Origin of the sequence: Microcella alkalica (genome assembly GCF_014137945.1) — a bacterium.
Lineage (GTDB): Bacteria > Actinomycetota > Actinomycetes > Actinomycetales > Microbacteriaceae > Microcella > Microcella alkalica.
In genome coordinates this window covers 279,729-335,656 of the sequence record NZ_JACGWX010000002.1, presented here as the reverse complement: position 1 = coordinate 335,656, position 55,928 = coordinate 279,729, and the positions used below count along the sequence as shown (strand labels likewise).

The 55,928-nt window shown below is 70.2% G+C and carries 58 protein-coding genes and 1 pseudogene (2 of these 59 cut by a window edge); 19 read left to right on the top strand and 40 right to left on the bottom strand.

Going from position 1 to position 55,928, the window contains the following annotated elements:
* Positions 1–283: the final stretch of a TIGR01777 family oxidoreductase gene (locus FHX53_RS06020; protein WP_343050864.1), read on the top strand. Its footprint begins 701 nt before the window's first position; the window shows 283 of its 984 coding nt (coding positions 702–984); its start codon lies off the left edge, out of view; its stop codon occupies positions 281–283.
* Between the two features lie 3 nt (positions 284–286).
* On the opposite strand, the gene FHX53_RS06015 is transcribed toward FHX53_RS06020, so the two are convergent.
* Together FHX53_RS06015 and dapB are read right to left on the bottom strand one after the other, a co-directional pair.
* The gene (locus tag FHX53_RS06015) at positions 287–742 is read right to left on the bottom strand and encodes a hypothetical protein (protein ID WP_343050863.1); all 456 of its coding nucleotides are present in this window, start codon (positions 740–742) and stop codon (positions 287–289) included.
* Positions 739–1,497: a 4-hydroxy-tetrahydrodipicolinate reductase gene (dapB, locus tag FHX53_RS06010; protein ID WP_182490433.1), complete on the bottom strand. Its 759-nt coding sequence runs from the start codon at positions 1,495–1,497 to the stop codon at positions 739–741. Before dapB ends, FHX53_RS06015 begins: the two co-directional genes overlap by 4 nt.
* Positions 1,498–1,558: 61 nt before the next feature.
* Between dapB and FHX53_RS06005 the strand changes: the two genes are divergently transcribed.
* On the top strand, positions 1,559–2,053 hold the full coding sequence (locus tag FHX53_RS06005) for a GNAT family N-acetyltransferase (RefSeq protein ID WP_182490432.1): 495 nt from the start codon (positions 1,559–1,561) through the stop codon (positions 2,051–2,053).
* Positions 2,054–2,068: 15 nt separating this feature from the next.
* On the opposite strand, the gene FHX53_RS06000 is transcribed toward FHX53_RS06005, so the two are convergent.
* From FHX53_RS06000 to FHX53_RS05990, 3 genes are read right to left on the bottom strand one after another with little or no spacing between them, the layout of a single operon-like run.
* The gene (locus FHX53_RS06000; protein ID WP_182490431.1) at positions 2,069–2,338 is read right to left on the bottom strand and encodes a metal-sensitive transcriptional regulator; all 270 of its coding nucleotides are present in this window, start codon (positions 2,336–2,338) and stop codon (positions 2,069–2,071) included.
* Positions 2,335–2,655, bottom strand: coding sequence for a rhodanese-like domain-containing protein (locus tag FHX53_RS05995; protein WP_182490430.1), 321 nt, complete (start codon positions 2,653–2,655; stop codon positions 2,335–2,337). The genes FHX53_RS06000 and FHX53_RS05995 overlap by 4 nt, the downstream gene beginning before the upstream one ends.
* Positions 2,648–4,312 carry an FAD-dependent oxidoreductase gene (locus tag FHX53_RS05990; protein ID WP_182490429.1) on the bottom strand — a complete coding sequence of 555 codons (1,665 nt, stop codon included), beginning with the start codon at positions 4,310–4,312 and terminating at the stop codon, positions 2,648–2,650. Before FHX53_RS05990 ends, FHX53_RS05995 begins: the two co-directional genes overlap by 8 nt.
* A gap of 122 nt (positions 4,313–4,434) precedes the next feature.
* Here FHX53_RS05990 and FHX53_RS05985 point away from each other — a divergent pair, with 122 nt between their 5' ends.
* Positions 4,435–5,334 (top strand): oxygenase MpaB family protein, encoded by a 900-nt coding sequence (locus tag FHX53_RS05985; RefSeq protein ID WP_182490428.1) that lies wholly within the window; start codon positions 4,435–4,437, stop codon positions 5,332–5,334.
* Positions 5,335–5,352: 18 nt separating this feature from the next.
* Here FHX53_RS05985 and FHX53_RS05980 read toward each other — a convergent pair whose 3' ends face one another.
* Complete coding sequence (locus FHX53_RS05980; protein ID WP_182490427.1) at positions 5,353–5,955, bottom strand: histidine phosphatase family protein; 603 nt, start codon at positions 5,953–5,955, stop codon at positions 5,353–5,355.
* A gap of 259 nt (positions 5,956–6,214) precedes the next feature.
* Between FHX53_RS05980 and FHX53_RS05975 the strand changes: the two genes are divergently transcribed.
* A complete protein-coding gene (locus FHX53_RS05975; RefSeq protein ID WP_182490426.1) occupies positions 6,215–6,808 on the top strand; it encodes a TetR family transcriptional regulator in 594 nt (197 codons plus the stop codon).
* Between the two features lie 45 nt (positions 6,809–6,853).
* On the opposite strand, the gene FHX53_RS05970 is transcribed toward FHX53_RS05975, so the two are convergent.
* Both FHX53_RS05970 and FHX53_RS05965 read right to left on the bottom strand, forming a co-directional pair.
* A complete protein-coding gene (locus FHX53_RS05970) occupies positions 6,854–7,840 on the bottom strand; it encodes an aldo/keto reductase (RefSeq protein WP_343050861.1) in 987 nt (328 codons plus the stop codon).
* A 200-nt stretch (positions 7,841–8,040) separates the two neighbouring features.
* Entirely contained in the window at positions 8,041–8,775 is a 735-nt protein-coding gene (locus FHX53_RS05965; RefSeq protein ID WP_220476217.1) for a bacteriorhodopsin, read from the bottom strand.
* Between the two features lie 254 nt (positions 8,776–9,029).
* Here FHX53_RS05965 and FHX53_RS05960 point away from each other — a divergent pair, with 254 nt between their 5' ends.
* Entirely contained in the window at positions 9,030–9,560 is a 531-nt protein-coding gene (locus FHX53_RS05960; protein ID WP_343050860.1) for a YbhB/YbcL family Raf kinase inhibitor-like protein, read from the top strand.
* Positions 9,561–9,640: 80 nt separating this feature from the next.
* On the opposite strand, the gene FHX53_RS05955 is transcribed toward FHX53_RS05960, so the two are convergent.
* The 10 genes from FHX53_RS05955 to FHX53_RS05910 form a co-directional block, all read right to left on the bottom strand.
* Positions 9,641–11,914 (bottom strand): polyribonucleotide nucleotidyltransferase, encoded by a 2,274-nt coding sequence (locus tag FHX53_RS05955; RefSeq protein WP_182490424.1) that lies wholly within the window; start codon positions 11,912–11,914, stop codon positions 9,641–9,643.
* A 293-nt stretch (positions 11,915–12,207) separates the two neighbouring features.
* Complete coding sequence (locus FHX53_RS05950; protein ID WP_182490423.1) at positions 12,208–13,179, bottom strand: NADP-dependent oxidoreductase; 972 nt, start codon at positions 13,177–13,179, stop codon at positions 12,208–12,210.
* Positions 13,180–13,188: 9 nt separating this feature from the next.
* Positions 13,189–13,677 (bottom strand): hypothetical protein, encoded by a 489-nt coding sequence (locus FHX53_RS05945; RefSeq protein WP_182490422.1) that lies wholly within the window; start codon positions 13,675–13,677, stop codon positions 13,189–13,191.
* 64 nt (positions 13,678–13,741) lie between these two features.
* A complete protein-coding gene (locus FHX53_RS05940; RefSeq protein WP_182490421.1) occupies positions 13,742–14,419 on the bottom strand; it encodes a hypothetical protein in 678 nt (225 codons plus the stop codon).
* Positions 14,416–15,144 carry a hypothetical protein gene (locus tag FHX53_RS05935; RefSeq protein ID WP_182490420.1) on the bottom strand — a complete coding sequence of 243 codons (729 nt, stop codon included), beginning with the start codon at positions 15,142–15,144 and terminating at the stop codon, positions 14,416–14,418. The genes FHX53_RS05940 and FHX53_RS05935 overlap by 4 nt, the downstream gene beginning before the upstream one ends.
* The gene (locus tag FHX53_RS05930; RefSeq protein WP_182490419.1) at positions 15,141–15,854 is read right to left on the bottom strand and encodes a hypothetical protein; all 714 of its coding nucleotides are present in this window, start codon (positions 15,852–15,854) and stop codon (positions 15,141–15,143) included. The genes FHX53_RS05935 and FHX53_RS05930 overlap by 4 nt, the downstream gene beginning before the upstream one ends.
* A gap of 74 nt (positions 15,855–15,928) precedes the next feature.
* On the bottom strand, positions 15,929–16,132 hold the full coding sequence (locus FHX53_RS05925) for a hypothetical protein (RefSeq protein WP_182490418.1): 204 nt from the start codon (positions 16,130–16,132) through the stop codon (positions 15,929–15,931).
* Complete coding sequence (locus FHX53_RS05920; RefSeq protein WP_182490417.1) at positions 16,129–16,719, bottom strand: TetR/AcrR family transcriptional regulator; 591 nt, start codon at positions 16,717–16,719, stop codon at positions 16,129–16,131. Before FHX53_RS05920 ends, FHX53_RS05925 begins: the two co-directional genes overlap by 4 nt.
* 164 nt (positions 16,720–16,883) lie before the next feature.
* Positions 16,884–17,153, bottom strand: a complete 270-nt coding sequence (gene rpsO / locus FHX53_RS05915) for a 30S ribosomal protein S15 (protein ID WP_055855728.1) — start codon at positions 17,151–17,153, stop codon at positions 16,884–16,886.
* 119 nt (positions 17,154–17,272) lie between these two features.
* A complete protein-coding gene (locus tag FHX53_RS05910) occupies positions 17,273–20,668 on the bottom strand; it encodes a DEAD/DEAH box helicase family protein (RefSeq protein ID WP_182490416.1) in 3,396 nt (1,131 codons plus the stop codon).
* A 209-nt stretch (positions 20,669–20,877) separates the two neighbouring features.
* On the opposite strand from FHX53_RS05910, the gene FHX53_RS05905 reads away from it, so the two are divergent.
* Positions 20,878–21,852: a DUF4190 domain-containing protein gene (locus FHX53_RS05905; protein WP_182490415.1), complete on the top strand. Its 975-nt coding sequence runs from the start codon at positions 20,878–20,880 to the stop codon at positions 21,850–21,852.
* Between the two features lie 196 nt (positions 21,853–22,048).
* Here the strand turns inward: FHX53_RS05905 and FHX53_RS05900 are convergent, their stop codons facing one another.
* The 6 genes and pseudogenes from FHX53_RS05900 to FHX53_RS05875 all read right to left on the bottom strand — a co-directional run bounded on the left by FHX53_RS05900 (position 22,049) and on the right by FHX53_RS05875 (position 27,450).
* A complete protein-coding gene (locus FHX53_RS05900; protein WP_182490414.1) occupies positions 22,049–22,726 on the bottom strand; it encodes a hypothetical protein in 678 nt (225 codons plus the stop codon).
* Positions 22,727–22,885: 159 nt separating this feature from the next.
* Complete coding sequence (locus FHX53_RS05895; protein WP_343050859.1) at positions 22,886–23,818, bottom strand: restriction endonuclease; 933 nt, start codon at positions 23,816–23,818, stop codon at positions 22,886–22,888.
* Positions 23,815–24,999 carry a restriction endonuclease subunit S gene (locus tag FHX53_RS05890; RefSeq protein ID WP_182490413.1) on the bottom strand — a complete coding sequence of 395 codons (1,185 nt, stop codon included), beginning with the start codon at positions 24,997–24,999 and terminating at the stop codon, positions 23,815–23,817. Before FHX53_RS05890 ends, FHX53_RS05895 begins: the two co-directional genes overlap by 4 nt.
* Positions 24,996–25,808, bottom strand: a pseudogene (locus tag FHX53_RS05885) (HsdM family class I SAM-dependent methyltransferase); the annotation flags it as partial. The pseudogene FHX53_RS05885 and the gene FHX53_RS05890, both read right to left, overlap by 4 nt.
* A gap of 25 nt (positions 25,809–25,833) precedes the next feature.
* A protein-coding gene (locus FHX53_RS05880) for an IS5 family transposase (protein ID WP_425488290.1) occupies positions 25,834–26,731 on the bottom strand; the annotation gives its coding sequence in 2 pieces (ribosomal slippage) (positions 25,834–26,395 and positions 26,394–26,731; 900 coding nt in all).
* Positions 26,728–27,450, bottom strand: coding sequence for a type I restriction-modification system subunit M (locus FHX53_RS05875; RefSeq protein ID WP_182490411.1), 723 nt, complete (start codon positions 27,448–27,450; stop codon positions 26,728–26,730). The genes FHX53_RS05880 and FHX53_RS05875 overlap by 4 nt, the downstream gene beginning before the upstream one ends.
* A gap of 146 nt (positions 27,451–27,596) precedes the next feature.
* Between FHX53_RS05875 and FHX53_RS05870 the strand changes: the two genes are divergently transcribed.
* From FHX53_RS05870 to FHX53_RS05855, 4 genes are all read left to right on the top strand, one after another.
* Positions 27,597–28,775 (top strand): MarP family serine protease, encoded by a 1,179-nt coding sequence (locus FHX53_RS05870; RefSeq protein ID WP_182490410.1) that lies wholly within the window; start codon positions 27,597–27,599, stop codon positions 28,773–28,775.
* Between the two features lie 97 nt (positions 28,776–28,872).
* A complete protein-coding gene (locus FHX53_RS05865; RefSeq protein ID WP_182490409.1) occupies positions 28,873–29,295 on the top strand; it encodes a pyridoxamine 5'-phosphate oxidase family protein in 423 nt (140 codons plus the stop codon).
* A gap of 44 nt (positions 29,296–29,339) precedes the next feature.
* Positions 29,340–29,879: a DUF308 domain-containing protein gene (locus FHX53_RS05860; RefSeq protein ID WP_182490408.1), complete on the top strand. Its 540-nt coding sequence runs from the start codon at positions 29,340–29,342 to the stop codon at positions 29,877–29,879.
* Between the two features lie 45 nt (positions 29,880–29,924).
* Positions 29,925–30,822 (top strand): IS5 family transposase gene (locus tag FHX53_RS05855; protein WP_425488290.1). Its coding sequence is split into 2 segments (ribosomal slippage): positions 29,925–30,262 and positions 30,261–30,822, totalling 900 coding nucleotides; the frame shifts between segments, so codons are not numbered across the junction.
* On the opposite strand, the gene FHX53_RS05850 is transcribed toward FHX53_RS05855, so the two are convergent.
* The 6 genes from FHX53_RS05850 to FHX53_RS05825 form a co-directional block, all read right to left on the bottom strand.
* Positions 30,819–31,691 carry an anti-sigma factor domain-containing protein gene (locus FHX53_RS05850; RefSeq protein ID WP_182490407.1) on the bottom strand — a complete coding sequence of 291 codons (873 nt, stop codon included), beginning with the start codon at positions 31,689–31,691 and terminating at the stop codon, positions 30,819–30,821. The genes FHX53_RS05855 and FHX53_RS05850 overlap by 4 nt on opposite strands.
* Positions 31,672–32,235 carry an RNA polymerase sigma factor gene (locus FHX53_RS05845; protein ID WP_343050858.1) on the bottom strand — a complete coding sequence of 188 codons (564 nt, stop codon included), beginning with the start codon at positions 32,233–32,235 and terminating at the stop codon, positions 31,672–31,674. The genes FHX53_RS05850 and FHX53_RS05845 overlap by 20 nt, the downstream gene beginning before the upstream one ends.
* Positions 32,236–32,311: 76 nt before the next feature.
* A complete protein-coding gene (locus tag FHX53_RS05840) occupies positions 32,312–32,959 on the bottom strand; it encodes a class F sortase (protein WP_182490405.1) in 648 nt (215 codons plus the stop codon).
* A gap of 29 nt (positions 32,960–32,988) precedes the next feature.
* A complete protein-coding gene (locus FHX53_RS05835; RefSeq protein ID WP_182490404.1) occupies positions 32,989–33,822 on the bottom strand; it encodes a DUF4397 domain-containing protein in 834 nt (277 codons plus the stop codon).
* 158 nt (positions 33,823–33,980) lie between these two features.
* Positions 33,981–34,790: a hypothetical protein gene (locus FHX53_RS05830; RefSeq protein WP_182490403.1), complete on the bottom strand. Its 810-nt coding sequence runs from the start codon at positions 34,788–34,790 to the stop codon at positions 33,981–33,983.
* Positions 34,791–35,422: 632 nt separating this feature from the next.
* Positions 35,423–36,685: a PrsW family intramembrane metalloprotease gene (locus tag FHX53_RS05825; protein WP_182490402.1), complete on the bottom strand. Its 1,263-nt coding sequence runs from the start codon at positions 36,683–36,685 to the stop codon at positions 35,423–35,425.
* A 107-nt stretch (positions 36,686–36,792) separates the two neighbouring features.
* On the opposite strand from FHX53_RS05825, the gene FHX53_RS05820 reads away from it, so the two are divergent.
* From FHX53_RS05820 to FHX53_RS05800, 5 genes are all read left to right on the top strand, one after another.
* Positions 36,793–38,346, top strand: a complete 1,554-nt coding sequence (locus FHX53_RS05820; protein WP_182490401.1) for an AlkA N-terminal domain-containing protein — start codon at positions 36,793–36,795, stop codon at positions 38,344–38,346.
* Positions 38,343–38,558, top strand: a complete 216-nt coding sequence (locus FHX53_RS05815) for a hypothetical protein (protein ID WP_182490400.1) — start codon at positions 38,343–38,345, stop codon at positions 38,556–38,558. The genes FHX53_RS05820 and FHX53_RS05815 overlap by 4 nt, the downstream gene beginning before the upstream one ends.
* Positions 38,559–38,633: 75 nt before the next feature.
* A complete protein-coding gene (locus tag FHX53_RS05810; RefSeq protein WP_182490399.1) occupies positions 38,634–38,948 on the top strand; it encodes a hypothetical protein in 315 nt (104 codons plus the stop codon).
* Positions 38,949–39,035: 87 nt separating this feature from the next.
* Positions 39,036–39,914, top strand: coding sequence for an SDR family oxidoreductase (locus FHX53_RS05805; protein ID WP_182490398.1), 879 nt, complete (start codon positions 39,036–39,038; stop codon positions 39,912–39,914).
* A complete protein-coding gene (locus FHX53_RS05800) occupies positions 39,914–40,198 on the top strand; it encodes a Rho termination factor N-terminal domain-containing protein (RefSeq protein ID WP_182490397.1) in 285 nt (94 codons plus the stop codon). The genes FHX53_RS05805 and FHX53_RS05800 overlap by 1 nt, the downstream gene beginning before the upstream one ends.
* Positions 40,199–40,231: 33 nt before the next feature.
* Here the strand turns inward: FHX53_RS05800 and FHX53_RS05795 are convergent, their stop codons facing one another.
* The 5 genes from FHX53_RS05795 to FHX53_RS05775 form a co-directional block, all read right to left on the bottom strand.
* Positions 40,232–41,662, bottom strand: a complete 1,431-nt coding sequence (locus tag FHX53_RS05795; protein WP_182490600.1) for an aspartate ammonia-lyase — start codon at positions 41,660–41,662, stop codon at positions 40,232–40,234.
* A gap of 171 nt (positions 41,663–41,833) precedes the next feature.
* The gene (gene cydC, locus FHX53_RS05790; protein WP_182490396.1) at positions 41,834–43,507 is read right to left on the bottom strand and encodes a thiol reductant ABC exporter subunit CydC; all 1,674 of its coding nucleotides are present in this window, start codon (positions 43,505–43,507) and stop codon (positions 41,834–41,836) included.
* Positions 43,504–45,171, bottom strand: coding sequence for a thiol reductant ABC exporter subunit CydD (gene cydD / locus FHX53_RS05785; protein WP_246335531.1), 1,668 nt, complete (start codon positions 45,169–45,171; stop codon positions 43,504–43,506). The genes cydC and cydD overlap by 4 nt, the downstream gene beginning before the upstream one ends.
* Before the next feature lie 20 nt (positions 45,172–45,191).
* Positions 45,192–46,211, bottom strand: coding sequence for a cytochrome d ubiquinol oxidase subunit II (gene cydB, locus FHX53_RS05780; RefSeq protein WP_182490395.1), 1,020 nt, complete (start codon positions 46,209–46,211; stop codon positions 45,192–45,194).
* A gap of 8 nt (positions 46,212–46,219) precedes the next feature.
* Positions 46,220–47,626 (bottom strand): cytochrome ubiquinol oxidase subunit I, encoded by a 1,407-nt coding sequence (locus FHX53_RS05775; protein ID WP_182490394.1) that lies wholly within the window; start codon positions 47,624–47,626, stop codon positions 46,220–46,222.
* 143 nt (positions 47,627–47,769) lie between these two features.
* On the opposite strand from FHX53_RS05775, the gene FHX53_RS05770 reads away from it, so the two are divergent.
* The gene (locus tag FHX53_RS05770; RefSeq protein ID WP_182490393.1) at positions 47,770–48,441 is read left to right on the top strand and encodes a VTT domain-containing protein; all 672 of its coding nucleotides are present in this window, start codon (positions 47,770–47,772) and stop codon (positions 48,439–48,441) included.
* A 60-nt stretch (positions 48,442–48,501) separates the two neighbouring features.
* On the opposite strand, the gene FHX53_RS05765 is transcribed toward FHX53_RS05770, so the two are convergent.
* The 5 genes from FHX53_RS05765 to FHX53_RS05745 form a co-directional block, all read right to left on the bottom strand.
* Positions 48,502–49,419 (bottom strand): ABC transporter substrate-binding protein, encoded by a 918-nt coding sequence (locus FHX53_RS05765; protein WP_182490392.1) that lies wholly within the window; start codon positions 49,417–49,419, stop codon positions 48,502–48,504.
* Between the two features lie 16 nt (positions 49,420–49,435).
* Entirely contained in the window at positions 49,436–50,173 is a 738-nt protein-coding gene (locus tag FHX53_RS05760) for an ABC transporter permease subunit (protein ID WP_182490391.1), read from the bottom strand.
* Positions 50,170–50,814 carry an ABC transporter permease subunit gene (locus FHX53_RS05755; protein WP_182490390.1) on the bottom strand — a complete coding sequence of 215 codons (645 nt, stop codon included), beginning with the start codon at positions 50,812–50,814 and terminating at the stop codon, positions 50,170–50,172. Before FHX53_RS05755 ends, FHX53_RS05760 begins: the two co-directional genes overlap by 4 nt.
* Complete coding sequence (locus FHX53_RS05750) at positions 50,811–51,635, bottom strand: ATP-binding cassette domain-containing protein (protein ID WP_182490389.1); 825 nt, start codon at positions 51,633–51,635, stop codon at positions 50,811–50,813. The genes FHX53_RS05755 and FHX53_RS05750 overlap by 4 nt, the downstream gene beginning before the upstream one ends.
* 207 nt (positions 51,636–51,842) lie before the next feature.
* Positions 51,843–52,484, bottom strand: a complete 642-nt coding sequence (locus FHX53_RS05745) for a TetR/AcrR family transcriptional regulator (RefSeq protein ID WP_182490388.1) — start codon at positions 52,482–52,484, stop codon at positions 51,843–51,845.
* Between the two features lie 165 nt (positions 52,485–52,649).
* On the opposite strand from FHX53_RS05745, the gene FHX53_RS05740 reads away from it, so the two are divergent.
* The 3 genes from FHX53_RS05740 to FHX53_RS05730 all read left to right on the top strand — a co-directional run.
* Entirely contained in the window at positions 52,650–53,723 is a 1,074-nt protein-coding gene (locus tag FHX53_RS05740) for an App1 family protein phosphatidate phosphatase (protein WP_182490387.1), read from the top strand.
* Between the two features lie 62 nt (positions 53,724–53,785).
* Positions 53,786–55,336, top strand: a complete 1,551-nt coding sequence (locus FHX53_RS05735) for a sensor histidine kinase (protein ID WP_182490386.1) — start codon at positions 53,786–53,788, stop codon at positions 55,334–55,336.
* Positions 55,333–55,928, top strand: the 5' portion of a protein-coding gene (locus FHX53_RS05730) for a response regulator transcription factor (protein ID WP_182490385.1). 70 nt of this gene lie beyond the right edge of the window; only the first 596 of its 666 coding nucleotides appear in the window; its start codon is at positions 55,333–55,335; its stop codon lies off the right edge, out of view. The genes FHX53_RS05735 and FHX53_RS05730 overlap by 4 nt, the downstream gene beginning before the upstream one ends.

Below are 55,928 nucleotides of genomic sequence, written 5' to 3'. Positions count from 1 at the left end.
GGTGAATCTGGCCGGCCCGACCCCGGCGACGAGCGCGCGCGTCACCCGCGCCCTCGCCACGGAGATGCGCAGGCCGCATGCGCTCGTGCTTCCGGAGGCCGCCGTCGCGATCGGCATGGGCGAGGCCGGGCGCGAGCTGCTGCTTCCGAGCCAGAAGGTCGTGCCGGCGAAGCTGCTCGCCGAGGGGTTCCGGTTCCGGCACGAGACGATCGAGCAGGCGATCGCCGACCTCGTGCACCCGGAGATCGCGGAGGTCGCCGACCCGGCAGCCGGCGCCGCCTAAGCCCTAGAGCACGCCGTCCGCGCGGGCGAGTCGGATCGCCTCGCGCATGGCCCAGCGGGCCCGACGGCGGTCGCGCGACGCGTCGTACGCGAGAGACAGCCGGAACCAGTGGGCCCACGACGTCGGGTTCGCCTCGGTCTCGGCCGCGTACCGCGCGAAGATCTCGTCGGCCGCCGCGCGCTCCACTCGCCCGCTCGACCGCGCGGGGAGGCGGTCGTCGGGGAGGCCTCCGTCGGCTTCGAGGCGCCTCGCCAGTCGCTCCGTGCGGAAGCCGAAGACGAACTCGGCCGCGGCGAACCACGCGCCGATCAGCGGCAGGATGATGAGAGCCCAGCCGATCGCGCGCGCGACCGGCTGCGGATCGGTGACGAGCTGGATGGCGTAGACGACCGTGAAGGCAAGGTAGAGCGCGAGCAGGGTGCCCATCGCGAGGGCTCCCCAGCGGGTGCGGTTCCTCACTCGGCGTCGTCCGCCGACGCGGGGGCGCCGAGCCCGATCAGACGATCGAGGCCGATGACGAGGCCGGCCAGCTGAGCAGCGGCGCGGATCGCGATCGCGATGCCCTGCTCGTAGGCCGCCGGGGAGAGCGTCTCGTGCGAGAGCGTCAGCACTTCACCCGTGCCGCCGAAGTGGACGTCCTGCTTCGCGACGACGCCCTGCAGCCGCAGCGAGTGGATGGGCACGCTCGCGACCTGCTGGCCGCGCGCGCGCTGATCGACGTGCGGTGCGACCACGGGGCCGAGCTCCGCGCGGGCGTGGCCGATGAGCTCGGCCGTCCGGACGGCGGTGCCGCTCGGCGAGTCGACCTTCGCGGCGTGGTGCGCCTCGACGATCTCGACCGACTCGTAGAACTGCGCGGCGATGGTCGCGAAGTGCGTCGCGAGCACCGATCCGATCGAGAAGTTCGGGATGATGACGACCGCGGCATTCTCGCGACCCGCGAGGAGGGTGCGCAGCGTGCGCACGCGATCCTCGCTCCAGCCGCTCGTGCCGACGACGACGGCGAGACCCGCGCGCACCGCGTGGTCGACGACCGTCGGCGAGACGCCGGGGTGCGTGACGTCGAGAACGACGTCGGCGCCGAGCATGTCGTCGAGAGAGCTGCGCGAGGTGAGTCGCGCGACGAGCTCGAGATCTGGCTGCTGCTCGATGACGCGGCACGCGACGGAACCCAGACGCCCGCTCGCGCCCACGACGGCGACCCGGATGACCATGCCCTCAGCCTACTGTCGGGATCCCGAGCGCTCGCCGCCCGTGCGCTCGTAGGCTGACGGGATGGTGACCTTCCGCGACGCGAAGCCGACCGACCCGATCGCCGCGGCGCTGCTCGACCAGTACTTCGCCGCCCGCGCCGAGAGCTTCCCCGATGGCCGCGAGTACCGACGACCGGACGTCGACGCCGCGCAGTTCGCGCCTCCGACCGGCGCGTTCCTCCTCCTGGAGGGCGAGAACCTCGCCGGAGAGCCCGCGGATGTGGGGTGCGGAGGGATCCGCGCGGTGCCGGATGGACCGCTCGGAGCGCGCCGCGAGGTCAAGCACGTGTGGGTGCAGCCCCACGCGCGGCGCATCGGGGCCGGACGCGCGCTCATGGTCGAGCTCGAGCGGCGCGCACGCGAGAGCGGAGCACGCGAGCTCGTCCTCGACACCCACGACGCGCAGACCGCCGCCGGGGCGCTCTACGCGCGCCTCGGCTTCGTCGACATCGAGCCCTTCAACCACAACCCGAACGCGACGCGCTGGCTCGGCAAGCCGCTGACCTCCGACGAGTGACGGAGCGGGCGCGGCTCAGGAGAGACTGAGGAAGAGCTTCTCGAGATCGGCGACCTCGACGTCGCTGTCGGAGCCCGTGTCGTCGCGCAGGCACTCCTTCATGGCCGAGGCGATGATCGCGAAGCCGGCTCGATCGATCGCGCTCGAGGCCGCGGAGAGCTGCGTGACGATGTCGCGGCAGTCCCGGCCCTCCTCGATCATCGAGAGCACGGCCGCCAGCTGACCCTGAGCGCGCCGCAGACGATTGGTGATCCGCTTGGCCTCGGTGGCGGGAATCGTCGTCACGGTCGCTCCCCCGTCTCGTAGTCGAGCCCGCGCTGCACCCACGCGGATGTCCCGCCCGCGACCGACACGGCGTCGAAGCCGCGCGCGAGCAGGTAGTCGGCCGCGCGCAGGCTGCGGGCGCCGGAGTGGCAGATCACGTAGATGCGCTCGTCGGGCGGGAGCGACTCGGTCGCGTCGGGGATCGTGCCGAGCGGGACGAGCCTGGCACCCGGCACGTGCGCTGCGGTGTACTCGTCCAGCTCGCGGACGTCGATGAGGGCGATCGGGCCCTGCGCGTGATGCTGCGCGAGCTCGTCGACGGTGATCTCGTCAGCCACGGGATGCTCCAGTCAGGATCGGGGCGGCGGTCGCCGCCGTTCCGGCGAGCCAGGTCGTGTAGCCGCCGTCGAGGTTCGCCGCGGTCACACCGTACTGCCGCAGGAGCGATGCCGCGGTGTGGCCGCGCTGACCGACCTTGCAGTGCACGATGACACGCTCGCCGCGCAGCGACTCGGCGTGATCGCGCAGATCGTCGAGAGGCATGAGCTCCGAGCCCGGAATGGCGCCTGCGGCGTTCTCGCCGTCGGTGCGCACGTCGATGAGACGCCAGCCCTCCTCCACACGGTCGGCGAGCTCGTGCCACTGCACGTTCTCCTCGCCGTCGATGAGGTTGTCGTCGACGTAGCCGAGCATGTTGACCGGATCCTTCGCCGACGCGAACTGGGGAGCGTAGGCGAGCTCCAGGTCGGCGAGCTGCCGACCGGTGAGGCCGCCCGCCATCGCGGTCGCGATGACGTCGATGCGCTTGTCCGCGCCGTTCTCGCCGATCACCTGAGCGCCGAGAATGCGGTCGGTGTCGGCATCGAGGACGAGCTTCAGCGAGAGGGTCGTCGCTCCCGGGTAGTAGCCGGCGTGGTCGCTCGGATGCGTGTGGATGACCCGGATCCGGCGGCCCTCCTCGCACAGCTCTCGCTCGGTGCGGCCGACGACAGCGGCGGTGAGGCCGAACACGCCGAGGACGGCCGTTCCGAACGCCGGGACGGCGTCGTGGGCTCGGCCGGCGATCGCGTCGGCGGCGAGGCGGCCATGGCGGTTGGCGAGGCCGGCGAGCCACACGGGCGCGGCGCCGCCCTCGGCGCGCTGCTTGAGAGCGGCATCCCCCACGGCCCAGATCGCGGGGTCGGAGGTGCGCTGCCGCGCGTCGACGACGAGGTAGCCGCGCTCGTCGAGCTCGAGCCCCGCCTCGCGGGCGAGAGCGGTGTCGGGGCGCACGCCGACCGAGAGGATGACGAGATCGGCCTCGAGGGTCGCGGCTCCGTCGTCGAGCACCACGTGGTCGGGCTCGATGGCGGAGAGGGCGGTTCCGAGACGGACGTCGACGCCGTGGGCGCGCATCCGCTCGGTAACGAGGTGGGCCATCTCGACGTCGAAGGGGCGCAGCAGCTGTGGAAGCATCTCGACGACCGTCACCTCGAGGCCGCGGTGGCGAAGGTTCTCGGCGAGCTCGAGGCCGATGAACCCGCCGCCCGCGACGACGACGCGCCTGGCGTCGCGGGCGCGCTCGATGATGGCGTCCATGTCGGCGAGGTCGCGCAGGGCGAGACCGCGCTCGACGCCGGGGATCGGGATGCGCACCGGGCTCGCGCCCGTGCTCAGGATGAGAGCGTCGTAGGGGATGCGCTCCTCTGTGCCGGTCTCGACCGAGCGGGCGGTGACCGTGCGGGCCGCGCGATCGATCGCGACGGCCTCGGTGCTCACGCGGACATCGAGCCCGAAGCGGGCGCCGAGGGCGGCCGGGGTCTGCAGGACGAGCGACAAGCGCTCCTCGATGACGCCGCCCACGTGGTACGGGAGGCCGCAGTTGGCGAAGCTCACATGCTCGCCCCGCTCGAGCACGATGATGCGGGCGCTCTCGTCCAGACGGCGGAGACGGGTCGCAGCGGACATGCCGCCCGCGACACCGCCGACGATGACGTAGGTTCGGGGATGAGTCATGCCTTCATGCTATACCCCCTGGGGTATTTTGCCAAACGGCCGGATGGTCATGGTCGGCCCACGCTCCGCGCTCCCAGGGGTCTCACGATCGCCCCCCAGAGGCGTGTGCGACAGTCGGGACCATGCTCAGGCCCGCGCTCGTCCGCCGTGCGCGCGCCCGCATCCTCACGATGTTCTCCGGCGACCCCGAGGGCGTCCCCGCGTGGGTGACCGTGCTCGAGACCGGCGACGACGAAGGGTTCTTCGGGCCGGGCTCGGCGGTCTGGGCGGTGCACAACGGCACGCCCACGATCGTCGCGGGCATCCGAGCCCTGCTCATGCAGACGCTCCACCCGGGAGCCATGGCCGGGGTCCACGATCACAGCCGCTACCAGCAGGATCCGCTCGGCCGCCTCGCGGGGACCGTTCGCTGGGTGCTCACGACCACCTTCGCCGATCGCGCCCAGGCGGAGGCCGGCTGCGCGTGGGTCTCGCGTCTTCACGAGCGCGTTCGCGGCGAGTACGCGGGCGCCGACGGCGCGCCGCGGGACTACCGGGCCGACGACGCCGATCTGATCGGCTGGGTGCACTGCGTCTTCGCCGATGCGTTCATCGGGTCGCACGAGACCTGGGGCGGCCCGGTTCCCGGCGGATCCGACCAGTATGTGCGCGAGTGGGCCATCGCCGGTGAGCTGATGGGCATGACCGACCCCCCTCGATCGCGCGCCGAGCTGGACGCCGCGATCGCCTCGTACATCCCCGTGCTGCGCCGCGACGAGCGGGTCGATGACGCCGTCCGCTGGCTGCGATCGCCGCAGCTCGGGCGCGCGGTCGGTCCCGCCTACCGCATCCTGTTCGCCGGCGCGGTCGCGTCGCTGCCCGACCGCTACCGACGGATGCTCGGCCTGCGCCGCCCGTGGTGGCCGGCGATCACGGCGACGCGCCTGATGCTCGCCGGGACGCGCGCGGTGCTCGGCACAGAGTCGTCGAGCATGCGGTTCACGCGACGACGCCTCGAGCGCCTCGCGGGCCAGAACGCGTGAGGGTCGGCTCGGATCCGGTCAGAAGGGCTGCTCGACGGGGAGCCCGGTTCGCAGTTCGACGGGCAGGTGCCCGAGATCGTTGTGCGCCACCAGGACGGGCGGCTTCGCCGAGCGCACCCGGATGATCGTGAGCGCGCAGTTGGCCTGGTTCACGCCCATCCAGCGCCACGCTGGGGCGCCGAAGACCTCGCGCACGAACCAGGCGATCACGAAGTTGTGGGTGATGAGGAGGTCGTGGCGATCCTCGCGCGACGGCGAGAGCCACTCGGCGGTCGCGTCGGCCATCTGCGCCTCCCCCGCGGCGATCTCGGCCTCCGTCACGCTTCCGAAGAACGACTCGAAGGCGTGCGGCATGTCGGGTGCGGGCCCGGATGGGATGCAGTCCATGAGCAGCGCGGTCGGCACGGGCTCGATCGACGGCATGCGCGCGGTCATCGTCCGAGCCGTCTCGACCGCCCGCTGGAGGGGCGAGGTGTGGACGCTCGCGAAGGGGACCCCGCTCAGCCGCTCGGCGATCGCCGTCGCCTGCCGCTGACCGCGGCCGCTCAGGGGGCCGTCGGGGAGGCCGTGCTCGGCGTCCTGCTGCTCGCCGTGGCGCACGAGGTACACGTACCGGGACACGATCGCACTCCTTCGTCGCCTCCGACCCTATGTCATGGGGCGTCGCCGGGGTCGCGCTATCCAGACCCCCTCGGACCGGGGAACGACGACCTTCTGAGTGAGGACAGACAGCCTGGTCTGTCCCCTGCTACAGTGATCCCATCGCCCAGGCGTTCTGGAGCGATCGGATGAGCCGCCCACTCTTCCGAAGCAGACGCAGCGCCCGTCGTCGCACCCTCCGATCGTCGACATCGACAGCGCCGCAGCGAGGAGACACACCGTGACGGTCAGCGCCCCCCTCGAGGCCGCACGGCGTGTCGCCCCTGCGAAGGCCCGGATCCTCGAGACCGCCATGCGGCGGTTCTACGACGACGGGATCCGGCAGGTCGGCGTCGACCTGCTGATCTCGGAGTCGAAGGTCACCAAGGCGACCTTCTACAAGCACTTCGGCTCGAAGGACCGCCTCGTGCTCGAGTACATCTCCACGAGGCGCGACGCCTCGCTCGAGTCGATCAGCGGCCTCGTCATCGCTCACGCCGACCCGCGCGTCGGGCTTCGTCTGGTGGCGGATGCCGTGGTCGCGCAGGTGAACGCGCCCGGCTATCGTGGCTGCCCGTTCCAGAAGGCCGCGGCGGAGTTCGCCGACCCGACCCACCCGGTGCGCGTCGTCGTGACGGAGTTCCACGAGTCGCTCCACGAGATCTTCGAGTCCACTCTCGTCCGCATGGAACACCCGCTGCCGGGAGAGGCCGCGGACGAGCTCATGCTCGCCTACGACGGCGCGATGGCCTGGAGTCACGTGGGCGACGTGATCGCCGCGAGCTCAGCGCTGCGGCGCATCTTCGATCGCATCATCGGTGAGAGCGCGCGCTGATCCTCGCGTGATCCGTCCGGCCGACGGGGATTCGCTGTCGCCCCGTCAGCGCTGCGCGCTCGCGCGATCGAGCTCGGTGAGGTGGTGACGCCCGAGCGCGAGCGAGGGTGCGGCCATCACCTCGTCGAGCTGGTGCGCCTCGCTCACCGACACGACCGGAGCGACGACGCGCGGACGGCTCAGCAGCCAGGCGAGGGAGACGGTCGCGACCGTCGCGTCGAGGTCGGCGGCGACGCGATCGAGGGCGTGCAGAATACGGATGCCGCGGCGCGTGAGGTGCTTCGCGGCCTCCAGCCCCCGCCCGTGCCGCTCCAGGTCGGCGCGCGAGCGATACTTCCCCGTGAGGAAGCCGCCCTCGAGGGCGAATCGCGGCATGACGCCGAGGTCGAGCTGCGCAGCCACGCGGGCCAGGCCGCTCTCGTACTCCGTGCGCTGGATGAGGTTGTAGTGGTTCTGAAGTGCGATCATCGGCGCGACGCTGAGCTGGCCTGCGGCGATCCTGGCCTCGAGCAGACGATCCGGAGTGTGATGGGAGCCGCCGAAAGCGCGAACGCGACCGTCGCGGATCAGTTCGTCCACCGCCGCGAGGGTCTCCTCCAACGGCACGGCGTCGTCGTCGATATGGAGGTAGAGGACGTCGATCATGGTCACGCCGAGCCGATCGAGCGACGCGGTCACCGCTGCCTCGACCGCGCGCGCGGAGAGGCCGGGGTTGTCGGGGCTCTTGCCGATCTTGGTCGCGATCGTGAGCCGGTCCCGCAGACCGCGGCGGCGCATCCAGTTCCCGATCATGATCTCGCTGCGCCCGCCGGCGTACGAGTCGGCCGTGTCGATGAAGGACCCGCCGAGCTCGATGAAACGGTCGAGGATCGCGGTCGTGGTGGACTCGTCGGCCGTCCAGCCGAACGTCGTGCCGCTGAGCGCGAGCGGGAAGACGCGGATCGGGCTCGGGCCGAGACTGCGCCAGGCGACGGGCGCGGCTGTCGCCGTCGGCGACGCCATGAGGTCGGCGCCGCCCCTCGAGTCGGTCACGGTGGGGCCTTTCGAGCTGCGGCGTGGTAGCCGCGCGTGCGGTTCGTGGCCAGACGGTAACGCTCGAGACGACGACTGCTCGACTCCGCCACGCGATCGTTATGCAACCGTGGCGAGCGACGGCCGGCGAAGACCCGGCCTGAGAGCCACGATGCGGCCGCGCCCCCACAGGCGCGACCGCATCGGGGTTCTCTGACGGGCTACGAGGCGGGGTGCACCTCGTCGATGCCCGACGACTTCTTCGCCGCGTTGACCGCGACGATGCCGAAGCCGACCTTGTTGAGCACGTCGGCGATCACGTAGATCACCGCGGCGATGCCGACGGCGAGTCCGATGTCGCTGCCGCTGAGCTCGAGGAACTCCTGGGTCGCGGTGGCCAGCGGGTAGATCGACCAGCCGATGATCACGAACAGTCGCATGATCCAGACCGCGCGACGAACATGCTCCGGAGCGCCCGACACCTTGACGGTGAAGACCGCGTAGACGATGTAGAGCCACGCGAGCACCGAGATCACGAAGAAGATCACGTTTCCGGCCGAGCCGGGCTCGCCCACCTCGCCGAGGTAGCCGGTGGCGATCATGATGATGTCGGCGATGACGAGCTTCGTGATGAGGCCCTTCTTCGCCGCGCCGGCGAGCGCGACGATGATGCCGAACTCGATGAGCAGCAGCGGCGTCGTGATGAGCCAGTCGATGTATCGGACGGGGGTGGTGGCCTCGACGGCCGCCGCGTCGATCGCGCCGCCGGGGAACGCGACCATGTCCTTCATGACGTAGTAGAGGATCGCCGCCACGAACGTGATGACGGCGGCGTACGTCGCGACCGACCTCAGCTCAGGCTTGAGATCGTTCCGCTCCATGATGAACCACAGCGTGCCCGCCGCCATGGCGACGAAGCCGAGCATGAAGAACGCCTGCACAATCTGGAAGTCCACAATTCTCCTTCGAATCGTGTGAAGCGCCGCTCGGGGGCGAGCGGCGGCGATGACTCCATCGGGTTGTGGGCCCCTCCGGGATGGGTGACGATCGCGAATCTATCGTCGAGCGTCGGAATCCACCCCCAGAGCGGCTTGAGCGCGCTGTGCGTCACCTGGGGAACAACTGCATGAATTCGCATAGAGTTGAGGCATCCTGCCGGGTGGCACGGCGGGAGTATCCGAGTTCTGGATCGAGCCTGCAGGAGGCCTCTGTGACCAACGACCCGTTCTGGCGACTGCCCGACGTTCCGACCTTCGAGCTCTCGAGCCCCGACCTCGTCGAGGGCGAGGACCTGCCCCAATGGGCCCGATCGGGAATCGCGGGGGCGGGCGGAGACGACCGCTCCCCCGCCCTGGAGTGGAGCGGCGCGCCCGAGGGGACCGAGAGCTACGTCGTCATGATGTACGACCCCGACGCGCCGACCGGCAGCGGCTGGTGGCACTGGGCCGTCTACAACGTGCCCGCTTCGTGCACCTCCCTCCCCGCGAACGCAGGTGATCCGGATGCGGGCCTCCTGCCGGAGGGCGCCGTGACGGTCTCGAACGAGCTGCGTCTCAAGCGCTTCCTCGGCGCGGCTCCGCCCGCGGGTCACGGCGATCACCGCTACTATTTCATCGTCAACGCGCTCGATGTGACCGCGATCGAGGTGCCGGAGGATGCGACGCCCGCGCTACTCGGCTTCATCCTCCGCGACCACCTCGTGGGGCGCGCCGTGCTGTCAGGGCTCTCGCGGACCGAGTAGCGCGCGTCGGGCCGCAGCGCCCGCCCCCGGACGACGGATACCCGGGGGCGGGCATCCGGTCGTTCAGCGGGAGGTGGGGACTATGCGTCCTCGCCCTCCTCGGGCGCCGCAGCGGCGTCGCCCTCGCCCTCGGCGAGAACCGGGGCCAGCGAGAGCTTCCCACGGTCGTCGGTCTTCGTGATCTCGACGAGGATCTTCTGACCCACGCTGAGGACGTCCTCGACGTTCTCGACGCGCTTGCCGCCGGCGAGCTTGCGGACCTCGCTGATGTGCAGCAGGCCGTCCTTGCCGGGCATGAGCGAGACGAACGCACCGAAGGCCGCGAGCTTCACGACGGTGCCGAGGTACTGCTCGCCCACCTCCGGGTTGATCGGGTTCGCGATCTGGTTGACGCGCGCACGGGCGGCCTCGGCCGAGGGTCCGTCGACGGCGCCGATGTACACCGTGCCGTCCTCCTCGATCGAGATCTGAGCGCCGGTCTCGTCCTGGATCGAGTTGATCGTCTTGCCCTTCGGGCCGATCAGCTCGCCGATCTTGTCTACGGGGATCTGCACGCTGATGACGCGAGGAGCCGTGGGTGCCATCTCGTCGGGGGCGTCGATCGCCTGGTTCATGACCGCGAGGATCGCCATGCGGGCGTCCTTCGCCTGGCCGAGCGCCTGCTGCAGCACCGACGACGGGATGCCGTCGAGCTTGGTGTCGAGCTGGATGGCCGTGACGAACTCACTCGTACCGGCGACCTTGAAGTCCATGTCGCCGAGGGCGTCCTCCGCGCCGAGGATGTCGGTGAGAGCGGCGTAGCGCGTCTCGCCGTCGACCTGGTCGCTGATGAGGCCCATCGCGATGCCCGCGACCGGCGCGCGCAGCGGCACACCGGCGTTGAGAAGCGACAGCGTCGACGCGCAGACGGAGCCCATCGAGGTCGAGCCGTTGGAGCTCATGGCCTCGCTGACCTGACGGATCGCGTAGGGGAACTCCTCGCGGCTCGGCAGAACCGGCACGAGGGCGCGCTCGGCGAGGAAGCCGTGCCCGATCTCGCGACGCTTGGGGCTCCCGACGCGGCCGGTCTCACCGGTCGAGTAGGGCGGGAAGTTGTAGTGGTGCAGGTAGCGCTTGCTCGTGACGGGGTTCAGCGAGTCGATCTGCTGCTCCATCTTGAGCATGTTCAAGGTCGTGACGCCGAGGATCTGCGTCTCGCCGCGCTGGAAGATCGCCGAGCCGTGGACGCGCGGGATGACCTGCACCTCGGCGTCGAGCGCGCGGATGTCGGCGAGGCCCCGGCCGTCGATGCGGACGCCCTCGGTGAGCACGCGCGTGCGCATGATCTTCTTCGACACCGACTTGTACGCGGCACCGAAGTCCTTCAGCGACTCCTCGGGCAGCTCGCCCGCGGCGATGCGGCCCTCGACGGCGACCTTGACGCGCGCCTTGAGGTCGTCGTCTGCCGCCTGGCGCTGGGCCTTGTCGGCGATCTGGTAGACGCCCGCGAGCTCGCCGTGAGCGATCTCGTCGACGGCGCTGTAGAGCTCGGCGCTGTAGGCGAGGAAGACCGGGTAGTCCTGGATCTCCTTCGCCGACTGCGCGGCGAGCTCCTGCTGGGCCTTCGCGAGCTGCATGATGAACGGCTTCGAGGCCTCGAGGCCCTGAGCCACGATCTCCTCGTTCGGCTTCACGGCACCGCCCTGGATGAGGTGCCAGGCGCCCTCGGTGGCCTCGGCCTCGACCATCGTGATGGCGACGTCCTCGCTGCCATCGGCGTTGGTGACGACGCGACCGGCGACGATGATGTCGAAGACGGCCTCGGCGAGCTGACTGTGCTTCGGGAACGCGACCCACTGGCCGCCGCCCGCGTTGTCGGGCATGAGCGCCAGACGGACGGACGCGATCGGGCCGCTGAAGGGCAGGCCCGAGATCTGGGTCGAGGCGCTCGCGGCGTTGATCGCGAGGGCGTCGTAGAACTCGTCGGGCGCGATGCTGAGCACCGTGATGACGATCTGCACCTCGTTGCGCAGGCCCTCGATGAAGGTCGGGCGCAGCGGGCGGTCGATGAGGCGGCACACGAGGATGGCCTCGGTCGAGGGGCGGCCCTCGCGACGGAAGAACGAGCCGGGGATCTTGCCCGCGGCGTACGCGCGCTCTTCCACGTCGACCGTCAGGGGGAAGAAGTCGAAGCCCTCGCGGGGGTGCTTGCCGGCGCTCGTCGCGCTCAGCAGCATGGTCTCCTCGTCGAGGTACGCGGCGACGGCGCCCTGCGCCTGCTGCGCGAGACGACCGGTCTCGAACCGGACGGTGCGGGTGCCGTACTTGCCGTTGTCGAGAACGGTCTCGGCGAACTTGATTTCAGGACCTTCCATTGAGGTCTGTCTCCTTACACGTCTGTGCGCCGGGCATCCCGTAGCGGATGCGCAGCGCGGCGCGCGGAGCAGGAGCGGGCAGGAAGGGACGTCGGCGTGATGCCGCCGGGTCTGCTCTGGCCAACAGTAGACATCCACCGTTCCGGCGCTGCGCGAGCGCTGCGAGACGGGAGATCACCACCGGTGACCAGCTTCGAGCCGGCCTGCTCCGTGCGGTATTCACTTGAGCGACGCGGAACCGCGCCTCGTCCAGGCTATCAGCCCGGCGTGTCGCGGCCTAGTGAGCGGCGCGCTCAGCGCGTCGGCGCGCCCGCCGCTGTCGTCGGCGCAGTGTCTTCGTCGGCGTCCGCCGTCACGACGACCTTGCCACGCAGATGCCCCGCCTCGAGGAACGCGAACGCCTCGCGCACCTCGCTGAGCGGGAACGAGGCGGCGATGGGCACGTCGAGCGCGCTCGCCGCGACGAGCGCGGCGAGGGCATCCAGCGTCGGCGGATGCACCGCGCCGCGCCCCACGCCCCGCACCCCGTAGGCGCTCGCATCGGTGGCGATCGTGTTGATGCGCTCGGGCGGCACGCCGAGCGCGAGCGCCGCCTCGATCGTCTCCGCGCCCGCCTGGTCGAAGACCGCCGTGATGCCGTCGGGCGCCGCCGTGGCGAGTCGCTCGCGAAGGCCGTCGCCGTAGAGCACCGGCTCCACGCCGCGCTCACGCAGCCAGTCGTGGTTGGCGGGACCGGCCGTGCCGATGACCCGGATGCCGCGCCCGACCGCGAGTTGACTCAGGATGCCGCCGACCCCGCCCGCCGCCGCGCTCACGACGATCGTGTCGCCCGAGGCGAGGCCCTGCGAGTCGAGAGCATCCCACGCCGTCTGCCCCGCGAGGGCGAGCCCCGCCGCCACCTCGAGCGGGACTGCCTCCGGCACGCGCGCGATGACGCTCGCAGGGGCGATCACCCAGTCGGCGAAGGCGCCCTGAGGGATGGACCCGAAGACCGCGTCGCCGATCGCGACGGAATCCACACCGGCGCCGACGGCCTCCACGACGCCCGAGAACTCGCGCCCGACGTCGACAGGGAGCGTCAGGACGATGCGCGAGCGCCCGGAGCGGATCTTCGCGTCGACCGGGTTGAGGCCGCCTGCGGCGAACCGCACCCGCACCTCGCCGGCGGCGGGCGGCGCGACCTCGACGGTCTCGAACAGCAGCACCTCCGGCCCGCCGCGCTCGTGGTACCGGACGACGCGGGAGGGGCGGGGCCGAGCGCTCATGGGCCCAGCCTAGGCACTGCGCCCGCTCGGGGGATCGCCGTCGATATCGAGCACGGGCACGCCGACCTGCAGCGCGAACGCCTCGACGCGCAACGGATCGAGCGCGTCGCCGATGGGGGTCGCGATGCGCCCGGACTCGATTACCCACAGCTCGGGTCGGCCGCGTCGGGAGTCGAGCCAGCGTCCGATTGCGAGCTCGTGGCCGTAGGAGTGCTCGGCGACAGCGAAGGGAGCTCGGACGACGAGCGACCAGCCGTCGGATCGCAGACTCGTGCGCCAGCGCGTCGTGATCTGGGCGGCGCTCGCGGCGAGGAGCAGGAAGCCGCCGATCGCGACCGCGATGAGGAGGCCCGTGAGGATGCCGGGGGGCGCGACCCCGAGGACGATCCCCGTCGCGGCGCCCGTCATCGCGATCGCGGCGAGCGCCAGCCGAACGCCCCACGCCCCCGCCCCCGCGCGCACGACGGCGACGGGGCGCAGGAGCTCGTCCGAGGGCATGGGGACATTGTGCGGCGCGTCGCTCGTGCGCGGCTGGGATGCGCGCGTGAACTCGGAGCGGCGATCAGCGGTCGATGACCGGCAGAGGCAGCTCATCGAGTGCGAGCGCGGGGTCGGGGCACGTCGCGCGCATCGCGGCGCGATCGAGAGCGGTCACGCCCGTCACGGCGACGATCGACCAGATGTCGCGCGGTCCGTCCGAGCTGAACGGCCGGTCGCGGATGGCGTCGATGATCGCGCGCGTGTCGGCGATGTCGAGCCGACCGCCGAAGGCGCGCACGCACGCGGGCAGCGCCGTGGTCAGCTGGGCGTCGAGCCATCGCGCCTCGATCGGCCCCTCGAGAGAGATCTCGCTTGTGAACGGGGGGAACTCGTGGCGGCAGAGCGCCTCGGCGCTCGCCGGCGCCCAGGGCTCCTCGCCTGCGATCGGGGCGCCCCCGATCTCCGCAGGCCGGCCCAGCCGGTCGGAGACGCACTCCAGCAGCCGTTCCCGGTAGTCGGACGGGTGGACCCACTCGGTGAACCCGAAGCTCAGCGGCGGCGATTCCGGCCAATGATCGCGCAGCTCGCGCTGGGTGGACTGCGTGCTGTCGAACCAGAGACCCACGAGCCGCTCCGCCCGCTCCGCGGCGACGAGCTCGAGGCTCACGCTCGCCGGCTCGACGGTCGCGCATCCGCCGCACGCGATCGCGAGAGCGCCGAGCAGGAGCGCTGGCGACGATCGGCGCGGCGCCCTGCTCACGGCACGATCTCCGGAGGCTCGAGACCGAGCAGCACCTGACCGGGGTCGGCGCACTGCGTGAGGACGCGCGCTCGGACGAGCGGGTCCCCGACGATCTCGACGTGCGGCCACACGCTCTGCATCGCGCTCACCGATCGGCCGACGCTCGTGGGGAAGATCGCGCCGTCGACCGCCGCGGCGATGTCCGGCACGACGAGCCGAGCGCCCACGCTGCTCGCGCACGCGGGAAGCTCGACGACCAGCTGCTCGCGCACCCACTGGCGCTCGACGGGGCCGCCGAAGGGGTAGAGGGAGCTCCACGGCTGCACCGACAGCCCGCAGCCGATGTCGGCGACGGTAGCCGTCCACGCGGGCTCGGAGATTGGCCCGGGGCCGACCTGCAGGAGCCCGCTCGCCTCGGTCACTGTGACCTCGCGACCGAGCGTTTCGCTCAGGCACGCGGCGCGTGCCTCATCGATGGCCTCGACCGGGACCCACCGGTCGAAGGCGACCTCGAGCTCCGCCTCGGGCCATCGCTCGCGCACGAACCGCGTCGAGTGGGCGACGGCCGCGCGCCACTGGGACGAGATGGTCGCCGATCGCTCGGCGGCGACATCCTCGATCGTGACCGTCGGCTGCGCGGGGAGGGCGGCGCACCCGGCGAAAGCGATCGCCGTGAGCCCGGCGATCGGCGCAGCCGCGCGGCGGCGGCGACCGCGACGGGGTCGATCCGGATCGGGGATCACGGCGAGGCTCCGTCGAGGAGGACCTCAGGAGGGGGGCAGCGGAGGCTCGCGGAGGCCCGCTCGAGCGGGTCGGACCCGACGAGGGCGTACGGGTCGTAGGACTCGTCGGTCCGCCACGCCGCGTCGAAGTCGGCGCTCGAGGGAGGGACGACGACGGCCCAGCCGTGCCGGGCGAGGCAGGCCGGGAGCTCGGAGGTCGCGTACGCGTAGGCCCAGGGCAGCTCAACGCTGCGGACGGATTCCGCGAACCACGAGCGGACGGGGTACCGGCCCTGACAGTCGAAGCTCGCGACATCGACGGCGAAGAGTTCGCGGGCGGAGTCGACGTTCACCCCGCTGTAGTCGATGCGCTGACCCTCGTCCGCCGCGCGCGCGCCGGGGAAACCGGCCGACGCGAGGCACTCGGCCATCACGCCGCCCCACTCCGCGGAGTCGACCCACCGATCGACCACGATGTCGGGCAGCGACACCGGGCCCCACTTGGCCCGCACGAACTCGGCCAGACGCTGCATCGACCGCTCGTGCGCCTGCTCGACGACGCGATCGCGCTTCGCCGCGACAGCCGAGAGACCGCCCGCCGTCTCGACCGCGACCGGGGCGCACGCGGCGAGGATGCCCGGCGCGAGCATCGCGGTGATCAGCCCCGCGACGGCCGACCCTCGCAGGCCGCGCGCACGACGGCGTCGCGTCGCGCGTCGCTGCTCGGGCATGACTCGAGAATCGCACGCGCAGCGGGGATTCGGCAGGGAATGGCGCGACCGGCGCCCCGGGCCGGCGCCTCTGGTCAGCGCCGCTGACGCGCGAGCAGATACTCGACGAGGTAGCTCACGAGGATCATGAGGGCGACGACGATGAGGAGGCCGCGCGCGACGCCGCGGAGAGGCCCCGCGGACGGTGACGCGGCGACGATGATGAGGCCCGTGAGCGCAGCGACGAGCGCGAGCCGCACGAGGCTCACTCGGCGCAGCGCGGGCGGCCTGCTCGTCACCGGGGGCGAAGCCCGTCGGCGACGCGGTCGAACGCCGCCTCGAGCACGGGGCCGGGAGCGCCCTCGCCGTGCCTGGCCCACCAGATGAAGGCCCGGTGCGCGACGAGCACGAGCGTGTCGCCGACGATCGCGGCATCGAGGCCGTCCGGGTCGAGCCCGTCGCGGACGATGAACGCCTGGCGGATGGCGTCGCCGACGTCGGCGAACCGCGCGACGCCGTCGGAGTAGAGGGTGTGGTTGTCGCCGATGAGGAGCAGCCGCTGCCTCGTCACCTCCCGCAGCTCGGGCGGCACCTGCGCCGCCGCGACGTACGCGGCGCGGACGGCGTCGATGGCGGGAAGGCTGGAGTCGGCGGCCGCGATCTCGGCCCGCAGCACCTCGGCGAAGCCTTCCGTTCCCGCCCACACCAGCGACGCCTTGGCCGGGAAGTGCCGGAAGATCGTTCGACGGCTGTGGCCGACGACGCGTGCGATGTCCTCCATCGTCACATCGTCGTAGCCGTGCTCCCGGAAGAGATCGAGCGCCACATGCGCGACGCGCTCGAGATCGAGCTCGACGGGGCGCCCGCGGCGCCGTGGTTCGTTCATCCGAGACACCCTAGCCCCGTCGCGGAGGCTGGGAGCGGAAGTGTCACGATTCCAATCGTTCCGTCCCGGGGAGACGACGAAGGCCGCCTCCGGATCTCTCGGGGGCGGCCTTCGCGCAAGAAGCTCGCGGTGTCTCTCGACGACTCGCCAGCACGCAGGGCGTGCTAGCGGCGCAGACCCAGTCGCTCGATCAGCGAGCGGTAGCGCTCGATGTCGATGTTCTGCAGGTAGCCCAGCAGACGGCGACGCTGGCCCACGAGGAGCAGCAGACCACGACGCGAGTGGTGGTCGTGCTTGTGCTCCTTGAGGTGCTCGGTCAGGTCCTTGATGCGCTTGGTGAGCATCGCGACCTGCACCTCGGGGGATCCGGTGTCACCGGGGTGCGTCGCGTACTCGTCGATGATCGCCTTCTTGACGTCTGCTTCCAGTGCCATAGGTGATCCCCTCTCTCCTCGTTGCGCGGCGCCCTGAGCGGGATGCTCGGGGCTCTCTTTCTCCGCGGCCGTTCGACGGCAACCTTCAGATACTAGCAGTCGGCCGGGGCGGTCGGCCGTCAGGCGGCAACCGCCGTCTGTCGAAGGTGCTTCAGCAGGACAACCAGGTCGGCGACCTGCGCTTCAGTGAAAAGCGACTGCGGGCCCGTCGGAGCGAGCGACGTGAACGGATCCTCGAAGAGCAACCCCGGATCTACCACACCGCGCATCGTCAACTGAGAGACCAGCAAGTCGATGAAGGCGAGCTGATTCGCGGTGAAGGTCTGACCGGCGATGAACTCCCCCACGGCTTCCTGCGCCGCGGCACGGTCGAGGCCCAGCAACGTCCTCACGAAGAGGCCCAGTCCGCCGCTCTCCTCGATCGCCAATGAGAGCTCTCCCGGAGTGAACTCGCCGCTCTCGCGCATGATCGACTCGAGCGATTCGAGGTCGAGAGCCGTGAGCTGCTTGCCGTGCCGCACCTTGAACAGCACGGCGTCCTCTTCGTGGGCCGCGAGGAACGACAGCGCCTTGGCCCGGAAACGTCCGCGGTCAATGCCGGGCGCCCCGGGCACGACGGCGGTGTCGGTGATGGGGCCGAGCGTGTCCTCGAAGTCGGTGTAGATCAGCGGCCGTTCGCGCGGATCGAGGAGCCGGACGAGGTCTCGCAGCCGCACTCGCATCTGCTCGAGCATCGCGACCGTCACGCCGTTCCACCAGTCAACCGAGGCGACATGATCGATGAATTCGAGTTGTGAGGCGATCACGGGAATCGTCGTCTGGTGTGCGAGCGCGTCCGCGATTCCGCGCACGGAGTTCCCTACCGCCGTCAGCGCGGTCGCGTCACTCTCCAGGACGGCAAGCTGCGCTCGGTACGCGAGAAGGTCGAATCTCTTCGCCGCCTCGTCGGTGTCATCGGCATCCGCCTTCGAGGGGAGCCCGCCGAGGGCGATGACGCGTTCGTAGTCGTCCTCCCCCAGAGAGAGCCAGGTTCGTCCATCGCGGAATCTCTCGACCTCGCGTCGATGAGGGCGGACCAGGACGTTGTCGAGAGTCATCCCGTCGACTCGGCTTTGCAGCCGGCCAACGAGGAGCTCTCGTAGTGCGGCGAGCTCCCGGTCGGGGTGCGCTCCGCCCTCCGAAGCGCGGTCGATCGTCCGCACCAGATGCGTGCGAGCTCGGACCAGTCGTTCGGTCAACGAGGCGGCCCGCGTCGAGCGATCGGGCGGCACCTCCTGGTTGAAGTACTCGATGTTCTGGCAGACGTCGAGGATCACGAAGTCCTTCTTGTCGTCGCCGGGGCCGTACAGCTCCGGCCGCAGGCGCGTGCCACGGCCCACCATCTGCCAGTACTTGGTCTTCGAGTGCACCTCCTTGAAGAACACGAGGTTGACCACGTCTGGCACGTCGATGCCGGTGTCGAGCATGTCGACCGACACAGCTACCTGCGGAAACGCCCTTGTGGTCGAGAAGTCGTCGATCAGGCTCTGGGCGTAGTTCACCTGGTGCGTGATGACGCGGGCGAAGTGACCCGCGTAGTGCGGGTAGTTGGCGTCGAACCGCTCGACGATGAACTGCGCGTGCCGCTGACTCTTAGCGAACACGATCGTCTTGCCGAGCTGGTCGCCGCCGTTCACACGACGCCCTTCGGTCATGAGCGCTTCCAGCACCTTGTCGACGGTGTCGGCATTGAACAGCCACTGGTTCACCGCGGAGGCATCCACCTCGTCCGGCACGTCGCCGTCGGCCCAGTCGAGCAGATCCCACTGCTCCTTCTCGTCCTCAGAGAGGTCGTCGTATCGGATGCCCTGCCGTACGAACGACGTCGCGACCGACTTGCCCACCGGTGCCACGAGGTATCCGTCGGCGATGGCGTCGGTGAGATCGTACGAGTCGGTCGGCACGCCGTCTTCGAGCCCGAACAGGCTGTAGGTGTTGTGGTCGACCTCGTCTTTCGGCGTCGCCGTGAGGCCCACGATGTGGGCGTCGAAGTACTGGAAGATCGCCCCATACTTCTGATACACCGACCGGTGGGCCTCGTCGATGACGATCAGATCGAAGTGATTGGGTCCGAAGCGGCGCAGGCCACCGTCCACTTCGTTGATCAGGCCCATCATCGTGGGGTAGGTCGAGACCATGACGCGGCCGTCGACGCCCTTCTCGGTGACGAGGTTGACGGGGCTCGACGCAGGAAGGTGCGTCTTGAAGGCCGCAGCCGCCTGGTTGACGAGGGCGACGCGGTCGGCGAGGAAGAGCACGCGCTTGACCCACCCGCCGCGCATCAGCAGGTCGGTCAGCGCGATGACCGTTCGGGTCTTCCCCGAGCCGGTCGCCATGACGAGCAGCGCACGGCGCTGCTGCTGTTCGAACACTTCGCCCACTCGCCGGATCGCGCGGTGCTGGTAGGGCCGCTCGACGATCGACTCATCGATCGGGATGCTCGCGAGCGCATGACGCGACGTACGCCGCTGCACGGCGAGCGCCAGCTCGTCGCGCGTGGCGAAGCCCTGCACGGCACGGGGCGGGTAGAGGGTGTCATCCCACAGCCAGTGCTCGTAGCCGTTCGTGTAGTAGATCAGCGGACGCTGGCCGAACCGGCGCTCGAGCGCGTCGGCGTAGAGCCTGGCCTGCTGTTGCCCGGCATGCGGGTTCTTGCGCGTGCGCTTGGCCTCGACCACGGCGAGCGGCAGACCGTCGGCGCCCCACAGCACGTAGTCGACGAAGCCGACGCCGCCCGCTGAGCTGTTGGGCATGCCCGCGACCTCGAACTCGCGATCGCGAGGCTCGTCGAGCGCCCAGCCCGCCTCCGCGAGCAGCAGGTCGATGAAGAGGTCGCGAGTGCTCTCTTCGTCGTAGTCGTGGGTGTCGACGAGAGCAGCTGCAGCCTGCTTGGCAGCGGCCACTTCGGCACGCACGGCTTCGAGCTCAGCGGCGAGAGCGGCGTTGTCGGCATGGGCGGCGGCGAGCTTGGCATCCTGCGCCGCCAGCTGCTCGGTGAGGGCCTTCAGCTCTGCGCGCGTCTTCGAGACCGCCCCCGGTTGCGGACGAGGGATGCGCGACACCTCGAAGACGCGACCGGCGGCGGGGCGGGCGTCGGTCGTCGGCGCGTACTGGGTGGCGAGCCAGAACAGCACGTGGAAGAGCTCGCGCACGACGGGCACGCTCTGCGTCTCGCCGAACGGACTGGCGCGGTGCACGGCCTCGTTGCCGCGGCGTCGGATGATGTGCATCTTGGCGACCACGACGGGCGGGACGAGCCGGGTGAAGCTGGGCTCGTGGAGGCGCGCGCTGAGGTCGCGCTGGTAGGGCTCGCGCAGAGTCGAGTCGTAGGCGTACATCCACTCGATGGCCAGTTCGAGAGCGCGACGGGCGTAGAACGACGACGTGCGCGGGTCGCCGAATGCGTACCCTTCGGCCCGACGCGCTTCGGGAATGATCGACGTGAATCGCTCGTGCAGGAAGTCGAAATTGGTCACCCGGCCGTGCCTTTCGTCGGTCTGGCAACTCTAGAGGCGATAGGTGACATCTGGTCGACTTCGGCCCCCGAACGGGGGTGGACACGTCACGAATGTCGGAGCTGTCCGCTGTCCTGGTCTACTGCCCGAATGTCGGGACGGTCGCGCGGTGTCATCGGCAGTGCGCGTGTCACCCTCCGGTGAACCGGAGCATCCCCGAGGAGTACCTCATGAGCAACACCCCCACCACCCCCGAGCGGCCGACGGAATCTCCCGCGGCGCAGCCCACCGCAGCGCCGGCCGCTACTCCGAAGCCGCGTTCGGCCCTCGCCCTCTGGGCGATGATCGCCGGCATCGTCGCGATGGTCAGCGCGATCATCCCGGGTCTGAGCTTCGTGGCCTGGATCCCCGCGGTCGCGGCGATCGCTCTCGGCCTCATCGCACTGATCAGGAAGACCCCGCGGCGCGGCCAGGCCCTGACCGGTGTCGTTCTCGGCCCGATCGCGTGGGTCACCGCAATCATCGTGAGCGTCGGGCTCATCGCAGGCATCAGCGGCGGCGCGGACGACGCTGTCGACGACGAGCCGGTAGCGGTCGAGGAGGCTCCCGCTCCGGTCGCGGAGGAGCCCGAACCCGTCGCGGAGCCGGAGCCTGAGCCGGAGGTCATCGAGCCGGCTGCCGACGTCGTCTACAGCGGCACGGGCGACACCATCCTGCAGATCGAGCTTCCCGCCGGGCCCGACTCGATCGGGATCGCGACGATGGCGCACAGCGGCAGCAGCAACTTCGCTGTCTGGTCGCTCGACGCCAACCTGAATCAGAGCGACCTGCTCGTCAACGAGATCGGCAGATATGCCGGCACGGTGCCGTTCAACCTGTCGACGGCGGAGCGGATCACAGCTCTTGAGATCACCGCGGACGGGGCGTGGACGGTCACGCTGCGCGACGTGCTCTCGGTGCGCGAGCTGCCGGAGAGCTCGACGACGACCGGTCAGGGCGATGACGTTCTGGTCTACCTGGGCGATGCCACGATCGCAGATCTCGCTCACACGGGCGACAGCAACTTCGCCGTGTGGTCGTACGGAAGCAGCAGCGACCTGGTCGTGAACGAGATCGGCGCGTACACGGGGCAGGTCCGCTGGCCGGCCGGCACGGCGCTGGTGCAGATCTCGGCGAACGGCGCCTGGACGATCGCGTTGCAGTAGACCTGCGGTGGTGCGGGCAGGTTTCGGCCCGCCCGCACCTTCTGTCGTTAGTTGCCGTCATCGAGGCATATCTGTTCGAGCCTGGCTCGGGCCAGGTCGGCGACGACCTCGGTGGTTGTCTGCCCCGGGAGCACCGCGACCGTGTTGACGAGCGTGACTGTTGGGCGATGTCTGATTCTCAGCTCGACCACTGCATCTACTCACTCTCTGATGACGTCCGGGGGGCGGTCATCGACGACGGAGGCATGTGCGGCCTGGCCGCCAGCACTGCCGGAAGGCGAGTGACCGAGGCGGCCCAGACGCGGACGTCTGGCTCGATCCAGTTGAGAACCCGGAATGCGGTGAGCATGTCTGCGTTCAGGTCTCGGCGGTAGATCGGTTCGTGGTGCGCGACTCGATTGCGCAACTGAGTCAGACCGTCGAGTGCCGCGAAAGCAATCTGTCGACTCTGGGGTTGGAGACTCGGAAACGCATGACGCAGGTGCGGCGTCCACAAGGTGGCCTCGTAGCGTCGAGCCAACAAGAATTTCCAGAAGCTGAAGTTCAACTCAGCGATGACTCTGCCCGGAGTCTCCGGCCTTCCGAGATCGCGCACTCTCTTCCTCGCCTTGGCGATGTCAGCGCTCGCCTGAGCAGAGAAAATGGACAACGGGTCGTCGCACCAGCTCCCCCCGAGTGAGCCGTGATGGGCCGTGAGCTGGGCGCTCAATGCGTTGCGCACGGTGACCTCAACGATGCCTAGAGACTCGAAAAACGCCCCCGACACCTGCACATTCCACTCGTAGAGCCGAATGGCTTGACTGGCATTGCGATTACAGGCATCCAGGTAGGGTCCCAGTCGCTCGGGCGAAAGGCTCGCCTGTACCTTGGCCATGTCAGCGCTTGTGGCGGGCATTCGAGTCCTCGTGCTACCGTCTTGTTCGAAGACCCCGGAAGGCCTCTGCGAAAGCACGTCTCCGGGGTTACTGCTTTCTGCAGAGTAGTTCTCCGGTCCAGATTCGACGACTCTTCCTCACAACGCTCGAACGTAGGGTCAGTCGAAGTAGTCCTCGTCGACCTCGACCACGTCGTAGGTCTTCTTCACCTGCACGCCCACGCGGTACTGGATCGTGAGCTCGGCGAGTCGTAGCCCGTCGATCAGGACTACGCGCTGAGGGATGCTGTCGGCGTAGTCGCGCGCCCCCTGGCTGAAGCGGCTCGTGGTGACGAAGACGCCCTGACTGGCACCGCGACCGGCGAGAGCGCCGATGAAGCCCTGCAACTCGGGGCGCTGCACGGCGTTGTCGGCTGCGTAGCGCTTGGCTTGCACGTAGATCTGACTGAGGCCCAGAGCATCCTGATCGATGACGCCGTCGACTCCCCCGTCGCCCGAGCGGCCAATGCGCTGGCCGCGCTGCTCGGCTCCGCCGTAGCCCATCGCGTTGAGCACATCGACGACCACCTGCTCGAAGAAGTCAGGATGCTGGTCTTGCAGCCGTCGAATCAGCTCGGCAGCCGCGTCGGCCTCGAAACTCTGGATACCCGCCTCGATGAGCTCGGTGGGGTCGTCGCTCTCGTCGAACTCGCGCGCGACGAGAGTCGCAGTGCGAGTGGACGGGCGGCGGGTCGGCTCATACTCACTCCACACCGGCAACGACTTCACGTCGGCGTCGGTGATGATTCCGGGATGCTGAGCCAAGAACTGACGTCCGAAATCGGTGATCACGTTCACTCCCCGCGCGGGCTTGTCGACCGCCTTCGCCCGGTAGAGCGCCGACAGCGCCCAGCCGACGCGGTTCACTGCCCGAGGGTCGCCGTTGAGGACCTTCTCTGCGCGCTGCTCCTCCGTGAGGCCGACGTGATCGCACACGGCCTCCTTGAGCGCGCGCGAGGGCCACTGCCGCCCGTCAGACATGACTTCGAGCACTGGCTTCAGGAAGGCATGCCACGTCGGGATGGTGCTCACGGCGGCGGCGTTCTCGTTCACAGCTCTCCCTTGAACGCTCGGGTCTGTAGCGCGCTGGCTAATTGCTCGCTCATGATCTTGCGTGCCATCACAGCGTCAGTCAGTTCGACGACTTGCTGAAGTGAACTGACGAGTTCTTCTTGAACACGCAGGGACGCAACGGGGACAGTGACTAGCGAGAGCCGTGCTTTCGAGATGTTGGACATTGATGCCGCGGAGCCTCCTGCGACCTTGCGAAGCTTCGCCCGCGTCCTCGGAGCAGACAACATCGCCTGCAGGTACGCAGGGATGACTCCAGCATCTGCATTCACAACCAGCCGGAAAATGAGGTCGGGCAAGAGCAACCGACTTCTGGTGTGGCGCACGTAGGCGCTCGCACCTACCAGTTCAGGCGTGTTCTTTCTGGAGAGAAGAACATCCCCGGCTTTGACTTCGAGGTGCGTCAAGGGAACCGTGTCCTCACGGAGCGCCTTCGTGTTGCCATCCGTTCGGTAGGTTCCGCTCGATATGGCCCCGAGCTTGAGAACGCCCCACTCACCTTCACGAGCCTCGCGGTCTTCACAGACTGGGCTCTTGCCACTGTCGATCCGATCGATGATCGAGGAAACTGTTCGATGAATGGAGTCCGATGAAGCTTCCGCACTTTCGATGAGAGCGTCGCGCAATTCGCTCAGGCTTTCGAGTTGCTTGTCGGCGAGCCGACCGACAGCCCGGGCTTCGTCGAGAATGGAGGCAATTCGGCGTTGCTCGGGGAGGGGCGGGAGCGGGATGACGACTCGCGAAACGATTGCCTTCGAAATTTCCTTGAAGGTCGCTCCGACGCCCAGCCGCTGCAGTGCAGCCTTGTTCGAAACGAGCCACCAATAGAGGTATTTCTCGTCTAAACGACTTCTATCTGGAATGAGGCTCTTGAAACCCTGATTGGTCGCCATGGGCACAGAGTTGATTGCGACATGCCCGATCGGTGCTCGCGAACTCAGGAGCACTGAATACGCTGGCAATACCTTGGCGGCGCAACTGCGAAGCCCCTCTTGTGTCAACATCCGCGGTGTTTCCGAGATGTACGCGCCCTTCAAGTTGGAGAGGTCTGCGGGGGTTGCCCACGGGATGTCGCCACTCCAGTACTCCGGTTCGCCAGTTTTCGGAGTTGCACCCCCGACGACTTCACAGACCTCCTGAAGTGCAACGCATTCCCAACTCAACGCGGACTCCGCAGGGTTTCGGCGAGGGTGACTGTGGCGGCCGCGATCTCGGCCTCGAGGGCCTGCAGCTCGGCGATGATCTCGAGCGGGTCGCGGTGCTCGACCTCGTCGTGCTCGACCTCTTTGTAGCGGTTGAGACTGAGGTCGTATCCGGCGTCGACGATCTCGTGGCGAGGCACTAGAAAGCTCTGAGCGGTGCGGGGGCGGTCCGCCTCGGGTGAGCCAGCATCCGTCAGCGTCTGCCAGCGGGCGAGCACGTCGGGCAGGTCGCTCGACGCGAGCGGAGTGCGCTTGTCGTCGAGGCTGAAGCCGTCGCTCTGCACGTCGTAGAACCACACGTGGTCAGTCCCGCCCGAGCTGGTCTTGGTGAAGAACAGGATGGCCGTTGATACTCCGGCGTAGGGCTTGAAGACGCCGCTCGGCAGCTTGACGACCGCGTCGAGCTTGTGGTCGTCGACGAGCATGCGGCGCAAAGCCTTATGCGCGGTCGACGAGCCGAAGAGCACGCCGTCGGGCACGATGACCGCCGCGCGGCCACCGTCCTTCATGATGCGCAGCATGAGCGCCAAGAACAGCAGCTCCGTCTTCTTCGTCTTCACCATGCGGGTGAGGTCGTTGGCGATCGACTCGGCGTCGACCGAGCCGGCGAACGGCGGGTTGGCGAGGACGAGCGAGAACTCACCGTCGTCGGCTCCGACACCTTCGGCGAGCGAGTCGCGGCGCTCGACCGTGGCGGCCTCCACACCGTGCAGCAGCAGGTTCATGCTGCCGATGCGGCTCATAGTGGCGTCAGAATCGAAGCCGCTGAAGGCGTGACGATTGAAGTGATCGCGGCTAGGGCGTGTCTCCTAAGCGTTTGAGCCAGAGTGTGATGGCTCGCAGGACCGCGCCGCCGCGGTAGGTGAGCGCGAGTTTGTCGTATCTGGTGGCGAGCCCACGCCATTGCTTGTCTTCGTTGAAGCCGCGTTCGACAACGTTGCGACCCTTGTAGTCCTCGACGTCGTAGCTGACTGGTCGCCCGCCACGGGAGCCGCGACGCTGCCGGTGTCCCTGCTGGTCGGAGGGCTCGGGGATCACGGCGACGATCCCGCGTTCGCGCAGGCGGGTGCGGATGGCACGCGAGGAATACGCCTTGTCGCCGCGGACGCGGTCCGGTCTCGAGCGGGGCCTGCCCGGGCCACGCCGGCCAACTTTGAGGTGGTCCATGAGCACGGGGAACATCGGGGCATCGCCGGCCTGCCCGGGGCCGACCAGCACGACCAGCGGTAGCCCGCGGCCGTCGACGAGGTGGTGGATCTTCGTGCTCAACCCTCCGCGTGACCTGCCAATCGCGTGGTCAGGCGGCTCCTCCCGCAAATTCTTGTAACTCGATAGAGCCCCCTGTGTCGCGCGGGAGGTTCGTTGCGTGCTGATGCGCACGGTTGATGGTGGAGTCCACGCTGACGGCCCATTCGATCTCGCCCGCTGCGTCCGCGTCAGCGAGGATCTCGGCGTAGATACGATCCCAAGTGCCGTCTCCGCTGAACCGGCGATGACGCTTCCACGCGGTCTGCCACGGCCCGAACTCGGCGGGCAGATCACGCCACGGCGAACCCGTCCGATACCGCCACACGATCCCCTCCAGCACCCGACGATGCTCCTGAAACGGTCGCCCGCCCTTGCGGGAAGCGATCGGCATCAAAGGCTCGATCCGAGCCCAAGCAGAATCCGACAAAGTACGAGTACGCGTCACGCTCCCAGCCTGCCGCAACATCCCGCAGAGGTTACGAGACACGCCCTAGCGGCATCCGCCCAGATCTCGGGGTGATGCTCACGCAGGTATTCGCTCGCGACCGTCAAGAAGCCAGCCGTGCCGGCAGCGGGGTCGACGATGCGGTCACCCGGCTTCGGCGCTGTCATGTCGACCATGAGGCGGATGATGTGGCGCGGGGTTCGGAACTGCCCGTTCGTGCCCGAGGTGGCGAGCTTGCTGAGCATGTACTCGTAGATGTCGCCCTTGGCATCGGTGTCATCCATCGGGATGGCCTCGAGCAGGTCGACGACCTTGGCCAGCAGCGCCGGAGTCGGAATCGTGAACCGCGCGTCTTTCATGTTGGCCGAGAAGCTCGAACCCTGCTCGCCCATGGAACGGAGCATCGGGAACACGTGCCCGTCGACAACCTCGAACATGGCGGTCGCGTCGAGGTTCTTGAAGCGCGACCAGCGCAGGTCGTTCAGCGGGCGCGGGGTGCGACCGGGCGGTGCGCTCATGCCTTCGCCGAAGACCACATGCACCAGCGGCTCACCGGTGACGCGGGCCCGGTTCTCAGCGAGCAGCTGCAACTCGTCGAGGCGGCGGATGAACAGCAGATAGGTGATCTGCTCGATCACCTCGATCGGGTTCGCTATACCGCCTGTCCAGAAGGCGTTCCAGACCGCGTCGACTTTCGACTTCAGGGCGCCGGTGACCATTCGGTGAAGACCTCTTCCGCAGTGCAACGAGCCGAGTTGACGGCTCCTCCGGAAGTCTGTCAGAGCCCACCGACGCGTACGGCCCGACACTGCCACGGACGGCGTGCAAGAATTCCGACAAGGTTGCGAGTCGAAAAGAGGGCCGGATGCTGCTGCCGCTGCTCCTCGACGTCCTCCTTCTGCTCCTCCTGGTCGGCGCGGTCGCCCGCGGTGCGGCCGCGGGCTTCCTCTTCACTCTCGGCTCCGTGATCGGCGCGGCGATCGGCGCGATCCTGGCCTTCCTGCTCATCCCGTTCATCACGACCTGGATCGCCGAGCCGACCTGGAGGGCGACGGCGGTCTTCCTCGCCATCGTCCTGTTCGTCGTGGGCGGCCTGAGCCTCGGCGAGCGCATCGGCCACGTCTGGCGTCGAGGCGTCGCCCGTCGCGCACGGCCCCTCGACCGCGTCGGCGGCGCGATCGCCGGCGGCGTCGTCTCGCTCCTCGTCATGAGCCTCGTGGGCTCGACCGTCACCGCACTGGGAATCCCCGTCGTGTCGACAACGACGGCGAGCTCGACCGTGCTGCGCACGATCGAGCGATTCACGCCTGACCCGGTGGCGAGCGCGCTCGGCCAGGTGCGCAGCCTCGTCGTGAGCGAGGGCATCCCTCGCATCGCCGACGCGCTCGGCGACGTCGTCCCCCCTCCCCCGCCCGTCATCGACGCGCAGAACCCCGAGCTGCGCCGTGCGGGGCAGTCGGTCGGCCGGATCAGCGGATCGGCATTCGCGTGCGGGCAGGTGCAGTCGGGAAGCGCGTTCGTGATCGCCGAGGACCGCCTGCTGACCAACGCGCATGTCGTGGCCGGGGTCGACGAGCCCACGATCGAGTTCCCCGGAGTCGGCGGACTCGCCGGTCGGGTCGTCTACTTCGACGGCCAGCAGGACATCGCGATCGTCGCGGTCGACGAGCTGCCCGTCGCGACGCTCGCTCTCGGCGACACGATCGCCGTGGGCGATGTCGGCGCCGTGCAGGGCTACCCGTGGGGCGGGCCGTTCGTCTCCGGTGGCGCGGAGGTGGTGCAGGTCGGCACCATCAGCTCGCCCGGGATCGACGGCGAGGGGGCGTTCCCGCGCGACACCTACACGCTCGCCGCCGAGGTGAACCCGGGGAACTCGGGGGGGCCGGTGCTCGCCCTCGACGGCACAGTGGTCGGCATGATCTTCGCCAAGGCCCAGAACCGCGACGGCATCGGATACGCGCACACGATGGCCGAGCTCGACCCCGTGATCGCCGCCGCGCCCGGCCTCAGCGCGAGCGTCAGCACCGGGTCCTGCAGCCGGTGACCGGCGTGCCGTCGCCTCAGCAGAGGACGCGGGACTTTCGGCCCTGACGCGCCGCACCCCGTCGGGAGTCTGATGAGGGCAGCGGAAAGGAGCGCCCATGACCATCGGACTCGGCCCCATCACGGAGCTCTCGGCGGACGAGTGCTGGGAGGCGCTCGGATCGCGCAGCCTCGGACGGCTCGCGGTCACCGCCGCCGGCACCGTCGACATCTTCCCCGTGAACTACGCGACGCGCGATCGGATGCTCTACTTCCGCACGGCGCCCGGCACGAAGCTCCTCGAGCTCTCGATCAACGATCGCGTCGCCTTCGAGATCGACGGCGCGACCGACGAGGAGGCCTGGAGCGTCGTCGTCAAGGGTCGGGCCGAGCGGCTCGAGCTGCAGAGCGAGATCGACGCGGCCGACACCCTTCCCCTCTCGCCGTGGCTGCCGACGCTCAAGTACCGATGGGTGCGCATCGTGCCGGAGGAGGTTAGCGGTCGGCGCTTCGAGCGGGCCCCGGAGCCCGAGCGGTACTGAGGCTCCTGAGATCTGACGCGGTGAGCCTCGGGCAGACTGTGGGCATGCCCTCGACCGCTCCGTCGCGCCCTCTGCCGCTCCTGCTCATCGTCGGCGCCGTGTCGGCTCTTCTCGGCGTCGTCGCGCTCACGTGGCCGTCGGCGACGCTCGTGACGATTGCCGTGCTGTTCGGGGCGCACCTCGTGACCGTCGGCGCGCTGCGCCTGCTCGTCGCGCTCCGAGGGCCGGCCCTCCCCCGAGCGCTGCGCTGGTTCGTGGCCGTGCTCGGCGCGATCGTGCTCGTCGCGGGGATCATCGCGATCGCGAGCCCGGCCGCGGGGCTCGCCCTGCTCGTCACCGTCGTGGGCCTCGGCTGGATCATCGACGGGGTCGCGGGGCTGTTCGGCGGACTGCCGGAGGCCGCGACCGCGCCGCGGGGCCTCGCGATCGCGACCTGCGCGCTCTCGATCGCCGCGGGCATCCTCGTGCTCGCCCTCCCGGCAGCCGCGCTCGCGACCGTGCTCGCCGTGGGGGCGACGTTCCTGATCGCGGTCGGTCTGCTGCTGGTCGTCGTCGGTCTGCTCGCGGCTCGCGCTCGCGACTAGGGCGTGTCTCGTAACCTCTGCGGGATGTTGCGGCAGGCTGGGAGCGTGACGCGTACTCGTACTTTGTCGGATTCTGCTTGGGCTCGGATCGAGCCTTTGATGCCGATCGCTTCCCGCAAGGGCGGGCGACCGTTTCAGGAGCATCGTCGGGTGCTGGAGGGGATCGTGTGGCGGTATCGGACGGGTTCGCCGTGGCGTGATCTGCCCGCCGAGTTCGGGCCGTGGCAGACCGCGTGGAAGCGTCATCGCCGGTTCAGCGGAGACGGCACTTGGGATCGTATCTACGCCGAGATCCTCGCTGACGCGGACGCAGCGGGCGAGATCGAATGGGCCGTCAGCGTGGACTCCACCATCAACCGTGCGCATCAGCACGCAACGAACCTCCCGCGCGACACAGGGGGCTCTATCGAGTTACAAGAATTTGCGGGAGGAGCCGCCTGACCACGCGATTGGCAGGTCACGCGGAGGGTTGAGCACGAAGATCCACCACCTCGTCGACGGCCGCGGGCTACCGCTGGTCGTGCTGGTCGGCCCCGGGCAGGCCGGCGATGCCCCGATGTTCCCCGTGCTCATGGACCACCTCAAAGTTGGCCGGCGTGGCCCGGGCAGGCCCCGCTCGAGACCGGACCGCGTCCGCGGCGACAAGGCGTATTCCTCGCGTGCCATCCGCACCCGCCTGCGCGAACGCGGGATCGTCGCCGTGATCCCCGAGCCCTCCGACCAGCAGGGACACCGGCAGCGTCGCGGCTCCCGTGGCGGGCGACCAGTCAGCTACGACGTCGAGGACTACAAGGGTCGCAACGTTGTCGAACGCGGCTTCAACGAAGACAAGCAATGGCGTGGGCTCGCCACCAGATACGACAAACTCGCGCTCACCTACCGCGGCGGCGCGGTCCTGCGAGCCATCACACTCTGGCTCAAACGCTTAGGAGACACGCCCTAGACGTCGAGCGCGCCGCGGACGATCGAGTCGCCCGAGTGGGAAGGGTCGCCGTCGATCGGCTCGAGGCTCACATCGACGATCGGGTACTCGGCGAGGTCGATTCCCGCCGGGATGACGAACGAGCCGGACTCGCCGTCGAGAAGGCCGAGGCTGATGAGCCCGTCGACCTCGGGAGTCAGGAGCCACACCTCGCGGACACCGTCGCCCTCCGCCGAAGCGGAGAGCTCGACGGAGACGAGACGCTCGCCGTCGGCGCTCTCGGTCACGACAGCGGAACCGGTGGAGCCCTCCCAGGCGGGAAGAGCGTCGAGGGAGGCGCTCGCGAGCAACGTCCGCTCGGGAGCCGGGCGAAGGGCATCCCACCACAGCGCCGCGGCGCCGATCCCGGCGGCCACCGCGGCGACGCCGATGAGGGGGGCGATGACGCGGCGCAGCCGGCCGTGCCGCTCTCTCCCATCGGCGAACCTCGATTCGGGCGCCGAGGTGGTGCGCGCGATCTCGTCAGCCGAGCGCGAAGCGTCTGCGGCGCGCGTTGCGTCCACGGCGCGCGGTGCGTCCACGGCGACCGGACCGAAGCCGGGCGGTCGGACGTCGGGGGCGAGCCCGAGCTCGCGATGGATCCCCGCCCACACCGACGCGGCCGGCGCGACGAAGGCGCCCTCGCCGAGAGTGGTGCGCGCGATCTGCGCCGCACCGTGGAGCTGGTCCAGCTCGGAGCGGCACGCCGGGCACACGGCCAGGTGCTGCGCCTCGCCGGGCGAGGACGGGGCCTCGCCGATCGCGATGAGCGCGATCGCCTCGGCGTCGAGGTGCACCAGGGCGCCGTCGCGCCTCTCGCGCGGTGCGCGGTCAGGACTGCTGTGCTCCATGGCTCACCTCCATGCGGTCTCGCAGCCTCGCGAGGCTTCGTCTGATATGGGACTTCACCGTGCCGACGGGCATGTCCATTCGGTCGGCGATCTGCGTATGGGTGAGGTCGTCGAAGAACGCGAGCTCGACGACCTGGCGCGGTATGGGGTCGAGCCGGGCCATCTCGTCGGCGACGACGAGGCGATCGGCCAGTTCGGCGTCGGGTGCCGCCGTCTCGCCGGTCGAGGTGATCGCGGTGAGCTGTTCGGTGATCGATCGCTCGCGCGAGCGGGCCTCGTGGGCGTCAGCGATGACGTTCCGGGTGATGCCGACGAGCCAGGCTGAGAGGCTGGCTCGACTCGCGTCGTACCGCTCGCGGCTCTGCCACGCCTTCACGAACACGCGCTGCGTGGCGTCCTCGGCATCCGAGATGTCCTTGAGCGAGCGCATCGCGAGCGAGTACACCAGCGAGCTCCAGCAACCGTAGATGTCTGCGAGCGCCCGCTCGTCGCCGGCGACGAGCCTCCGCGCCAGCTCGGTTCCGTCGTCGATCGCTGTCACCACGTGCTGGTCCGCTCCCGCTGCATCGAATGGCCGGGACGAGAAATGGCCGTGCGCGTCATGGTAGCGAACGGGGCTGTCATGACAACCGCTCAGCGGTGACGATGACGTTGTCCTGGTAACGGCCGACACCGCTGGCATAGTCGGCGTCGTAGTCGCCTCCGCAGGTGACCATCACCAGGCGAGGATCGCCCACGGTTGTGAAGATGCGGTCGAGCGGCACGTCATCCTTCGGGATCTGCTCGACCGTCGTGATGCGGTACTCGTGCTGCTCCCCCTCTGCGTCCACGATCGAGACGAGCTGACCCGGCTGCGCGTTGAGCAGTGTGAGGAACGGGCCCTCACCCTCCGCGACGGTGAAGACATGGGATGCCAGGACGGTAGTGCCCTGGCTGGCCCCGGGTCCGGCGCTGTACTGGTACCAGCCTGCGTCGAAGGCGCTCGCGGGGAGCGCCATCTGCCCGCGCTCATCGAGCGCCTGCGGCAGAACCGCCATCTCGATGCCGAGATCCGGCACGGAGAGCGCCACCGGTGCGGGGGCGACACGCGCCGCGAGAGCGTCGAGCACCTCTCGCGGACTCGTGACCGTCGCCGTCATGGTCGACGTCGGTGCAGGTGCAGAATCACGCTGCTCCGGAGCCCGCTGAGGCTCCGGAGCAGAGCACCCGCCGAGGAGCAGAAGGGCGGAGACGGTGAAACCGATCGCCCGCGCAGCCCTCCCGCTCATCGACGTGATCCTCAGACTCGACTCAGCGCTCAGCGCTCGGCGCCGACGGTCCGGCGACGGACGACCACCGCAGCGCCCGCGAGGGCGAGCACGAGCGCGGCGCCGAGGGCGATCAGACCGCCGTTCGACTGCCCGCCGAGGCCGGCCTCACCGGCGGGGACGCCGGCCGGAGCCGAGTGGAGGTCGTCGATCGTGAAGATCACGGCGCCGAAGGACTCGTCCTCGAGGGGGCCGAAGGCGTGCACGAAGATGTTCGTGCCGGCGGGGAGCACGACATCGCCGAGCTCTATCGCGCGCGTGTCGGTGCCGGTCGGCACGACGTTGATGTCGGCGTAGGTGTCAGCGGGGAGCTGGAGCACGTCGGCCTCGTCGGGGTTCGCGAGCGCCGTGATCAGGACCGCGTTGCCCGAGCGGACGTCGACGGCGCCGACCTGAGCGGTGTGACGGACCGTGATCCTGCCCTCACCGGCAGGGATCTCCGAGACGTCGTTCACGAACGCCGAGAGCACGGGAGTGCCGTCCTCGAGCGGGTGCGCCACGGCCGTGTAGCTCGTGTTGGCGGCGAGGGACGCGTTGAGCTGGATCGCGACCTCGGCCTCGACGGTCGGGTCGCCACCGGCGGCGACGACCGTGAAGTTGTAGTCACCGGCGGGCAGGTCGAGCGGGCCCGCGACATCCATCGGCTCGAAGTTCGCGAGCGCCGGCTCGTCGCCGTCGTTCACGTACACGTCGACCGTCAGGCCCGGGAAGGCGTGGACGACGTACAGGTCGGCCGAGGTGTCGCTGATGGCGTTCGCGGGGGCGGCGACGCCCACGGTGACGAGGGCGGCGACGCCCAGGCCCGCGAGAATTCGGTTGCGCATTGTTCCTCCAGTTGACGGCCCCGGGGGCGGGGCGGATGCCCCTTCCGGGGTCAAGGCGGAATTCGCCTTACATCCATCACTTCCCCGCGAGCGACCGATGCGGATGCGCTTCACCCTGAGAGAACGCCGACAGGAATCCGACCGGATGCCGAGCCGGGTCAGGCGAGGACGGTCGAGAGCCCCGAGATGGAGATGACGAGGCCCGCCACGAGCAGCACCAGGTTGACAGCGCCCGCGGCGAGCCCGGAGACGGCGAGCGGTCGACCGCGGGTTACCCCGTTGGCTGTCTCACGGATCCCGCGCACCCCGGTGATCGCGCAGACGGTCAGTAGAGCGGCGTTGGAGACGAAGACGAGCGAGAGCGCGACGAAGACGGGAGCCCACGCGCCGGAGGTCACACCGGAGGCAGTCGCCTCGATCGCCTCGGTGCCCAGATGCGTCGTGACGGTGTTGCCGAAGAGTGACACAAGGAGCGGGAGGAGCCCCGTGACGAGGGCCCAGGTGGCCGCGGTGCTCCGCACCGGCGGCGGCGAGTAGCGCCGCCCGGAGGACCGGCCGACGGACTGGCGATCGAGAGGAGGAAGGCTGGGCTCCGACGGAGCTGTCCGGCTCAGCGCCTCGGGCGAGGCGGCCGGGGCAGAGGTCGCGCTGTGCGAGACCGGCGCGGTGTGGGCGGGCGGCGCGCTGTGGGCGGGCGGCCCGGCGGGCGGGGACGTCGACGCAGGTGCCGCAGCCACTGCCGGCGGCGCCGTGATGTACGAGCTCGCCCGGCCGATGTGCGTGGGGTTCGCGCCCGGCCCCGGCGCCCGGCGCGCGCTGATGATCGGAACCCCGAGTGGGTGCACGGGCGCGGGCGGTGCCGCGGTGGGCTCATCGTCGGCGACCGACGTCGGAGACGGCATCCCGAGGAGGCCGAGGATGCTCGGGCGGGCGATCGGCTCGGGGGCGTGCGCTCCGAGAGCCGGCACGGGCTCGAACCCGGGCTCGATCGGGCTATCGACGAAGGGGTCGGGCGGAGTCGCAGGAGACGCGTGCAGAGCGGTGCCGCACTGCGTGCAGAAACGGAGCCCGTCGCGCAGTGGCGAAGCGCAGTTCGGGCAGGCCGCCACCCGCGTCACCGCCTTCTCTCGCGCTCCTCGGGTGAGCGGGGCCGAGCGCGATCGAGCCCCCGCTGGTCAGGGTAGCGATCGGAGCGCTCATCCTCCCGCCCCAGTCAGGGGGTCGAACGCTCGATCCTCCGCGTCTCTTGACCCAGCGCTCGACCCGATGCACGATAGGGGCAGACCAACTCGCCGCCCAGAAGTGCCGGAGGCCTTGCCCCGCCACTGGGCGGCGAGTCTGTTAACGCCTGCGGACGCGCGCCGCGCTTCCCGCGCCATCCCCCGAAGTGGGGGCTCCTCGATCGCCAATCCGGACGGGCGAGGGCGCCGAATGCCGTGTGTATCGGGAACGAGCCGAGGAACTCCGGGGGACCGCGTACCGGGGGGTGCGTCGCAGGGGGCTGCGATGGCAGGGAGGGAATCGGACGGGCCGGTCGGAGCGCGGGGGCGCACCGACCGGCCCCCATCTCGTTAAGGTTCCGGCGGACCGCCGAACGCGGTCACGGTGTCGCGCGCCCCCACATGAGCGCGTGTCGCGACGCGGCGACGCGCTGAAGGAGCTCCGCCTCGTCGACGTGGGCGCCGATCCCCTCGCGACCGCCGAGGATACGCTGCCTGGCATGCGCGAGACGCGTCGCGTCGCGGATGAACGCCCGCATGAGCTGCGGCACCCCGTGTCGGGCGGCCCACGCCTGCGCCGTGCGCCGCCCGGCGGGGGTGGCGAGCACGGCCACCTCCTGCGGGTGCAGCCAGCCGACGGCGGCGTACTCGCCGAGGCGCTCCGCCGTGAGCCGCTGCTCCTGCTTGCGCAGAGCGATGACGATCACGACGGCGACGAGGAACATCGGCACCTGCACGAGCACGTAGTACCCGTAGAAGTCGCCGACGAAGAACAGCGCGCCGTTCCAGAACGCGTGGAGCAGGATCGCGGGGACGGCGCCGACGAGGAGGAGTCCGAGACCGGCGAGCGCGCCCGCGCGGCGCGCGGCGAATCCGATCGCCGCGCCGATGAAGGCGGTGAACATGACGTGCGCGAAGGGCGACATGAGCCCCCGGACGAGGAAGATCTCGATCGTCCCGCCGCTCAGCAGGCCGTCCTCGGCGAGCTGCGTGCCGAAGTACAGGATGTTCTCGGTGAACGCGAACCCGCCGGCCACGGTCGCCGCGTAGACGATCCCGTCGACGGGGCCGTCGAAGTGCCGTCGGACCGCCCAGAACAGGATGAGCACGCCGAGCCCCTTGCCTAGCTCTTCGACGATCGGCGCCTGCACGGCGGCGCCGAAGAACTCGAACCCCTCGGGCGGGCCCCCCGCCATCGCGACGACGTTGCGGATCTCGGCGTCGACGAGGAGGGCGATCAGCACGCTCATGCCCGCACCCCACAGGAACGCGAAGACGAGCGCGCCCCGCGGCTCGGGCTCCCACCTGTCGATCCAGCGGATGCCCGCGAACACGATCGCGAGCGGCACGAGCGCCATGATCGCGCCGATCACGAGGCCCGCGAGGCCGAGACCGGCGAGCAGGTAGAGCGCGACGAGGAGGGCGACGACGCCGAGGACGACGAATCCGATGACGGCCAGGACGAGCATCCCCGCCGATCGCCGGCGCGGCGGCGTCGCGAGCCCGGGTTGCGCGGGGTGCGCGGCCTCCGCGCGCACCTCCGCAGGCGCGCTCGCGGGGGCGGCGGCCGATCCGGGCGCGAGCCCCGCGGTCGCTGTCCAGTCGGGCGTCGTCGACGGAGGCGGGTACGGGTGCTCGCTCATGGCCCCGAGCCTATCCAGCCGATCGGAGAAGTGATCGGAGCGGGGACCGCGGGCGGGATGTCCGAATCCCGCTGGTGCGGGCATCCGAGCGGTGGGAGGGTGGGGGCGTGCCTGCTCTCGACCACGCCGTCTGCTACCGGGCCCTCGCCGCGCGCGATGCGCGCTTCGACGGGCAGTTCATCGCCGGCGTCCGCACAACGGGCATCTACTGCCGCCCCTCGTGCCCGGCGACGACGCCGCGGCCGCACAACGTCGACTTCTTCCCCACTGCGGCCGCCGCCCATGAGGCCGGGCTGCGCGCGTGCAAGCGGTGCCAGCCCGACGCCGTGCCCGGGAACCCCGACTGGAACCGCCGCGACGACCTCGCGGCGCGCGCGATGCGGCTGATCCTGGACGGCGTCGTCGAGCGCGAGGGCGTGCCGGGGCTCGCGGCGAGGCTCGGCTACTCGAGCCGGCATCTCGCGCGCGTGCTCCAGAGCGAGCTCGGGGCGAGTCCTCTCGCCCTGGCCCGCGCGCACCGGGCCGAGTCGGCGCGCGCGCTGCTCGCGGGCACCGCTCTTCCCGTCGCCGATGTGGCGTTCGCCTCCGGGTTCGCGAGCCTGCGGCAGTTCAACGACACGATCCACGACATCTACGGGCTCACTCCGACCGCGCTCCGGGGCCTCGCCCGCTCGGGGAGGCACGGGCTGCGAGCGCCCTCCCCCGCGGCGGGAGGGAGCGGGGCGATCGCGGTGACGGTGCGGCTCGCCGCGCGTGATCCGTTCGACGGCCCGGGACTCGTGCGCTACGTCGCCGACCACGCCATCCCGGGGGTCGAGGAGGTCGACGCGGGCGGCGCCGTCCGCCGCCGGATCCCCCTCCCCCACGGCCACGCGCTCGTGACGGTGCGACTCGACTCCGACCGCGCCGGCGTGATCTGCACGGCCGAGCTCGCCGCGATCTCCGATCTCGCCCCGCTCGTGGCGCGAATCCGCCGCTGGTTCGATCTCGATGCCGACGCCGCCGCGATCGACGAGGCCCTCGGGCGGGATGCCCTGCTCGGGCCGCTCGTGGCGCAGCAGCCGGGCATCCGGATCCCGGGCGCGGTCGACGCGGCCGAGACGCTTCTGCGCACGATCGTCGGTCAGCAGATCTCCCTCCCCGCCGCCCGCACCGTGCTCGGCAGGCTCGCCGCTGATGTCGGCGCGATCACCGGTGGGGAGGAGTCCGCGGGCGGGCTCCGGGCGTTCCCGAGCACCGCCGCGATCGCCGAGCACGGGCCCGCGGTGCTGCGCGGCCCGGCCAGGCGCGTGGCGACGATCGTCGGCATCGCCGAGGAGCTCGCGAGCGGAGCGCTCGCGATCGATGTCGGGATGCCCGCCGCCGAGCTGCGTGCCCGCCTCGAGGCCCTGCCGGGGGTCGGACCGTGGACAGCGGGGTACGTGGCCATGCGCGTGCTCGGCGCTCCGGACATCCTTCTCGCGGACGACCTCGTGCTGCTGCGAGCGCTGCGCGCGTCCGGAGCGGCGGAGTCGGCTCGCGAGGCGCACGTGCTCGGCACGCGGTGGGCGCCGTGGCGCAGCTACGCGACGCTGCACCTGTGGAGAAGCGCGCCCCCCGCGACGCGCCGAGCACGGGAGGATGGAGCGCGCACCGCGCACCGACGGAGGGAACGAGCATGACCGCGAACGACAACAACCCCCGCAGCACCGACGACGAGTTCGCCGACCGCGAGCTGCTGGCCCGCGAGGTCGACCACGACGCCGAGCGCCCCGTCGACCTCGACGACGCTCTCGACGAGGCCCTCCCGCCGCCGACGATCGACCCCGACGAGCGCGTGGAGGTCGAGCCCGACCCCGACCTCGCCATCGACGACGAGCGCCCCGCGGGCTGACACGGAGCCCTGCCCCCGAGCGGGCAGGTGCGCAACCCCATCGCCTCAGCCGCCAGCCAGGCCTAGCGTGCGGGCATGGTCATGCACTATCGCGGCGCGCGCACCGAGGGCAGCTTCTGGCAACGCCACAGCCTCTCGATCGTCCTCGCGACGATCCTGGTCACCCAGACGGTGCTCGCCGTGCTCGCCGGCCGTCACATCTGGGTCGGCGAGCAGGAGCACATGGGCGCCCCGCTCGAGGCCGGCGAGTTCTGGATCTGGTTCTTCTGGGAGTACAACATCAGCCTCGTCGCCGACACGTTCGGCGTCATCCTGATCGTTCTGCTCTCCAAGCGGCTCGTCGAGAAGGGCAGCGCAGAGTCGAAGGAGAACGCCGAGTCGACGGAGTGACGCGGCTGTCAACCCCGTGACGAGCTCGGTCCCGCCGGTCGTACCGTGGCCCCCGCGGCCGCGCCGGCGTCCGCCGAAGGGAGCGACATGAGCAGCACGACCGACCCGACGACCCTCCACCGCAGCGAGGGCTTCCCCGAGCAGGAGCAGTCGCAGCCGGGCCTCACCGACGCGACGACGCCCGCCCCCGACCACGGCGAGGAAAGCTATCGAGGCTCCGATCGCCTCCGCGATCGCCGCGCGCTCATCACCGGCGGCGACAGCGGCATCGGCCGTGCCGTCGCGATCGCGTTCGCGCGCGAGGGCGCCGACGTCGCGATCTCCTACCTCCCCGAGGAGGACGAGGACGCCCGCGAGACGGCCCGCTGGGTGTCGGATGCGGGGCGCGAGTGCGCGCTCCTGCCCGGCGACGTGCGCGACGAGCAGCACGCCGCCGCCATCGTCGAGCGCACCGTCGAGTCGCTCGGTGGGCTCGATCTGCTCGTGCTCAATGCCGCATACCAGGAGAAGCGCGACGGCCTGGAGTCGCTGCCGATGGAGGACTTCGACCGCGTCATGCGCACCAACCTCTACGGGCTCGTCGCGACGGCGCGCGGGGCGATTCCCCACCTCCCGGCGGGAGCCTCGATCATCGTGACGTCATCGATCCAGGCCTTCCACCCCTCGCCGACGCTCATCGACTACGCCATGACGAAGGCGGCGCAGGTGGCGTTCGTGCGGGCGCTCGCGGCCGAGCTGGGCGAGCGGGGCATCCGCGTGAACGCCGTCGCCCCCGGCCCGATCTGGACGCCGCTGATCCCCGCGACGAGCTGGCCGGAGACCCTGCCGGAGTTCGGTCAGGACACCCCGCTGGGGCGCGCCGGCCAGCCCGCCGAGGTCGCTCCCGCGTACGTCTACCTCGCGAGCGACGACGCGAGCTACGTCTCGGGCGCGGTGCTTCCGGTGACCGGCGGCAAGAGCCTCTGATGGCGCCGACGGGGAGTGGCGGGGCAGAGAAGAGGCCGAGCCTCAAGGACCCGGAGCTCTACGACACGCTTACTGACGACGGCATGAGCCCGAGCAAGGCGGCGCGGATCAGCAACGCTGCCGCGCGCGACGGCCGATCGTCGATCGGCCGTCGCGGCGGGCACGCGGAGGACTACGACTCGCGCACGGTCGGGCAGCTGCGCGAGCGCGCGAAGGAGCTCGGCCTCACCGGCTACTCGCGGCTGCGCAAGAGCGAGCTCATCGAGCGCCTCCGCGAGCACTGAGCTCGCGACCCGTGCGGTCGCCCTGCTGCGGTGTCAGTCCTCGACCGGCACCATCGGCAGGGCGATCGCGCCCGTCATCGGCACCGCGCCGGAGAGCCGCTCGGGCGAGAGCACGCGCTCGACGTCCTCCGCCGACATGAGGCCGCGCTCGACGACGATCTGCCGGATCGACAGGGGAGAGTTGAGCGCCTCGTAGGCGAGCTTCGCCGACGCCTGGTAGCCGATGTACGGCGTGAGGGCCGTGACGACCCCGACGCTCAGATCGACCATCTCGCTGAGCCGCTCGACATTGGCGGTGATGCCATCGACGCAGTTCAGGCGCAGCGTGCGGCACGCGTTGGTCATCCACGCCAGCGACTGCATGATGCTCGTGGCGATCACCGGCTCGAAGGCGTTGAGCTGCAGCTGCCCCGCCTCAGCGGCGGCCGTGACGGTCGCATCCGCCCCAATGATCGAGAACGCGACCTGGTTGACCACCTCGGGGATCACAGGATTGACCTTGCCCGGCATGATCGACGACCCGGCCTGGCGTGGCGGAAGGTTGATCTCGCCGAAGCCCGCCTGGGGCCCGCTCGAGAGCAGGCGCAGGTCGTTGCAGATCTTCGACAGCTTCACCGCGGCGCGCTTGAGCGTGCCGGAGAGGGTCATGAAGATGCCCGCGTCGCTCGTCGCCTCGATGAGGTCGGGCGCGGTCTCCATCTCGTAGCCCGAGACCTCGGAGAGGTGGCGGCGCACGCTTTCGGCGTACCGCGGGTCGGCCGTGATCCCCGTGCCGATCGCGGTCGCGCCGAGGTTGATCTCGTTGAGCCACGGGATGACCTCGGAGAGCCGGTCGTGGTCCTCGCGCATCGTCGTCGCGAAGCCCCGGAACTCCTGCCCGAGAGTCATCGGCACGGCGTCCTGCAGCTGGGTGCGGCCGACCTTGAGGATGTGCGCGAACTCGCGACCCTTCCTCGCGAACGACTCGCTGAGCAGCTCGTGCTCCTCCAGGAGCGTGCGCAGGCTCAGGACCATGGCGAGCTTGATCGCCGTGGGGTAGACGTCGTTCGTCGACTGGCTGCGGTTGACGTCGTCGATCGGGTGCAGGTGCTCGTACTCGCCCTTGGCGTGGCCGAGCAGCTCGAGACCGCGGTTGGCGACGATCTCGTTGACCGACATGTTCGTGCTCGTCCCGGCGCCGCCCTGCAGCACGCCGAGCACGAACTGGTCGTGCAGGTGGCCCTCGATGATCTCCTGGCACGCGCGATCGATCACGCCCGCCTTCTCGGCGTTGAGGACCCCGATCTCGGCGTTCGCGCGCGCGGCCGCCTGCTTGACGAACGCGAGGGCGATGACGAGGTTGGGGTGGTTGGAGAGCGCGCGGCGCGTGATGGGGAAGTTCTCGAGCGCGCGGGCGGTGTGGATGCCCCAGTACGCGTCGGCGGGAATGGGCATCGAGCCCAGTGAGTCGTGCTCCATGCGCATCTCGCGCGGGGACTCGCCGGCCTCGCGTAGGCCGGGTCGGTAGATCGGGACTCCGTCGTCACTCGTGGTGAAACTCGGAGCAGGGCCAGTGGTGCGCACCATGAATGGATGCCTCTTCCTTATGGGTTCGACAGCAGTGGCGGTGGCGGCACGAGTCTACTGGTGCGGCGCTCAGCGAGCAGGCCGGATGCGCACTCGCCGCGTCACGAGCCGGTCGGGCACAGGAGCATGCGAGATGACGAGCACCGCGCGCTCGGGGCCGGCGGCCGCGCCGAGCAGCTCCTCCAGGAGCGCCTCCGATCGGTCGGCGTCGACATTGGCCGTCGGCTCGTCCAGCACGAGCACCGGCGCGTCGCACAGCAGAGCCCGCGCGAGCGCGATGCGCTGGGCCTGCCCGCCCGACACGAGCCTGCCCCGCTCGCCGACGGGAGCATCGAGCCCGCCGCGCTCGACCGCCCACTCGCCGAGCCCCACGCGCTCGAGCACCGCCAGCAGCTCGTCCTCGCTCGCCGTGTCCCGCGCGAAGATCAGGTTCTGGCGGATGCTCTCATCGAACAGGTGCGGGTGCTGCTCCAGCAGCACGACGCGGCGCCGCACCTCGTCGGGGTGCAGCTCGCGCACGTCCACGCCGCCGAGCTCGTACCTGCCCTCGTGCTCGAGGAAGCGCACGAGCACGTGCGCGAGTGTCGTCTTCCCGGCGCCGCTCGGCCCCTCGAGCACGACGCGGTCGCCTGGGTGCAGCTCGAGGTCGAGGGGAGCGAGCGCGGGCCGGGCATCCCCCGGCCAGTGCGCCGCGACGCCTGCGAGCCGCAGCGACGACGCTCCCGGCTGCCCGATCGGGGGGAGGGCCCGCGGATGCTCGGGCGCGAGCGGGATCTCGGCGGGCACGTGCTCGGGCACGACCGTCGCGATGCGCTCAGCGCTCGTGCGGACGCGCCACCACGCCCCCACCGCCGATGGGAGGGCGCCGACGACCTCGATCACGGCGAGGGGCAGGAGGACGAGCATCGCGAGCTCAGGCCCGGAGAGAGCGCCGCTCGCGAGCTCGGGCTGCACGGCGAGGAGCGTCGCGATGAGCATCGCGCCGCCGCCGAGGGTCACGAGCGCGGCGACGGCTCCCGCAGCCGCGGATTGGCGCGACTGCGCACGGCGGAGGCGCGCATCGAGCGCGAGCAGAGCCTCCCGCCGCTCGCCGTCGGCGCCGAACGCCCGGAGGGTCTCCCAGCGCGAGACGTACTCGAGCACCGCGTCGGCGAGGTCGGCTCGCAGGGGGGAGATCCGACGCTCGGCATCGCGGCTGAGCGCGGCGAGCACCGCCGTCGCGGCAGCCGCGGTCACCGCGAGCCCGATCGCGAGGACGAGCGCGGCCTGGGGCGACACCCAGGCCACACCGACGACCGCGAGGCCGGCCACGATCGCCGCGCTCACGAGGGGCTGGACCACTCGCAGCGGGAGATCCTGCAGCGCATCGACGTCCTGCACGACGGTCGTCAGCACATCCCCCGAGCGCGTGGCGCGCAGGCCGTCCGGAGCGACGGGCACGAGCCGTCGGAAGACGCTCACCCGCAGTCCGGCGAGCGCGCGCAGGGCCGCGTCGTGACCCGCCACGCGCTCGAGGTAGCGCAGCACGGCCCGCCCGATCGCGAAGGCGCGCACGCCGACGATCGCGAAGCCGAGGAAGAGGATTGGCGGCTGCTCGGCGGCGCGCGCGATGAGCCAGGCGGAGGTCGCGAGCAGCGCGACCGAGGATCCTGCGGCGAGAGCGCCGAGGGCGAGGGCGGGGGCGAGCGCGCCGAGCGGCGGCTGCGCGGCCCGCAGAACCGGGCGGATGTCGACGCGCGTCATCGCGCGACCACCTCAGGGCCTCGTGCCTCGAGGCGAGCGCGCGCGGACGCCGAACCGAGGTCGAGGACGACGTCGGCGGCCGCGACGAGCGCGGGCCGGTGAGTGACGACGACGACGAGCCGGCCCTCTCCCGCGAGCGTCCGGAGCCCGCGCACGACGCGCTCCTCCGCCTCGGCGTCGAGGGCGGAGGTCGGCTCGTCGAGCACGATCGTGCCGAGATCGCGCTCGAGCGCGCGGTAGACGGCGCGCGCGATGGCCACGCGCTGCGCCTGGCCACCCGAGAGCCCCTGCCCCGCCGGCCCGAGGACGGTCGTGAGGGGCACATCGAGGGTGCCTGCGAGCGCGAGCGCGCGAGCGACGAGCGCAGGATCGGGATGCTCAGAGCCGAGCGTCACGACCTCCTCGAGCGACCCGGACGTGAGCTCGGGGGTCTGCCCCGCCCAGGCGATGCGCGTCAGACGCTCGTCGGCCGGCACGGCGCGGCCCGCGAGGAGCACGCGCCCCCCCGCGGGGACGAAGCCGAGGATGGCGGCGACGAGCGTCGACTTGCCCGTGCCGCTCGGCCCGGTGATCGCGACGACTGAGCCGTGCCGCCAGGACGCGTCGAGACCGGAGACGACCGCGCGGCCGGCGCGCTCGACGGTCACGCCCCGGAGCGCGAGGGCGACATCGTACGCCTCGCCGTCGCGGGGCGTCTCGGGGGCGGGCGGGGCCGCCCGAGCGAGGCGGGCATCCGCACCGGTCGCGATGAGGTCGAGCACGTCGTCCGAGGCCGCGATGCCGTCCGCCGCCGCGTGATACCGAGCCCCGACGAGCCGCAGCGGAAGGTAGGCCTCGGGAGTGAGGATGAGCACGAAGAGCCCGAGCGCGAACGGGATGGCGCCGTCGATCAGGCGCACGCCGACCGACACCGCGACGACCGCGACCGAGAGGCTCGCGGCGAGCTCGAGCGCGAAGCTCGACAGGAACGACACCCGGAGGACCTTCATGGTGCGAGTGCGGTAGGCGTCGGTGACGGCCTCGATGCGGGTCGTCTGCCGGTGCTGGCGCCCGAAGATCGTGAGGGTCGACAGGCCTCGCACGACCTCGAGGAAGCCCTGCGAGAGCGACTGCAGCGCCTCCCACTGGGAGCGCTGCATAGCCTGCGTCGCCCACCCGATGAGCACCATGAACACGGGGATGAGCGGGAGGGTGACCATCACGGCGATGCCCGTCGCGGGGTCGGCGAGCAGCAGCACGCCCACGACGATCGGCGTCGCGACCGCCGTGAGGATCAGCTGAGGCAGGTACAGCCCGACGTATCCGTCCATCGCATCGAGGCCCGGGCCGATCACCGTCGCGAGCGACGCGCTCGAGCGGGAGCCGAGCGAGGCCGAACCGCCGCGGTCGATCGCCTCGATCGCGCGCCGACGCAGCTGGCTCTTCACCCGGGCGGCGCCGCGGGCGGCGAGTCCGTCGAGCGCGGCCTGCGTGAGCGCCCTGGCGACGACGGATGCGGCGGTCGCCGCCACGAGCATCCCGAGCGAATCGAGGGGCGCGCCCTCGATGACCGCCGCAATGCTGCTCGCGGCGAACCAGCAGAACGCGACGATGCTCGCCACGTGCGCGGCGCCGACGGCCGAACCGAGCGCGAGGAGCGTGAGGGCGGCCGAGGCGGTGCGCAGCAGGCGGGGGTCGAGGGGCTTCAGTGCGCCGCCCCCACCGGGATGGATGCGCGGGTGACGCGCTTGCGGAAGACCCAGTACGTCCAGCCCTGGTAGAGCAGCACGAGCGGGATCATGAACACCGCCACCCACGTCATGACCTGCAGCGTGTACTCGGTGCTCGATGCGTTCTCGATCGTGAGGCTGTACGCCGGGTCGATCGTCGAGGGCATGACGTTCGGGAACATCGCGGCGAGGATCGTCGATACCGCGAAGACGGTCGTGGCGGCCGAGAGGCCGAACGCCCAGCCCTCGCGGCCCGCGCGGTTCGCGACCGTCGCCCCGACGAGCGTCAGCGCGGCGGCCGCGGCGAGTGCGGCGATGAGCATGGCGTGGGGAGCGTCGAGATGGGCGAGCACCGTCCAGGCGAGGAACACCGCCGCGACGACGATCGTCGCGACGCCCGCACGGGAGGCGAGAGCGCGAGCGCGCTCGCGCAGCTCGCCGTCGGTCTTGAGGGCGACGAACTGGACGCCGTGCGTGAAGAACAGCAGAAGCGTGGTGAGGCCGCCGAGGAGTCCATAGGGGTTGAGGAGCGTGAACAGGGTGCCGGTGAAGTTGCCTGCCTCGTCGATCGGGGTGCCCTGAACGATGTTCGCGAAGGCGACGCCCCACAGCAGGGCGGGCACGGCGGAGCCGATCACGATCATCCGATCGAAGGCGGCCGACCACTCGGGGCTGCGGCCCTGGTGCCGGTACTCGAACGACACCCCGCGGAGGATGAGGGCCACGAGGATCAGCAGGAGGGCGAGGTAGAAGCCGCTGAACAGCGTGGCGTACCAGTACGGGAAGGCCGCGAAGAGCGCGGCGCCGGCGACGATGAGCCAGGTCTCGTTGAGATCCCACACCGGGCCGATCGTGTTGATGATCTGGCGCCGGTCGGTGTCGTCCTTGCCGAGGAAGGGCAGCGACATGCCGACGCCGAAGTCGAAGCCGTCGAGCACGAAGTACCCGATGAAGAAGAACCCGACGATGAGGAACCAGAGGGTGGCGAGATCCATGGGTGCTCCTAGTAGACCGTGGCGAGCTTGGCGTGGTCGATGTCGTCCGCGTCGGCGTGGTTCTCCCACTCCTTCGGCCCCTCGATCGCCGCCTTCACGATGAGCTTGAACTCGACGACGGCGAGCGCGCCGTAGAGGATCGTGAAGACCACGAGCGAGATGAGCACCTCGAGCCCAGTGACGTTCGGCGATACGCCGTCCTCCGTCTTCATGAGGCCGAACACGAGCCACGGCTGGCGACCCATCTCGGTGAAGATCCAGCCGACGAGGCTCGCGATCATCGGCAGAGGAGCGGCCCAGATGGCGACCTTCCACGCCCAGCCGGCGGGCGTGCGGCCGCCGCGGGTGAGCCAGAGGCCGACGGCCGAGATGAGGGCCGCGAGCGAGCCGAGCCCGATCATCCAGCGGAACGACCAGTAGGTGACCCAGATGATGGGCGTGTAGTCGCCGGGGCCGAACTGCTCGACGTACTGCGCCTGCAGGTCGTTGATGCCCTCGACCTCGCCCGTGAGCGTGTGCGTCGACAGCAGCGAGAGCAGGTACGGGACGCGGATGGAGAAGATCTCGCTCGAGCCGTCGGGGGTGCCGAGCGAGAAGATCGAGAAGCTCGCAGGACCCGCTGTCTCGTAGAGCGCCTCGGCCGCCGCCATCTTCATAGGCTGGGTCGCGACCATCACGAGGCTCAGCTGGTCGCCGCTGAACGCGACTCCGGCGAAGGCGACGAGGTTCGTGATGCCGCCGAACTTCAGGGCGGTGCGCATCGTCTCGTCGTACTGGCCCCTGGCGAGGTGATACGCGGCAACCGCCACGACGACGACGGCCGCGAACATGATCGAGGCGAAGATCGTGTGCGGGAACGACGCGACGACGACCGGGTTCGTCAGCACCGCGACGATGTCAGTGAGCTCGGCGCGGCCGCGCTCCTCGTTGATCGTGAAGCCGACGGGGTTCTGCATGAAGGCGTTCGCGGCGAGGATGAAGTACGCCGAAAGCATCGTCGAGATCGACACGATCCAGATCGACGCGAGGTGCAGCTTCGCCGGCAGCTTGTCCCAGCCGAAGATCCACAGCCCGATGAAGGTCGCCTCGAGGAAGAACGCGAGCAGGCCCTCCATCGCGAGCGGGGCGCCGAAGACGTCGCCGACGAAGCGCGAGTAGTCGCTCCAGTTCATGCCGAACTGGAACTCCTGCACGATCCCCGTCACGACGCCCATGGCGAAGTTGATGAGGAAGATGCGGCCGAAGAGCCGCGTCAGGTGCAGGTACTTCAGCTTCCCCGTGCGCACCCACGCGGTCTGCAGGATCGCCACGAGGAACGCCATGCCGATCGTGAGCGGGACGAACAGGAAGTGGTAAAGAGTCGTGAGACCGAACTGCCAGCGGGCGAGGGCGAGCGGATCGAGCCAGTCGAGCACGGGAGACGGACCGCCTTGCGTCGGGGTGGGGTGGGTTCCCTTCCACCCTAGGAATCGGCACTCGGGGTCGGCAGGGGCCGAAGGTCCCGAATCCCGAGGCGTTCCTCAGCGCCCACCGGGCTCGCGTCGGTAGGCTCGCGCACGTGAACGACATCCTCGACGGCCTGCTCGACACCGTCCAGGAGGTCGACCCGGTGGTGCGGACCCTCCTCGCCGGTCTGTTCATCATGCTCGAGACGAGCGTTCTCGTCGGTCTCGTCGTTCCGGGCGACACGGTCGTGCTCGTCGCGGCGACCGCCGTCGGCTCCCCCGCCGAGTACTTCGCTCTCGTCGTCACGTGCATCGTCGGAGCGCTCGGAGGGGGCTCGATCGGATTCTGGATCGGCCGCACGATCGGCCCGTGGCTCCGAGCCTCGCGGGTGGGTCGACTGATCGGCGAGAAGCACTGGGTGCGCGCCGAGAACTTCCTGGATCACCGCGGCGGCATCGCGGTCTTCACCTCGCGCTTCCTCCCCGTGCTGCACTCGCTCACACCGCTCACCGTGGGCATGAGCACGCTGCGCTACCGCACCTTCATCCTGTGGCTCGCGGCCGCGTCGACGATCTGGTCGTTCCTCTACGTCTCCGTGGGGTCTGCCGCTGCGGGCACGTACCGCGAGCTCGATGGCCAGGTCAGCTGGGCCGCCTACCTGTTCGTCGGCATCATCCTCGCCTTCCTCGCCGTCGTGTGGCTCGTGAAGAAGCTGCTCGACCGCTACTCGGCGCGATTCATGGCGCGCCCCGGCGACGGCGACGCCCGCACGCGCGAGGACTGAGCGCGACGACGGGGGCGGAGCGCGCGCTCCGCCCCCGTCGGGCGTGGGATGCCGTGGCGACTAGCCGAGGAAGCCGTTCTCCTCGAGCCAGCCCTCCGCGATCTCGGCGGCCGACAGCTGGTCGACCGTGCTCTGGACGTTGAGGCCGACGAGTCCTTCGGGGGTCAGCGCGGCGCTGACCTCGTTGATGACGTCGATCGCGTCCTGCGACAGATCGGCGCTCGCGACCGGCACGACGTTCGAGGCCAGGAACAGGCCCTCGGGGTCGGCGAGGGTCACGAGGTCGTTCTCGCCGATGCGCGGGTCGGCGCTGTAGACGTTGGCGATGTTCACGACGCCCTCGAGGAGCGACTCGACGGTCGTCTCGCCCGTGGCCTGGAACTCGACCGTCACGCCGTAGACCTCGTCGAGGCCCGCGGGGCCGTAGGGGCGCTCGGCGAGCTCGGGGTTGCCGCCGAGGATAAGGCCCTCGACGCCCGCGAGGTCGGCGATCGACTCGAGACCGTTGGCCTCGGCGAACTCGGCGGTGACGTTGTAGCTGTCCTGGTCCGTCGCGGACGACTGATCAAGCACCTGCAGGCCCTCGGGCAGTGCGCCCTGGAGCTCCTCGTAAACCTCGTCCTCGGCCGTGGCCGCGGTGTCGGGGACGTAGAACTGCAGGAGGTTGCCCGTGTACTCGGGGAACAGGTCGACCTCGCCCGCCTCGATCGCGGGGATGTACGCGTCGCGCTGGCCGATGTTGAAGTTGCGCTCGACCTCGAACCCGGCCTCCTCGAGGGCCTGGGCGTAGATCTCGGCGATGATCTCGTTGGAGTAGTAGGCCTGCGAGCCGATGACGATCGTCTCGCTCGAGCCCCCCGCATCCGGGTCGGTGCCGGGCTCCAGCGGATCACCCGACGCGCACCCTGCCAGGGCCAATGCCGCCCCGACCACGGTCGCGGTCATCGCGATCCGGCCCTTGTTCCTTGCTGTGAACATCACGATCTTCTTTCTCTCAGGTGGTGGCGGGGGTTCCCGCCGCCGCGCGTCGGCGCGGGGCCGTCGTGCGGAGCTCTGGGGCGCGGCGCGCGCGCACGCCGCGCGGCACCGCGTAGCGCTCGAGCACCGCGAACAGCGCGTCGAGCAGGAGGGCGAGGGCGATGATGAGGATCGCCGCGCCGAGCATGCGGTCGTAGTCGCGCAGCGCGATGCCCTCGACGATCGGCAGGCCGAGCCCGCCGAGGTTGACGAACGCCGCGAGCACGGCCGTCGCGACGACCTGCAGGGTGCCGCTGCGCAGCCCGCCCATGAGCAGCGGGAGCCCGAGCGGCACCTCGACGCGCCACAGGATCTGCCACTCGGTCATGCCCATCGCGCGCGCGGCGTCGATGACGCGGCGGTCGATGACCTCAAGGCCCGCGTAGGCGCCCGCGAGGATCGGCGGGATCGCGAGCAGGACGAGCACGAGCACGGCCGACGGCCCGCGCAGGAGCACGCCCGCGATCATGACGAAGAGGAAGAGCAGGCCGAACGACGGCAGGGCGCGCGCGGCGCCCGAGATGCCGACCGCGATCTCGCGGCCCTTCCCGGTGTGCCCGATGAGCCAGCCGAGCGGGATCGCGATGATCGACGCGGCGAGCACGGCGAGGACCGTGTAGAACAGGTGCTCGCCGATGCGGACGGGGATCGACCGCTGGCCCTGCCAGTTGGCGGGCTCGAGGATCCAGGCGATCGCCTCGAGGAAGAGGTTCACGATGCCCCCTTCACGCGCGTCCACGGCATGAGCCACGCGCCGATGAGGGCGAGGATGCGGTCGAACAGCAGCGCGATCACGACGGTCGCGACGACGCCCGCGAGCACCGATTCGATGATGCCCCGCTGCGAGCCGTTCGTGAACAGGTAGCCGAGGCTGTCGACGCCGACGACGACGCCGACCGTGAGGAGGCTCACCGTGCTCACGGCGACGACGCGGAGCCCCGCGAGGAGGACCGGCCCCGCGAGGGGGAAGTCGACGGCCCAGAACCGCCGCCAGGAGGAGTACCCCATGGCCGTGGCGGCCTGCTGGATGTCGCGATCGACGCTCGCGAGAGCATCCGCCGTCGATCGGGCCATGATCGCGACCGCGTAGATGGTCAGCGCGATGAGGACGTTCGCCTCGCTCAGGAAGGGCAGGCCGAGCAGGGGCGGGAGGATGACGAACAGCGCGAGCGAGGGGATCGTGTAGAGCAGACCGACGAGCGTCAGGATCAGACCGCGCGTGAGCTGGAAGCGGTGGGCGACCCAGCCGAGCGGGATGGCGATGACGAAGCCGAGCACGATCGGCAGGATGCTCAGCCGCACGTGCTCGAGCGACAGCGCGAGGATCTGCTCGATGTTGGCGATCGCCCAGGTCACGACGGGCCCGCCTCCACGAGTCGGCCCGCGACCGTGCCGTCGGCGTCGACGACGACGCGCGCCCCGTCGATCTCGCGGATGCTCAGCGCGCGCTTGCCGCGATCGGCGCCGATGAAGCTCGCCACGAAGTCGCTTGCGGGGTTCGCGAGGATCTCCGCGGGCGTGCCCTTCTGCGCGATGCGCGCGCCCTTCTCGAGGATGACGACCTGGTCGCCGAGCAGGAAGGCCTCATCGATGTCGTGCGTCACGAACACGACGGTCTTGCCGAGCTCGCGCTGCAGGCGCAGGAGCTCCTGCTGCAGCTCGGCGCGCACGATCGGGTCGACTGCGCCGAAGGGCTCGTCCATGAGCAGGATGTTCGGATCGACGGCGAGGCCGCGCGCGACGCCGACGCGCTGCTGCTGCCCGCCGGAGAGCTGGGAGGGGTAGCGATCGGCCATCAGGCGGTCGAGCCCGACGGTGTCCATGAGCTGCAGGGCGCGGGCGTGAGCAACCGTCCTCGCGACGCCATTGAGGCGCGGCACAGTGGCGATGTTGTCGATGACGGTGCGGTGCGGCAGGAGGCCCGAGTTCTGCATGACGTAGCCGATGCGGCGGCGCAGGCGAACGGGATCGATGCGGGCGACGTTCTCGCCGTCGATCTCGAGGTCGCCGCTCGAGGCGTCGACCATGCGGTTGATCATGCGCAGCAGGGTCGTCTTGCCGCAGCCGCTCGAGCCGACGAAGACCGTCGTCCTGTGCGAGGGGATGACAAGACTGAAATCGTCGACGGCGGTCGTGCCGCCGGGGAAGGTCTTGGAGATGGAGCGGAACTCGATCACAGAACGCGACTCCTCAATGTCGATCGCCGCTGATGGGCCACTCAGCGTGCTCCCAGTCAAACAGCCGCATCGTGCGGAACGTGCCCGATCGTGCTCTTTTCCCGGCACATATCCAGAAGATGCGGATGCTCGGCCCACGCCGCCCGGAGACGACGAGAGCCCCCGCCGGTGGGGCGGGGGCTCTCGATCGGTTGCGGGTGGCGCGGGCTACAGCACTCCGGCGACCGTCGCGCGGACGACGCGGCGGGCCTCGTCGAGGAGGATGGGGTCGCCGTCGCCGTGGCGCGCGAATGCGCGGGCGACGAGCGCGTCGATGATCTCGAGCGCCGTGGAGATCGCGAGCCGGTCGCTGTCGCCGAGCGACAGGGCGTAGCGGCGCGCGAGAGCGTCGGCGACGGCTCGGGCGACGACACCGTTGGCCGTCTCATCCGCGCTCGGCGGGAGCAGATCGAGCACGTCGCCGACGCGGAGCGAGCGGTAGCCCGGCTCCGAGCGGAAGAGGTCGACCGTGACGTCGAGGACCGCGAGGAGGGCATCCGTCGCCGTCGCGTGCCCGTCGGCGGCCAGTGCGTCGGCGAGGCGGGCGAGCAGTCGCTCGGAGTTGCGGGCCGAGAGCGACTGGAGGACGGCGATCCGGTCGGGGAAGTAGCGGTAGACGGTGCCGATGGAGGCGCCGGCGCGATCGGCGACCATCGCGGTCGTGAGGCGCTCGTAGCCGATCTCGTCGATGACGGCCGCGGCCGAATCGAGGAGGGCGGCGAGGCGCGCGGTGCTGCGCGCCTGCACGGGTTCATTGCGGATGGGAGCGGACGCGGTGAGGAGCGTCGTGCTCAGTTCGATGGCTGACATGGGCTGGGTACCTTTCGACGACCGGGCTGATGCGATGGTACCGCGCAAATTGAGACATCGACTGGTTTTCCTGTCAGGAATATTCCTCCGCGTCGCGACGCTGTTCGCGGCCGCGAACATCGGCGCGCTTCGCGAGCTCCCCGACCCCCGTGACAGACTGGAGCGATGCCGGCCGTCACTCCCGATCCCGAGCCAGAGCCGCGGTCGTCATGGGCCCGCAGGGCGGCCGCCTTCGAGGACTCGATCCATCGCACGCGCGAGCGCCGCGGCCGCAAGCGCGGTCTGGTGCCGATCGTTCTGCCGTACAGCGGCTACGGAGGGCCCGGCTTCGTGCGCGTCCTGTGCCGCGTTCTGCTGGTCAAGCCGGGATTCGACCTGCGCAAGCCCGCGAGGGCCATCCGCGGCTGGCGGAGCTTCACGAGCATCGCGATCGGCGGCGCCGAGGTCGTCGTCCGCGTCGACGGTCAGGAGTTCACCGTCTACGCCGATCGCGGCGGGGTCGTCGACGTCGATGTCGCCGTCGAGCTCGAACCGGGCCTGCGCACGATCGAGCTGCAGGTGGAGGACACCCCGGCCGTGAAGGCGCCGGTCTACGTCGTGCAGCCGGATGCCCGGGTCGGCCTCCTGAGCGACATCGACGACACCGTCATGGTCACCGCGCTCCCCCGGCCCTTCCTCGCCGCCTGGAACACGTTCGTCCTCAACGAGCACGCGCGCCAGGCGGTGCCGGGCATGGCCGTGCTCTACGAGCGCATCGTGCGCGAGAACCCGTCCTGCCCCGTCGTGTACCTCTCGACCGGGGCGTGGAACGTCGCGCCCACCCTCGACCGCTTCCTCTCGCGCCACCTCTACCCCGACGGCACCCTGCTCCTGACCGACTGGGGGCCCACGCACGATCGCCTCTTCCGCAGCGGGCGCGACCACAAGCGCGAGAGCCTCGAGCGCCTCGCGCGCGAGTTCCCGACCATCCGGTGGATCCTCGTCGGAGATGACGGGCAGCACGACGCGGATCTCTACCGCGACTTCTCCGCGGCCCACCCCGAGAACGTGCGGGCGGTCGCGATCCGTGAGCTGTCGCCCGGCGAGGCGGTGCTCGCGGGAGGCAGGCGGCAGGTCGACGACGCCGAGCGGTCGGTCACGACGGCCCCATGGGTCTCGGCACCGGACGGCGCGGGGCTCGCGCTCGAGCTCGGACTGGCGGGCGTCATCGCCCCGGAGGACACCCCGCGCCTCGACTGACGCGGAGTGAGAGTCCTCTCATCCGGGGGGTCTCCCTGAGCCTCGGTGCCGATAATGAGGGCATGGTGCGCGCGATCGCTGTCCCGACCTGGTCGGTTCGCGCGCGCATCCTCGCTGTCATCCTCATCATCACGACCGTCGGGATGTCGTTCGCCGGCATCAGCGCCTACTTCGTGCAGCGCGAACGGGTCATCGAGAGCATCGACCTGGAGCTGCTGGCCGCCGTCGAGTCGGCTCGGCAGGTCCTCGCCAATCCTCCCGCCGCGGCCGCGGTCGACGAGCCTGCAGTGGACGAGCCGGTCGAGGGGGAAGGCGGCGAGCTCGCGGCCTCGCCCACGTACGAGACGGTCGGCGAGGCCCTCGAGGCGATCCTGTCGTTCGTCGTACCGGGTCGGCATGAGAGCAGCATCGCGCTCCTGAACGGCGAACCCGCCTGGCAGCCGAGCGTCGAGGTCTCGTTCGAGCTCGCCGACGACCCAGCTCTGCTCGCAAGAGCGTGGGAGGAGTCGCAGGGCGGCACCGTCGTGCTCGGAACGGCCACCACCGATCTCCTCGAGGGGGTCCGAGCCGTCCGATACGTCGTCGCCCCCGTCGAGATCTCCGGGTCGACCGAGAGAGGGGCCTTCATCACCGCGATCGACGTGCAGCGCGAGGTCGACGAGGTCGGCGGCGCCTTCGTCGGCTACGCGTGGCTCAGCGCCCTGACGATCCTTCTCGTCGGCGCCGTCGGGTGGTTCGTCGCCGGGCGACTGCTCTCCCCGCTGCGCGAGCTCCGGCTCGCCGCCGAGCGGATCACCGCCAGGAACACAGCAGAGCGGATCCCCGTGAGCACACGCGACGACCTCGGCGCTCTCACGACCACGGTCAACGAGATGCTCGATCGCATCGACGGCGCGCTCACTGCCCAACGCCAGCTGCTCGACGACGTTCGCCATGAGCTCAAGACGCCCATCACGATCGTCCGCGGCCATCTGGAGCTGCTCGATCCGGGAAATCCGTCGGAGGTGCGGGCGGTCCGCGACATCGCGATCGATGAGCTCGACCGCATGTCGGAGCTTGTGAGCGACATCGATGACCTCGCGCGAACGGAGGGCGGTCAGCTCCCGACGGAGCCGACGGACGTCGCCGATCTCACGGCAGCCGTCTTCGGCAAGGCTCAGGCGATCGGTGGCCACACGTGGGTGCTCGCAAGCTCCCTGCCGATCGTCGCCGCGGTGTCGCAGAGCCGCATCACGCAGGCCTGGCTCCAGCTCGCCGACAATGCGGCGAAGCACTCCCCTGCCGGGTCGACCATCCGCATCGGCTCGAGCGCCTACCGGGGGGGCGTCGAGTTCTGGGTCGCTGATGAAGGACCCGGAATCCCCGAGGAGTCCCGCACACGCATCTTCGAGCGCTTCGGTCGTGCCGACGCAGGACGCGGCGTCGCCGGCTCCGGCCTCGGCCTGTCGATCGTCGCTGCGATCGCCCGCGCGCACGGCGGGCATGTCAACCTGGAGACCTCGCCGGCGGGCTCTCGCTTCGGAATCGTCGTGCCGGTCGACTCGGAGGCTCCCGCGTCCCCGGGGGCGTTCGATCTCGACTTTGCGGCCCCTGCTGAGGGAGAGGCCCGATGACCAGCATCCTCGTCGTCGAGGACGAGGCGCGCATCGCGAACTTCGTCGAGAAGGGGCTCACAGCCAGCGGCTACGCCCCTACGGTGGTCGGATCGGGGCGCGAGGCGCTCGACTATCTCGAAACCGGCTCGTTCGACCTCGTACTGCTCGACGTGGGCCTCCCGGGCGGGATGGACGGCTTCGACGTGCTCAGGCGTATGCGCGCGAGCGGTCTCGCAACCCCTGTCATCATGCTGACGGCGCGCGTCAGCCTCGACGACACCGTCCAGGGGCTCGACGCCGGGGCGAACGACTACGTGCCCAAACCGTTCAAGTTCGATGAGCTACTGGCGCGCATCCGTCTGCGGTTGCGGGAATCGGGGCGGAGCACCGCTGACGAAGCTGTTCTTCGGCATGGTGACCTCGAGCTCGACTTTCGCACCCGGCGCATCAGGGTCGGCCAGCAGTCGATCGATCTCTCCGCGCGAGAGTTCGCGCTTGCCGAGCAATTCCTCCAGCACCCCGACCAGGTCCTGTCGCGGGAACAGCTCCTGTCTCGAGTATGGGGTTTCGATTTCGACCCCAGTTCGAACGTGGTCGACGTCTACGTCCG

Excerpts from the sequence above, each read along its gene's own strand:
- dapB (WP_182490433.1), bottom strand. The coding sequence starts at position 1,497 with ATGGTCATCCGGGTCGCCGTCGTGGGCGCGAGCGGGCGTCTGGGTTCC.
- FHX53_RS06005 (WP_182490432.1), top strand. The coding sequence starts at position 1,559 with ATGGTGACCTTCCGCGACGCGAAGCCGACCGACCCGATCGCCGCGGCG.
- FHX53_RS05990 (WP_182490429.1), bottom strand. The coding sequence starts at position 4,312 with ATGACTCATCCCCGAACCTACGTCATCGTCGGCGGTGTCGCGGGCGGC.
- FHX53_RS05985 (WP_182490428.1), top strand. The coding sequence starts at position 4,435 with ATGCTCAGGCCCGCGCTCGTCCGCCGTGCGCGCGCCCGCATCCTCACG.
- FHX53_RS05955 (WP_182490424.1), bottom strand. The coding sequence starts at position 11,914 with ATGGAAGGTCCTGAAATCAAGTTCGCCGAGACCGTTCTCGACAACGGC.
- FHX53_RS05950 (WP_182490423.1), bottom strand. The coding sequence starts at position 13,179 with ATGAGCGCTCGGCCCCGCCCCTCCCGCGTCGTCCGGTACCACGAGCGC.
- FHX53_RS05945 (WP_182490422.1), bottom strand. The coding sequence starts at position 13,677 with ATGCCCTCGGACGAGCTCCTGCGCCCCGTCGCCGTCGTGCGCGCGGGG.
- FHX53_RS05930 (WP_182490419.1), bottom strand. The coding sequence starts at position 15,854 with ATGCCCGAGCAGCGACGCGCGACGCGACGCCGTCGTGCGCGCGGCCTG.
- FHX53_RS05920 (WP_182490417.1), bottom strand. The coding sequence starts at position 16,719 with ATGAACGAACCACGGCGCCGCGGGCGCCCCGTCGAGCTCGATCTCGAG.
- rpsO (WP_055855728.1), bottom strand. The coding sequence starts at position 17,153 with ATGGCACTGGAAGCAGACGTCAAGAAGGCGATCATCGACGAGTACGCG.
- FHX53_RS05905 (WP_182490415.1), top strand. The coding sequence starts at position 20,878 with ATGAGCAACACCCCCACCACCCCCGAGCGGCCGACGGAATCTCCCGCG.
- FHX53_RS05900 (WP_182490414.1), bottom strand. The coding sequence starts at position 22,726 with ATGGCCAAGGTACAGGCGAGCCTTTCGCCCGAGCGACTGGGACCCTAC.
- FHX53_RS05875 (WP_182490411.1), bottom strand. The coding sequence starts at position 27,450 with ATGGTCACCGGCGCCCTGAAGTCGAAAGTCGACGCGGTCTGGAACGCC.
- FHX53_RS05870 (WP_182490410.1), top strand. The coding sequence starts at position 27,597 with ATGCTGCTGCCGCTGCTCCTCGACGTCCTCCTTCTGCTCCTCCTGGTC.
- FHX53_RS05865 (WP_182490409.1), top strand. The coding sequence starts at position 28,873 with ATGACCATCGGACTCGGCCCCATCACGGAGCTCTCGGCGGACGAGTGC.
- FHX53_RS05860 (WP_182490408.1), top strand. The coding sequence starts at position 29,340 with ATGCCCTCGACCGCTCCGTCGCGCCCTCTGCCGCTCCTGCTCATCGTC.
- FHX53_RS05850 (WP_182490407.1), bottom strand. The coding sequence starts at position 31,691 with ATGGAGCACAGCAGTCCTGACCGCGCACCGCGCGAGAGGCGCGACGGC.
- FHX53_RS05840 (WP_182490405.1), bottom strand. The coding sequence starts at position 32,959 with ATGAGCGGGAGGGCTGCGCGGGCGATCGGTTTCACCGTCTCCGCCCTT.
- FHX53_RS05835 (WP_182490404.1), bottom strand. The coding sequence starts at position 33,822 with ATGCGCAACCGAATTCTCGCGGGCCTGGGCGTCGCCGCCCTCGTCACC.
- FHX53_RS05825 (WP_182490402.1), bottom strand. The coding sequence starts at position 36,685 with ATGAGCGAGCACCCGTACCCGCCTCCGTCGACGACGCCCGACTGGACA.
- FHX53_RS05815 (WP_182490400.1), top strand. The coding sequence starts at position 38,343 with ATGACCGCGAACGACAACAACCCCCGCAGCACCGACGACGAGTTCGCC.
- FHX53_RS05810 (WP_182490399.1), top strand. The coding sequence starts at position 38,634 with ATGGTCATGCACTATCGCGGCGCGCGCACCGAGGGCAGCTTCTGGCAA.
- FHX53_RS05805 (WP_182490398.1), top strand. The coding sequence starts at position 39,036 with ATGAGCAGCACGACCGACCCGACGACCCTCCACCGCAGCGAGGGCTTC.
- FHX53_RS05800 (WP_182490397.1), top strand. The coding sequence starts at position 39,914 with ATGGCGCCGACGGGGAGTGGCGGGGCAGAGAAGAGGCCGAGCCTCAAG.
- FHX53_RS05795 (WP_182490600.1), bottom strand. The coding sequence starts at position 41,662 with ATGCGCATGGAGCACGACTCACTGGGCTCGATGCCCATTCCCGCCGAC.
- cydC (WP_182490396.1), bottom strand. The coding sequence starts at position 43,507 with ATGACGCGCGTCGACATCCGCCCGGTTCTGCGGGCCGCGCAGCCGCCG.
- cydB (WP_182490395.1), bottom strand. The coding sequence starts at position 46,211 with ATGGATCTCGCCACCCTCTGGTTCCTCATCGTCGGGTTCTTCTTCATC.
- FHX53_RS05765 (WP_182490392.1), bottom strand. The coding sequence starts at position 49,419 with ATGTTCACAGCAAGGAACAAGGGCCGGATCGCGATGACCGCGACCGTG.
- FHX53_RS05745 (WP_182490388.1), bottom strand. The coding sequence starts at position 52,484 with ATGTCAGCCATCGAACTGAGCACGACGCTCCTCACCGCGTCCGCTCCC.
- FHX53_RS05740 (WP_182490387.1), top strand. The coding sequence starts at position 52,650 with ATGCCGGCCGTCACTCCCGATCCCGAGCCAGAGCCGCGGTCGTCATGG.
- FHX53_RS05735 (WP_182490386.1), top strand. The coding sequence starts at position 53,786 with ATGGTGCGCGCGATCGCTGTCCCGACCTGGTCGGTTCGCGCGCGCATC.